Origin of the sequence: Citrobacter sp. Cpo071 (assembly GCF_030332765.1) — a bacterium.
GTDB classification, from domain to species: domain Bacteria; phylum Pseudomonadota; class Gammaproteobacteria; order Enterobacterales; family Enterobacteriaceae; genus Citrobacter; species Citrobacter portucalensis.
In genome coordinates, this window is the sequence record NZ_JAOWHE010000087.1 from 216,489 (window position 1) to 274,026 (window position 57,538).

Consider the following 57,538-nt stretch of genomic DNA (forward strand, 5'->3'; position numbering starts at 1 on the left):
CTGATGCGCCTGCAACGTCTGGAATAGTAAGCGGCTATCGTCAATCAGCGGATCAAACTCAGCGCCAGCGATAAAACACGGTGGCACGTCACGCGTCAGATCGTTATTAAACAGGCAATAATACGGTGACTCGCGATCGTCAGCGCTACGCAGGTACGCGTTTTCGTACATCTGCAAGTCCTCGCGGGTTAACCCATCCCACGCTCCGCCCATCAGCCGTCGACTCAGTGAATCCTGCAGGCCGTAAAGTCCATACCACAACAGCACCCCAGCCACCTTGCCGCAGACAATGCGTTTATCCCGCAGCCACAGCGCACTGGCAAGCGCCAGCATGGCTCCGGCGGAATCGCCCGCAAAACCGATATGATTCACATTAAGAGAATAGTCGCCAGCGTGCTGATGAAAATACTGGCAGACGGCGGCAATCTCTTCGATGGCTTGCGGGAAACGGGCTTCTGGCGCAAGCGAATAATCGATACCAATTACCGTGCACTGCGTATAGCGCGCCAGCAAGCGCATAATACGGTCGTGGGTATCCAGATTACCGAGAATAAAACCGCCGCCGTGCAGATAATACAACGTTGCCAGACTATGGGGCTGCGGTGAGTAAATACGTGTGGCCACGGGGCCGCATGCGGTAGAAATAACGCATTCGCGGGTATTCATCTCTGGGGCATCGGCATTCCACAACTGCCGTTCATGAATGTAGTGTTGGCGCTGGGCCACGAAGTCATCTGCAGCGGGCCACGGCGGCAGATCGTCGCGATGAAAATTCACCACGCTTTTCATTTCATCCGAAATTCTGTCGAGTACGGGGATCTTGTTTTCCGGCTTCATAAAACGCTCCTTGTGAAGGTGAGTTATTGTAGAAATTAATCCCGTATAAACTGCGATCTCACCGTCTGATATTGAAACTTAGCGCCGCATCGCATGCGTGGCAGGGAATGTGCTACCATGCATCGCTCAGTTAACCACCCGTAAAATCGACCATGAAATTTCCCGGTAAACGCAAATCCAAACACTATTTTCCCGTCAGCGCGCGCGATCCGTTGCTGCAACAAATTCAGCCAGAAAATGAAACCAGCGCAGCCTGGGTGGTAGGTATCGACCAGACGCTGGTGGATATTGAAGCCAAAGTGGATGATGACTTTGTAAAACGTTATGGATTAAGCGCCGGGCATTCTCTGGTGATTGCCGATGATGTCGCAGAAGCGCTCTACCAGGAACTGGTGCGTGAAAATTTGATCACCCATCAGTTCGCGGGCGGTACTATCGGTAACACGATGCACAACTACTCTGTGCTGGCGGATGACCGCTCGGTGCTGCTGGGCGTGATGTGCAGCAATATCGAGATTGGCAGCTATGCTTACCGCTATTTATGCAATACCTCCAGCCGTACCGACCTGAATTACCTGCAAGGCGTTAACGGACCGATTGGCCGCTGCTTTACGCTGATTGGCGAGTCAGGTGAGCGTACCTTCGCAATCAGCCCTGGGCATATGAATAAGCTACGAGCGGATAGCATCCCTGAATCGGTGATTGCCGGAGCGTCCGCGCTGGTGCTGACGTCCTATCTGGTGCGCTGCGAACCGGGTGAGCCGATGCCGGAAGCAACCATGAAGGCGATTGAATACGCCAAAAAGCACAATGTGCCGGTGGTTCTGACCCTGGGCACCAAATTCGTCATTGCCGATAACCCGCAGTGGTGGCAGGCATTCCTGAAAGAGCATGTCTCTATTCTGGCGATGAATGAAGAAGAGGCTGAAGCGCTGACCGGCGAGAACGACCCGCTGCTGGCGTCTGATAAGGCGCTGGATTGGGTGGATCTGGTGCTGTGCACGGCGGGTCCGGCGGGTCTGTATATGGCAGGCTTTACGGAAGAAGAAGTGAAACGTAAAACCCAGCATCCTCTGCTCCCTGGTGCTATTGCCGAATTTAACCAGTACGAATTCAGCCGCGCCATGCGCCATAAAGACTGTACCAATCCGCTGCGCGTGTATTCGCACATCGCACCGTATATGGGCGGACCTGAAAAGATAATGAACACCAACGGCGCAGGTGACGGCGCGCTGGCGGCATTGCTGCATGATATTACCGCCAACAGCTATCACCGCAGCAACGTGCCTAACTCCAGCAAGCACAAGTTCACCTGGCTGACCTATTCGTCGTTAGCCCAGGTGTGTAAGTATGCTAATCGCGTGAGTTATCAGGTACTGAACCAGCATTCACCGCGCCTGACGCGCGGTTTGCCGGAACGTGAAGACAGTCTCGAAGAGTCGTACTGGGACCGTTAAATCTTGCATAGGCCGGATAAGCGATAACGCTATCCGGCACGGACATTAACTGGCCGTAGCAACTTCACCTGCAGGCGGCGTTTCAATCAGCTCCAGCATGGTGCGGGCGATTTCACGCTCACCCATGACGACCTGGTTGGCGCCGCGTTCGGTAATATATTCCACCTCATCGTCATAATGCGCGCGGGCGATAATCTCAATCGACGGGCATTTCTCACGTGCAGAAGCGACAATTTCACCCGCTTCATAACCATTGGGAATGGTCAGCAGCAGCCAGCGCGCGCAATCCAGATGCGCCAGATTCATAATCTCTTCGTTGGCGGCATTTCCCAGTACCGCGCGGATCCCACGCTCGCGCAGTTCATCCACCCGGGTACGTGAGGTTTCGATCACCACCAGCGGGATCCCCGCAGCCATCAATTTCTCACCCAGCAGGCTGCCGACGCGACCAAAGCCAACCAGCAAGGCATGATTGCAGATATCCACCGGAATTTGCTTCTCTTCTTCGATAGCCTCTTCCAGTGTCTGCTCCTCCAGCGTTTCTGTTTTGGCGAGGTATTTTTCTAACACCGCAAACAGCACCGGGTTGAGCATGATGGACAGGATTGCCCCCGCCAGCACCAGATTCTGTCCGGCCTGTGGCAGCAGGTTCAACGCCATTCCCAGACCCGCCAGGATAAAGGCAAATTCACCAATCTGCGCGAGGCTGGTGGCAATGGTGAGCGCCGTGCGTTGGGAGTGACCAAACAGGCGCACCAGGAAATAGGCGGCAAGGGATTTACCAAAGATGATAATCGCCAGCGTGCCCAGTACCGCCAACGGCTGCTGGATCAGAACTAACGGATCGAACAGCATCCCGACGGAAACGAAGAACAGCACGGCGAACGCATCGCGCAGCGGCAGAGTATCATGCGCCGCACGGTGGCTTAGTTCAGATTCATTCAGCACCATACCGGCGAAGAACGCGCCCAGCGCAAAGGAGACATCGAACAGCTCTACTGCGCCAAAGGCGATACCTAAGGCGAGGGCGAGGACTGAGAGGGTAAACAGTTCGCGTGAACCGGTTGCGGCGCTGCGGGCCATAATCCACGGTACCAGACGACGACCCACCAGCATCATAATCGCGATAAACGCCACCACCTTGCCGATGGTAATGCCCATATCGACGGCCAGCGAGGCGAAACCGACGTCTTCTTTTTCCAGCATCCCGGCGACGGCTGGCAGGAGAACCAGCGTCAGCACCATCATCAGATCTTCGACAATCAGCCAGCCAATGGCAATTTGCCCGCGCTGGCTGTCAATGAGCTGTCGTTCTTCAAGTGCACGCAATAGCACCACGGTACTGGCGGTTGAAAGACACAGACCAAACACGATCCCCACCATCAGCGACCAGCCTAATACGGCTGAAAGCGCCATACCCAGCAGCGTTGCCACTGCTATCTGGGCAATCGCGCCGGGAATGGCGATAGACTTTACCGCCATCAAATCCTTCAACGAAAAGTGCAGCCCCACGCCGAACATCAGCAGAATAACGCCAAGCTCGGCCAGCTCAGGCGCGAGCTTAGTATCAGCAACAAAACCAGGTGTAAATGGACCGGCCAGAACGCCCGCTAACAGATATCCCACCAGAGGAGAAATACGCAGTTTATTGGCAATCATGCCTAATATAAAAGCGAGCACAAGGCCGCCGACAATGGTGGTGATAAGCGGGGTGGCGTGATGCATTCCGTCTCCTTTGGTTGCTGTGATGATCCTGAAAACCCAAACTACGAGTAATAGTTTATGACAATTTTAATGTTTATGTTTATGAATAATTATTGAATTTTGAAGAAAACGGGATTTTAAGCGTAAAAAAGCACGGATCGGAAAAGTACGGTGATATGTGAGAGGTAAAGGCTGATGGCTACTGCAAGTAATGACGGCCAAAATTTACTTTTGGCCGTCAGAAAATCAGGCTTTGTGTCGGTTATCAGGTAAGAATATGGTCAGTATCCCCAGAAGTGGCAGGAAAGCACATATTTTGTAGACCAAATCGATGCTGGTATGGTCGGCTATCAGCCCTAGCACCGCGGCTCCCAGGCCGCCCATACCGAAGGCAAAACCGAAAAATAGCCCAGAAACCATGCCGATACGCCCAGGAAGCAGCTCCTGCGCGTACACCAAAATAGCAGAAAACGCCGATGCGAGGATAAAACCAATGATCACGGTTAAAATCCCGGTCCATTCCAGCGTTGCGTAGGGTAAAACGAGGGTAAATGGCGCAACGCCGAGGATAGACCCCCAAATAACATATTTTCTGCCAATTTTATCGCCTAATGGTCCGCCAATCACCGTCCCGGCCGCGACGGCAAACAGGAAGGCAAACAGGTGAAACTGGGCGTTTTGTACCGATAATCCGAATTTTTGCATCAGATAAAATGTGTAATAGCTGCTGATGCTCGCCATATAGAAGTATTTGGAGAAAATCAGCACCAGCAGGATGCTTACCGCCAGCACCACTTTATTGCGCGGTAACGGATTTACGATGGCAACTTTCGGTTTTCCTTTACTCATCCGATGCTGCGCGGCATACCAACGGCTGATTTGTGCCAGGACGACAATCGCTAATAACGCAGCCAGAACAAACCAGGCCACATTACCCTTACCATATGGCGCGATGATGACAGCTGCCAGCAAGGGGCCCAGAGAGCTGCCGAAGTTGCCGCCAACCTGGAAAATTGACTGCGCCAGGCCGTGACGACCGCCGGAGGCCATGCGCGCCACGCGGGACGATTCCGGATGAAATACCGAAGAGCCGGTGCCAACCAGCGCCGCGGCGAGCAGCACCATATGGAAACTACCGGCCATGGCCAGCAAAACAAGCCCACTCAGCGTGAAGCACATCCCAATGGGCAGCGACCACGGCATCGGGTATTTGTCCGTCCAGTAACCCACCACCGGTTGCAGCAGCGAGGAAGCAAGCTGGAAGGTTAGGGTGATCATCCCGATCTGCATGAACGTTAGCGAGAACTCTGACTGCAATAGCGGATAAATCGCCAGGATCAGCGACTGAATCATATCGTTTAGCAGATGGGAGAGGCTGATCGCTCCTAAAATGCCAAATGAGGTGCGTGCTTTAGCAACCGACGCTGATGCGCCAGCCACAGGCTGGGTTGGTTCACTTATTGCCATAGAAAGTCACTTCTGTTTGGGTTGCGATTATGAGGGTAATCTATTTTGTTATTATTACCTGACTAACATACCTGCGGAAGGTGTTTGAAGGAAGTCTCATTTCTGAAAACATTTTCGACTATTATTTCATATCATTGTAATTTCAGTCGTTGATTTTGGCTCAGGGAGAGAAATATGAAGTTTTTAAAACGGGGCGTGGCGCTGGCGTTATTAGCCGCATTTACGCTGGCAGGTCAGCCAGCGCAAGCGTACGAAAAAGATAAAACCTACAAAATTACCATTCTGCATACCAACGATCATCACGGTCACTTCTGGCGCAGCGAATACGGAGAATACGGACTGGCGGCGCAAAAAACGCTGGTGGACAGTATTCGTAAAGAGGTGGCAGAGGAAGGGGGAAGCGTACTGCTGCTTTCCGGTGGCGACATTAATACCGGCGTACCGGAGTCCGATCTGCAGGATGCGGAACCTGATTTTCGTGGGATGAACCTGATTGGCTATGACGCAATGGCGGTCGGAAACCACGAGTTTGATAATCCCATGACCGTACTGCGCCAGCAGGAAAAATGGTCCAAATTCCCGTTTCTCTCGGCCAATATCTATCAGAAAAGCACTGGCGAGCGTTTGTTTAAGCCGTGGGCCATCTTTAAGCGCCAGGATTTAAAAATTGCCGTACTCGGTTTAACCACCGACGATACGGCAAAAATAGGCAACCCCGAGTTCTTTACCGATATTGAGTTCCGTAAACCTGCTGATGAAGCCAAACTGGTTATCCAGGAACTGAATATGGGTGAAAAGCCAGACATCATTATCGCGACCACCCATATGGGACATTATGACAACGGCAACCACGGTTCGAACGCCCCTGGCGATGTCGAAATGGCGCGTAGCCTGCCGGCGGGATCGCTGGCGATGATTGTCGGTGGTCACTCGCAGGATCCGGTGTGTATGGCTTCAGAGAACAAGAAGCAGGTTGATTACGTACCGGGTACGCCGTGTGCGCCAGACAAGCAAAATGGGATCTGGATTGTGCAGGCGCACGAGTGGGGGAAATATGTGGGCCGGGCGGACTTTGAGTTCCGTAACGGCGAAATGAAAATGGTCAACTACCAGCTCATTCCCGTCAACCTGAAGAAAAAAGTGACCTGGGACAACGGTAAAAGTGAGCGCGTACTCTATACCCCGGAAATAGCTGAAAATCAGCAAATGCTTTCGCTGCTGACGCCGTTCCAGAATAAAGGTAAAGCGCAGCTCGACGTGAAAATTGGTAGCGTCAATGCGCGCCTCGAAGGCGACCGAAGCAAAGTCCGTTTTGTGCAGACCAACATGGGACATTTGCTGCTGGCTGCGCAAATGGCGCGAACCAGCGCTGATTTTGGCGTGATGAGCGGCGGTGGCATCCGTGATTCCATCGAAGGCGGTGATATCACCTATAAGAGCGTACTGAAAGTACAGCCGTTCGGAAACATCGTGGTGTATGCCGACATGAGCGGGAAAGAGGTGATTGACTATCTGACCGCCGTGGCGCAAATGAAGCCGGACTCCGGGGCCTATCCGCAGTTTGCCAACGTCAGCTTTGTGGCGAAAGACGGCAAGCTTAACGATTTGAAAATCAAAGGCGAACCCGTTGACCCAGCCAAAAACTATCGTATGGCAACGCTAAGCTTCAATGCAACCGGCGGCGATGGCTATCCGCGAATTGATAACAAACCAGGCTATGTGAATACCGGGTTTATTGATGCGGAAGTGCTGAAAGAGTTCGTGCAGAAGAACTCACCGCTGGATGCCAGTGTGTATGAGCCGAGGGATGAAGTTACCTGGCAGTAACAGGGCGGAGTGCCGGATGGCGGTGCGGGCACCTTATCCGGCCTACAGGTCAGTGCGATTTGTAGGCCTTAAAGCTGCGCGCCATCAGGCAATCATTCTATAACCGCTTAATCACGGCGTGCGATGTCGGCGAATTTCGCATCCAGAATTTTCGCCAGGTCGCCCGCTGCCAGTTCGATATCCAGCCCGCGTTTGCCGCCGGAAACATAAATGGTGTCAAACGTCTGGGCAGGGGCATCAATGAGCGTTGGCAATCTCTTTTTCTGTCCTAATGGGCTGATCCCCCCCACCAGATAACCGGTGGTTCGTTGCGCAACCATTGGATCGGCCATATCGACCTTTTTAGCCCCCAGAGCCTTAGCGACCTTTTTGAGATCCAGTTGACCGGCTACAGGCGTGACCGCAACTGCCAGATGCTTCATATCGCCATTCACGGCAACCAGCAGCGTTTTGTATACCTGGTCCGCATTCAGACCTAACTTGCGTACCACTTCATCACCAAAGTTCGTCTCGGACGGATCGTGATCGTAGGTGTGGATCTGGAAAGAAATTTTGTTTTTTTCGAGTAATTTAACGGCGGGTGTCATAGCAATTTTCCTGGACCAGACAAAATACGACTCAAGCATACGCCTGATGTCTGTCTAAAAAATAGTACCATCTTGCGCAATAGTATTGGCAGGATGATGACTTTGAGCGACAATCGAACTACACCGATGCTTTAAGCATTGGGATCATAATAATGATGAAATTCCTCTTTGACGGGCCAATAGAAATATTGGCCATTTTTTTTACCGTAACATCTCCGGCAAATTTCCCTCTCCGTACAGATGCAACGCGCCAACGGCCACGACGTAATGACCAGCAGGCATCGCCCTGAGCCGATCGCGCCAGGCTGTGTTGCGTTGATGCATCAATACGTCATACAACGACTGGCTAAAGGTATTGGGAAGCGTCAGTTCGCTATTGCGTGGCGGTGTTTTAAGCCACCAGCCCATCATTTGTTGCAACAATCTGGCATTGGTATGCCAGTGCGTCAGAGTATCGTCCAACAGAGCCAGTCCGTTATCAGGCAACTGACATAACAGCTCTATTTGACTGGATGCGCCTTCCAACTCGATAACGGGTTTATGCGCTTGTTTTGCCGCTTTCAGCAATTGGTAATCAATCCCGTATTCTGCCCGTAGACCCAACTGCTGTGCCTGTGTCGCCTGTAATACCATGGCGATTTGCCACAACGGCTGAGTAGATAACAGCGATGGGGAAATACCCAGTTCGTTGGTGACTTTACGCAGGTTTTCTAACTGCTCCGGGCTGATACGTTCTTCGAGTGCGGCAAATGTAGGAAGGTTAGCAAACGGCGCGTCGTCACCGGAAACATCCGCTTCGACAATCAGCGCGTCGGCATGGTTGAGTTTTTTGAGTAATTTGGCAGGCAGAGGTGCCATATCGCGACTGCCCATGTGAATACTGCCAATCAGATGAAAATGGCGGTTGCCGGGCAATGAAATGTCGATGGCAGGCCAGGTATAGTGGTTGCCGCGTAGCGCGGTGAAAAATGTTTTTACCCGGTATAACAGATCCATACGACCTCCCTAAGTAGACTTTCATGCTAGCGCGTGGTCCAGGAAGGCGCAATGCGAGAATCGCCGGATGGCGACGCGAAATCGTCTTATCCAGCCTACAATGTTACCTGCACTTTGTAGGCCGGATAAGCGTGAGCGCCATGCGGTAGAGGGTTACTCTTTCGGTTTGAAGCGCAGCAGTCGGTTAGCGTTGCTCACCACAGTAATGGAGGAGAGCGCCATCGCCGCCCCGGCAACGACTGGATTCAGCAGTGTTCCGGTGAACGGCCACAGGATCCCCGCGGCAACGGGAATACCGATGCTGTTATAAATAAACGCGCCGACCAGGTTCTGCTTCATATTACGCAACGTTGCCCGGGAGATAGACAGTGCATCCGCAACGCCCATCAGGCTATGGCGCATCAGCGTAATCGCGGCGGTTTCAATCGCCACATCGCTGCCGCCACCCATGGCAATTCCTACATCGGCCTGAGCCAGCGCAGGTGCATCGTTGATACCGTCACCCACCATGGCAACCTGACGCCCCTGGCTTTGCAGACGTTTAATCGCCTCGGCTTTACCGTCCGGCAGAACACCGGCAATCACCTCATCAATACCGGCTTCTTTGGCAATAGCGTTAGCCGTGGTCGGGTTGTCACCGGTAAGCATCACCAGACGATACCCGTTGCGGTGCAGGCGCTGAAGTGCTGCCACGCTGTCGCTACGCAGCGGATCACGCACCGCTAACAGAGCAGCCGCTTTACCATCAATCGCCAACAGGACCGGGGTTGAACCCTGGGATGCCTGAGCGGTGATTTCAGCTTCCATTTCAGTGGTATCTACCTGTTGCTCATTGAGCAGCGCCTGGTTGCCCAGCAGCAGCGTATGACCTTCCGTTTCACCGCTTACGCCTAAACCGCGCAGCGTACGGAAACCATTGACCTGTGGCAGCGTAACATCACCGGCTTTGTCCAGAATCGCCCTGGCCAGCGGGTGACTGGAACCCTGTTCAAGGGCCGCAGCCAGACGAATTGCCAGTGCTTCATCGGTGTTGCCAAACGTTTTGATGGCGACAACCTGCGGTTTACCTTCAGTCAATGTCCCGGTTTTATCAAATACGACGGTATCAAGCGTACTGGCGCGCTGCAGCGCATCGGCATCACGAACCAGAACCCCAAACTCAGCAGCACGACCCACACCGGAAATAATCGACATTGGTGTAGCCAGGCCCAGCGCACAAGGGCAGGCAATAATCAGTACGGTAGTGGCAATCACCAGCGTATAAACAATTTGTGGTGCCGGCCCGAAGAAATACCAGATTGCCGCACTCACCAGCGCAATGACGACGACGACCGGAACGAACACTGAGGAGATACGGTCGGCTAGTTTACCAATCTCCGGTTTACTGCTTTGCGCCTGGCGCACCATACGAATAATGCGTGACAGCGTGGTGTGGCTGCCAACGGCACTGGCGCGGAACAGCACGCTGCCATCCTGTACGACAGTACCGGCGTGGACGCTATCGCCTTCGCCTTTTTGTTGCGGAATAGGCTCTCCGGTCAGCATGGCTTCATCCAGCCAGGCCTCACCCTGAGTGATTTCGCCATCTACCGGAACGCGGTCACCGGTGGTCAGGCGCAGCAACATTCCCGCCTGAACGTCTGCCAGCGGCACGTTCTTTTCGCCTTCGTCGGTAACAACACGCGCGGTCGGCGGTGTCAGATCGAGTAATTTTTCCAGTGCTTTGGACGAACGCTGGCGAGCCCGCGCTTCCAGCATGTGCCCGAGGTTAATCAGACCGATAATCATCGCACTGGCTTCATAATAGAGGTGTCGCGCTTCCATCGGGAACCATTGCGGCCAGAGGTTGACGCTCATGGAATAAAGCCATGCCACCCCCGTACCCAGCGCCACCAGCGTATCCATAGTCGCGGTGCCGTTCATCAGGCTTTTCCACGCATTGCGGTAAAAGTGACCGCCCGCGAAAACCATCACGGCAAGCGTTGCCAGACCAATCGTCAGCCACAGGCTGCGGTTGTCGGCAGTGACCATCATGTTTTCGCCAATCATTCCCCATACCATGACAGGGATACCCAGCAGCAGCGCGACGGCCGCCTGCCAGCGAAAACGTTTCATGGTTGCTACGGCGGTTTCTTGCTGACGCTCGCGGCGCTTAACATCATCTTCAATGGCTTCTGCACCGTAGCCCGCTTTTTCCACCGCTTTCACTAACTGGTCGGCGGACGCACTGCCCATTACCAGCGCAGTACGTTCCGCCAGGTTTACCCGTGCCTGCGTGACACCCGGTACGCTTTGCAGAGCATCTTGTACGCGGATAACACAGCTGGCGCAGCTCATGCCGTTTAACAGCAACTGTTGGCTGTCATCATCAGCCGTAGCTGCCGGAAGCTCGGAAGGGACCGCTGCCAGTGCTTCCGACGGGATTGATGACTCCGTCAGCGGTTTAGCCTTTGGGTGGCTTAACTCCGCGCCGTAACCGGCTTGTTTGATGGTTTCAATCAGCGCTTCAGCACTGGCGCTCCCGGTGATGTGCGCTTCAGTCACAGTGACATCCGCTTGCTCAACGTCCGGGCGTTGCTCCAGACTTTCTTTAACGCGTTTTACGCAGTGACCACAGGACAAGCCGTCCAGGGTTAGATCGATTGTTTGAGACATAACCAACTCCTTTATTGCAGGATTAACTGACTGTGATAAAGGTTAAACCTTCCATCTAGGGGAAGGTCAAGGGAGTTTTTAGAAAAGGTGCAAAAAGGGCGTAAAGGAAGAAAAACGGGAACGTCAGGTCAGCACGTTCCCGGTCTGTTATTGATTGAGAACGATAAGCGGCGTTCGATGCTGCGGTTCATTCATCACCGTGAGATCAGCGCCGTACAGTGCATTTAGTGACGATTGCTGCAGAACATCCTGCGGACGACCGTTATCAACTATCCTGCCGCGTTCCATCAATACAACGCGGTCAGCATAGCGCGCCGCAAGGTTGAGATCGTGCAGGACGCAGCAGACGCTGAACTGTCGTTCACCTACCAGACGACGCAGCAGACGAAAAAGATGCTGTTGGTGGTGAATATCCAGGGCGGAGGTGGGTTCATCGAGAAACAACCATTTTGGCCTGGGTTCGGGCTCCCAAAGTTGAACCAACAGACGCGCCAGCTGTACCCGCTGTTGTTCTCCTCCCGACAGGTGCCGGTAATCGCGCGCGGCCAGCGCCTGGCAGTCACACAACGTCATGATGTGCTCCGTTTCATCGCCCGTGTTGCGCGTACGATACGGATGCCTGCCCATGCGGATGACCTCCTGCACGCTAAACGGGAAGGCCATATGACTGTTCTGGCGCATCACAGCACGGGTTTTTGCCAGCTCGGTGATTGACCACTCGTTCAGCGGCTTGCCAAACAAGCTGCAACGTCCGCTATGGGGCTGCAGATAGCCCGTAAGCTGGCGAAGCAGCGTCGATTTTCCGGCCCCATTCGGGCCAAGAATCGCGATGATTTCTCCATCAGGTAGCGTCAGGGAAACGTCATCGGTCAGTCGTCTGCCCTGAATGTGGTAGACCAGATTTTCAGCGACGATCATGACATCCTCCGGCTACGCAGTATTAACCACAGGAAATACGGTCCACCGATCAGGCTGGTTAACAGACCAACGGGCATTTCGGCAGGCTGAACAAGTGTGCGGGCCAGCGTGTCGGCAATCAGAAGTAAACAGGCACCGGCCAACGTAGAGCAAGGAATCAACCAGCGATGATCGGCGCCGGTAGTCATTCTGATCAGATGCGGGATCACCAGGCCAATAAAGCCAATCACGCCGCTGACGGAAACGGCAGCGCCAACCAGGAGCGAGCTGAGCAACAGTAACTGCTGGCGCTTACGTTTGACGTTTACGCCGAGGTAATGCGCCTCTTCATCACCCAACTGCAGCAAATTAAGCGTTCCCGCCATACAGACGGTGACTGCAATGGCTGGAAGAACAAACGTGCTGGCAACCAGCAGCGTTGACCACTGGGCCTGGCCGAGATTCCCCATCATCCACAGCGTAAGTTGACGTAGCTGCTGTTCGTCGCCCACATAGCTCAGCACACCAATAGCCGAACCGCACAGAGCATTGATAGCGATACCTGCTAACAGTAGTTGCATCATTCCGCCGTGGTTATGACGCTGACTTATCAGGAAAATAATCGTGCAGACCACCATGCTGCCCGCGACGGCAAAAATCATCTGCTCATACAACACCAGCACTACGGGGAATGAAAATGGGATAACTATCGCGATGCCGACCATCAGCGCGGAGCCGCTGCTGACGCCAAGCAGGCCGGGATCGGCCATTGGATTGCGAAAAAGTCCCTGCATAATGACCCCTGCCGTAGCCAGCGCAGCACCGACCAAAACGGCCAGCAGTACGCGGGGCAGGCGGATGTTCAACCAGATATCTCGGTATTCGTCGTTGAACAGGGCGCTGAAGCTAATGTTCAACGCCCCCTGGCTGGCACCGAACAGCATCAGAGCGACCAGCAAGAGAGAAAGGCCCGTCAGAATGCTGACGGAAGAAAGCGAGTCCTTAAGCACGCAACGCTCCATAACGTCTTTGCGGCGCGAAGTTTCCGCGCCGCGAGGGGTTTACGCGGGTTTCAGTCCCGGCTCAACTAAACTGTAAATCTGGTTATTGAGTGTCGGCGCCGTGGCCAGTTCGTGAATGTGCCTGGCAACATCCGCGCGCATCACAAAGCCATGACACTCCTCGGCCTGTATGCGTTGCGCCAGACCTGTGGCTTCACCATTCAGCAAACCGCCGGGGCGGAGAATGGCGTAGTCCAGTAGACTGGTTTGTAGCCAGCTTTCAGCCAACGATTTTTCCCGTACGGCCTGGCCAAATGCGGCCCTGGCGCGTGGGGACAAAAAGGGCCAACTGTCGCCACAGCCCAGAGAGGTAACCAGAATCATGCGTTTGATCTCAGCTTTTTCTGCTTCATCAATGACGGTTCTGTGCGCCAGATAATCCTGGGCACCGCCCATGGAGGAGATCACCGTGGCATGCTGACCCGCTGCACGACAGGCGCAGGCGGTGACCTGGCTGTCGCAGGCGTCGCCAATAAAGACCTGCACACCTTTTTCCTGCAGCCCGGCAGCAACCTGGGGATTGCGAACGACAGCAATCAACGGACGATGCTCCGCCAGTGCGAGCTCCAGCGTTTTCGCGCCGACGCCGCTTCCACCTGCACCAAAAATAAGCCATGGAGCCATCAGGCATGTTCCTTTAAAGATGAAGACAACGTGTGAAAGGCGCTGACCTGTTCGGCCAGCAGCTGTCGATGCTCATCGCGACCGAGGAAAATTTTGAACATAGCGCTACCCGCCTGGTTGAAGAAGAGAATGGACGCAGTGTCCATTCCCATAAATTTGCGTTCAATCAGGGCAATATGCGTGCAGTTTTCTGCCTTGATATGACCGGTCATGCCTTTTTTGCCGCGCAGGTTGAAGTAACCGTGGCGGTGGAATCCGGAAGGTAATTCACCGGTGAATTCCAGAATGACATCAGCAGTATGGACCAGGGTGGTGACTTTGCCCCATTCGCAGACGGTTTCCCAGACGGTATCAAATTGACTGCCGGAAACCAGCGTTGGGGAAGGGAGGTTTTTCACTACCTCCAGCAATGTAGTGTTGTACTGGGCTGCGATAGCTTCCAGCGTACCGTCCGGCTCAGTTTTCAAAAAATCCTGTAAAGAGACATGGCTCATTATTCACTCCTTTTATGGTTGCTCTACCGCAATGCGCGGCGCGTTAAGTTCCTGAATCAGTTCATCAAGAGACTGCAAAATATTGCTCGCCCAAAAACGCCCTTCATTGGTCAGGCGTACACAGGTGCTGGCATCTCGCGTCAGTCCTGCGTGATGCCATTGGGTCAGTAGCGGGGCCAGTTTTTGTGCATGAGGCGTCAGCTCATCCAGCGGAATGCGGGCCGTCTCAATACCGGCCTGGAGAGTGTGTCGCCACTGGAAACCACGCTCGGCGGTGCGCATCATCATCATTAGCGGTTTTTTTCCGGCGGCGATAGATTCATGCCATGTATTCAGGTTGCGCTCGACCATCCAGGAATAGCCATTGACTGACCCTCCTGCGCCAGAGCCGAATGCCAGACAGTCTGCACCCTGTTTAATCAGCAGGTTGTACAGATTGCGTTCCCGTGTGGTACGCGCCCAGTGGCTGTTGCTGATGCAGCGCCAGCCCGCGCTGTCCATGAAATCGCAGCCCTGAAGATAGAGATCGCGGCGTTCGGCGGGAGAGGGAACGGTTGTGCGCCCGGTTTCAACCGCTTTGCCAAGCGGTGTATTAGGGATCAGATTCAGCGCATAAAGATCTACGCCGTCGAGGCCGATGTCGCGGGCAATCGCCAGATCCTCGCCCCACAGTTTTGCGTCTTGTCCTGGCAGACCAAACAGCAGATCGCACACCACGGCGGCACGATCTCGTTTTACCAGTCCCTGCATAAAGGCCGTCGCGGTCGGGCCGTCCGAAGTACGCGCCATTTTCTTGCGGATTCGGCTGTTAAAAGACTGAATACCGATTGAAAATCTATTGGCGCCAGCGTCAAGGCAGGCATCAATTCGCGCATCGTCAAAATTGAGCACCCGTCCCTCAATGGTGATTTCGCAGTCCGGCGCCAACGGTAGCTTGTCACGCAGCGCGGTAATGATTCTGGCCAGGTCCGGTGCAGACAGCGCAGAAGGCGTACCGCCGCCAAAATAGACGGCGTGAATGGGGGCCGACTGATGTAATGCGCTATCAGCTTCCATCTCTATTTCGCGCAACAGCGCGTTGGTGTAGAGGGCGCAGTTGTCTTCTTCAAATCGGTTTTGATAAAAACCGCAGAAAGTACAATGTGTTGCACAAAAAGGAATATGCAAGTACACCAGCCGTTTACGCGGTGGGGTTGGCTGGTTGATGACCTCCTGCCAGGTCTGTGACAATAGCTCTTTGGCAACCGGGATCGCCCCACGCCAGGGCATCGTGGCGCGGCGATCCTTAAATGGCTGACTTCCCTCGAGCGCAAAATGCGCGGTGAGATCCAGCGAATGTTCAGTTTTCATTCTTCTTAATAAATCCAGTTAGTGAGGCCAGAATTGCTGGTGCAGGGCTTCAACCGCATCGGCGACGCGTGGTCCCATTCCCAGAATCAGCGCCTGGTCTACCGCCACAATGCGCTGGTTTTTCCAGGCCGCAGTGTGGGTAATACCGGCAATCGCGCTCAGGCGAGCCAGACCGCCATCGACCATTTGCGACGTCACCACGATCACCTCCGGGTTGGCGGCGATCAGTGACTCCGCGCTGTAGCTTTTATACTGCGCATGGGTGGCGACATTTTGTGCGCCTGCGAGGGTCATAATGGCATCGGCAACGCTGCCTTTTCCGGCGATCTGAGGTGCGCTGCCGCCAGCAGAGAGAATGAACATGGCTTTGACCGGCGCGTTTTTCGCCGCCACGCTGTGCTTAATACGCTCCAGACGTTGCTGCAGGCGATTGACTAGCGCCTCACCTTGGTCAGGAATGTGCAGTGTTGTAGCCAGTTCTCGAATGTTGGCGTACATCTGTTCGACGGTGGCCGGTACGCGCGGCAACGTCACGACGTTAACCTTTTGCGCCCGCAACTGATCCAACACGATTTGGGGACCTGCATCCTGCCAGGTGATAAAGCTGTCCGGATGGAGCGACAAAATGCCCTCGCTGCTTAACTGCTTCCAGTAGCCGATATGCGGGAGTGCGGCAGTTTCGGGCGGATACGAGGTGGTTTCATCAACGCCAACCACCCGGTTGCCGACGCCCATGGCGTATACCAGTTCACTAAGCGAGCCGCCCGCCACCACCAGGCGGTCGGCGGACTGGGCACTGAAAACGCAGGCGAGGCTCAGTAAGCCAATCATGAGTTTTTTCATCGTCAGAAATTCCACGCAAAGCCAACGGCGGCATTGAAACCAGCATCTGGAATAGATTCATGTGCGGTTCTGTAACGCTTATCGGTCAGGTTGTTGAGCGCGAGGTTGACCTGATACTGGTCCTGCGGACCGAACTCGGTGTTGAATGCGAGGTTAAGTGTGGCCCAGCCTGGGTAGTTGATTTCCGTGGTGCCGGTATTATCTTTAGCGCTGGACGCCGCGCGGATAAAGGCATCGGACGTCACGTTAGCGACATTCATCAACCAGGTATGTTTCAGGCCGACACGCCCGGTCAGCGTGGGTTCGCCGGTATCCCTGGTTTTTAGGGTATTGCCTTCGTACTGACGGCGAATGAGATTACCGCTCAGGTAAGGTGAAACCGCCCAGCCGTTGTATTCTGCGGTGAGTTCCATGCCCCAGGTTTTGGCCCGATCGATGTTTTCGTAGTAGTAATAGCCGCCCCGTGAAGAGGTGGTATTACCGCTGCAAACGGGTTGGCCTGAACAGGCCAGGCTGGCGATATAGTCTTTGGCTTCGGAGTAATAAATGGCGCCGTCAATCAGCCACATATTCCCTTTATACCGTGCGCCCAGCTCATAGTTATTCGAGTGTTCCGCCTTCAGGTTTGGGTTGCCGTAGGTCACGCTTCCGCCTGCGGACGTCTGCATAAACAGCTGAGTCAGCGTGGGGAAAACATAGCCCTGGGCATATGCTGCCCGGAGTTCAAGATCTTTAAAACCGGAATAGCGTAGGCTGGTTGAGGTCACCAGTTCATCATCGTGTACTGAATTTCCCCCGGTGGAATGCCAGGTGCTGCCGCTGCTTTGCAGGGTTTGAGTATCGTTGCGATTGAGCTTCGAAGACAGCCAGTACTGGCGTGCGCCTACGGTCCAGGTCCAGTCATCGGCAAAGCGCCAGTCGTTTTGCGCGAACAATGAGGTGTTGCTTTGCTCCGCTTCGTTGTATGACAGGGTGCGGGTTTGCGTATCGAAGAAGCCGGTAGCTGCGGTCTGGCGCGTACTGCCGTCCGTGTCCTGTTTGATTTTGTCATGCTGATATTGAGTGCCAATCACCAGCTCGTTGTTCGCGGGAAGGGAGAAATTGCCCTGCAGCGTTACCCCCTGGGTATACTGTTTGTCGTTGGTATTGGTTTGATTGTTTATCGTCAGCGCTTTAATCGCCGGGCTGGGGATTACCTGAGTCGTTTTGACCCGGTTTTCAAATTTGCGCTCTATTGTCTGGGTGTATGCGTCAACATGGATTTTCTTCAGGTAATCCCCGCCAGCCGCGTAGTCGTAGAAAAGACCGATTTTCTCGCGTTCCAGCTTAGGTATTTTGACGCTAAAGTCGTCGAACTGGCCCTCTGGATCGTCAAACCAGGTTTGAGTAGACAGTTTGTAACGATCGAGGGAGAGTCCGATTTTATGGCGATCGAAATTGTAGCCAAGCCACACGCCCTGGCCGTTATTACGGAAATTGGTGTCGGGCAATCTCCCGTCAGGCGTATCGCGGTCCCCCTGGTCGGAATAGCTGCCATTGATGCGGTAGTCAAAGTTTCCGATGCTGCCCCAGGCTGCTGCTGATTCTTCCCATCCTGCCGTTGCGGAGTTATAAACGGCCTTAACGCTGCCGCCGAGAGGCTTATCGCCGCCTTTTTTCGTAATAAAGTTTACGACACCGCCAATCGCCTGCGAACCGTAAAGGACAGAGTAGGGGCCTTTTACTACTTCAATCCGTTCCAGCGCGGATTCGTCAATCAGCAAACCGGCCCCGTAGTTTTGCCCGGCGCGCTGGTAGCTGACAACTTGGCCGTCGATCAAAATCAGCACCCGCGAAGAGGCTTCGCCACGGATACGAATTTGTTTCCGGCCAGCGAGGGCGTTATCGGTGACTTCGACGCCGGGAATATCTTGTAAATCATCAGCAATAGAAACGCTGGTGGAGTTTTGCAGCGTCTGGCGATCGATAACCTGAATAGTTGCCGGGCTATCCCAGAGACTACTTTCAGAGCGGTTAGCCGTGACGATCACCGTATCATCGTCGGGCGTTGAAGCGTGTGTTGTAGAGGTAGCTGCAGAAGCAGCGCCGGACATGCATAATGTCAGGGCTGAAAGAATAAATGGCCTTTGGTTAATCCGTGGCAACATAAGAGAACCTTTATTAAATGTAAATGATCATCATTATCATTCGCATTTGTATATAAAAATGTTTCCCTTTGTTCAATATGAAAGATGCATAACCAATATATCTTTTGATTTGAGTCAATTTTGTACGGTCAATAAATACTGAAATGTGATCTGTATCGGGTATAACAATGTGAATAGAAAGGATTTATTCATCTCTTTGTTGGCTTATAATGTGCAGATTTCTCGGGTAAATGATTACGGCAATCTGGGCTATAATGTGGCTCAGCACCAACAAGCACCGCGGGGGAAATGTGAATATTAGCGATGTTGCGAAAAAAACCGGTTTAACCAGCAAAGCCATTCGCTTTTATGAAGAGAAAGGACTGGTGACGCCGCCGCTGCGTAGTGACAATGGCTATCGCACTTACAACCAACAGCATCTGAATGAACTGACGTTGCTGCGTCAGGCGCGGCAGGTTGGATTTAATCTGGAAGAGTGCGGCGAGCTGGTAAACCTGTTTAACGATCCGGCGCGTCACAGCGCGGATGTGAAAAAGCGCACCCTGGAAAAGGTGGCGGATATTGAGCGGCATATCAGTGAGCTGCAGGCCATGCGCTTGCATTTACTGGCGCTGGCGGACAGTTGCCCGGGTGATGACAGCGCTGAATGTCCGATTATGGATAATCTCTCCGGCTGCTGCCATCACAAAGCGAAGGCTTAACGGCGAGAAGGATTAAGCATAAACACCACCGTACCGCGGTACCACGGAGATTTCTCAAGCTGCGCTTCAGCCAGTGGATCTCGGCTACCGTTTTGCACCAGTCCCAGCTTAAATGGAATGCGCAGGCGGCTCAGCGCGGGTAGATACGCCTGATAATTCGTCACCGTGCGACGCCCCTGATAGCTTTGCACCACCAGTTCATCGACCGCCAACGCGTTCAGCGTAGCGACGTCGCCCGTTTTTGCCCAATCCAGTAGTCCGGTTACGCCTAGCGCAAACTCGGCCGGGAGCTGTTGGCGCAGTTGCTGCAGAAAGCGGGCGTAGTCGGTCAGTTGATGGGTCGCAGCGTCAAAATCAACCTGCAGGCCGACGACGTGATTCCCGGCGATCTGCCAGCGCTGCATCAACCGTATGATACGCGCCGGGATCTCTTCCGGTACGTCGAGGGTTGTAAAGCGTACAGTCAGCCAGATTGAGGGAAAAGACAGACGACTGACCGGCAGTCCGAGGCGCTGGAACACCACGTTACCGGAACGAACCAGTACCTCGCCCTGGTGCAGATAAACCGTTTGTGCATCTTTCAGCTCGTCACTGGCCTTCACCCCAGACCACAGCCAGAAGGCTGAATGTTCACGGGCGGCGACGATATCCGCCGCCTGTGCCTGGCCGAGAAGCAGTGCGGTTACCAGTAATATTTGAGTTTTTGCGCCCACGGGCTTCCCGGATACTGCGTTTTCAGTTGGGTGAACCAGCCCTTACGCTGCAATTTGTCCACGTCTTCTCCGCCACATTCGTTAGCGCCTGATGGCGCATAGCACATGATGGCGCGATACAGCGCGAAGCTCTTATCTTCGACTTCCGCGGTGGGTGAGGTGATTACCTGCTGGTAGTAGCTCTGTCTGTCGAACTGGCCGAACGGTTTCTTGCGCGAGATAGCTGATTCAAGCACGTCGTTGCCAGCGCTGTTTTTCCACAGATCAACATGTGTTTGCGTGGTGCGGAAGAATTCGCCAAGGCAGTTCAGCGCGTGAGCATCATCCGCTTTTTTGCTCAATACCGTTACCGTTTCATTGAGGCTGCGGCACGTATAACCCGCCTGCGCCGTGTCGCCATTACAGTCGAATATGCTCAGGTTAACGTCATCAAACGCTTCGCCAATGACCGGTGATGTAATCGCGCTGGCCAGTTTTCTGTCAGTAAGCCAGTCGCCAAAACGATTCTCTGTAAGATCCCGCACCAGCAGCGTATGCAGCGCAATGGTACGCTCTTCGTTATTCGGGCCATTAACGGCCTGCTGGCGCAGCAGTTCTGGCGTGGCCTGCGTTTTCAGCACCTGCGAACGAAAGCGCAGGTTGGTCACCGCGCTATTCGGTGCGAAAACCGCTGCCACGTCGCCGCTATACACCAGCGTGGCGGCAAGCTTAGCCTGTACATATTGCTGCTGTTCGTTATCCAGGCTGAGTTTTAACAACTGCTGCCAGAAATTGCGCGCCTCGGCCCATTTCTTTTGGCCCATCAACGCTTCGCCGTACAGCACCTGTTCGCTGAAGGCGAGGGTATCGTGAGCGGCAAGTTTCTGCGCTGGCGTAACTGCCTGAATAATTGCCGCGTAGTTGCCCGTTGCCAGCCACAGATTCAGTTGCAGATCGCGCCATAGCGGCAGTTTTTGGCTTTGTTCAAACACCGGTTTGCTGGCGTCGAGCTGTGCCTGCGTCAGCGTCGGTTTGTTATTGTTATCCAGGCGCAGCGCGCGTAGTAGCTCGATATAGCTGACTCGCGGCGCGTCGGGGAAGGCCTCAACGACGGACTGGTCGTAGAACGCCATGCCATAGACATTATCGTATTCGATGACATTTTCGCGCAGTTGCTGTGCGTCAGCCGACTGCTTCAGCGTCTGTTCATACAACCCGGCCAGCTGCGGCCATGACTGTAAATACCAGTTGATGCGACGCAACATGCCTCGTGAAGAGTCAGCGTAGAGTCCTTGGGGAAAACGCTGCAGATAGGCCTGCGCCAACTCTTGAGCCTGAGTGGCATCCTCGCGGTTAATTTTCGCAATATCAAAATCGCCGTACTCGCCCACACTGTTCTGACTGCTCTTGTTCAACGCCGTGCGCATCAGCATGTATTGCGCGGTCTCTGCTAACCACGGACGGTCGCTTGTAGCAAGTTGAGTGAAATCCCGTTTGGCACTGGCATAATCACCGGCATAGAAACTGGCGGCTGCTGCCAGATAGCTTTTATAGGGCAGAGCTTGAGAATCTGCCGGGAAGGTGGCAAGAGAAGACTCAATTTGCTCGCGGGTTGCCCCAGAAAGCAGTCCCATACGCGCCTGGGCTAAGGCCTGACGCTGTTCCGCTGTTAATGTGGAATCGGCCAACAGCGCGGCAAAAAAGGCGCTAACGCTCCCGGCGTTATTCGAAACATGACGGTTCTCTAGCTCAGCGTCATTGATGTTTATTTCGTCGGCGCTAATGTTCAGCTCGGCCATCTGTCGGGAGAGAGGACTGTCCGCGGCGGATGCCTGAGCTGCCGCTGTTTGCGGGGCAGTCTCATCCCATTGCGGGTGATAGGCAAAATAGAAATCACGGGAGCGGGTGATATCTGCGGGCATCGACTGTACGGGCAGAACAAATGATTTTTCCTGGCTCAGCAGCCGCAGCAGGTTGTCGCGGCTGTCGTTTTCAGGGTTAAAGGTCGGCGTTCCCTTCAGCAGGCAGCTGTCGTCGCTCCATTTGCAGTCTTCCATATCGAACGAAGCGAATGCCTGCGGGGCGGCGGTCAGCAATGTGCAAAGGGCAAAGGCAAGGGGTGTCTTCCTGACCATAGTCTTATTTCCTGTCTTTTTAGTGTGATACCGCTTTTATAATCAGGGTGATTCCCTCAACGGCAATGACTTCAACCTGCGTTCCGGCGCTCAAATCGTCACGGGCGCTAACGGGCCAGGAACTGTCGCCGACGCGCATATGTCCGCGACCATTGACCAGGTTAGTTTCCAGAGTAAATCGACGGCCAACTAACTGTTGTCCACGTTGGTTAAGATGGCTGTCGGCTGGCTGCTGCTCCTGAACGCGCCTTGCCAGCCACTTCCACCACAGCCAGGCCGCCAGCAGGGTGAGGGCGGCGAACATCGCCCCCTGCCACGCCCAGTCTAGCGGAACGAGCCAGACGACCAGACCGGTAATCACCGCTGCCACGCCGCTCCACAGCAGATAACCGTTGCCGCCCAGCATCTCGGCGGCCAGTAACAGACCACCGAGGCTGAGCCAGAAAATATGCGGGTGCACCAGAATCATCGCTATCATGATTTTTTCCGCTCGCTGGCGCTGTCCTTAACCAGTTCGGCGATCCCGGCAATGGAGCCCATCAGGCTGCTGGCATCCAGCGGCATCATCACCACTTTGCTGTTATTCGACGAGCCGATATGCTGCAGCGCTTCGGTGTATTTCTGTGCCACGAAGTAGTTCACGGCCTGAATATCCCCGGCGGCAATGGCCTCAGAAACCATCTGTGTTGCGCGGGCTTCTGCTTCTGCGGAACGTTCACGCGCTTCAGCCTGTAAAAATGCGGACTGACGTTCACCTTCCGCGATGAGGATTTTCGACTGCTTCTCACCTTCGGCCTTGACGATTTCCGCCTGGCGGATCCCTTCGGCTTCCAGAATGTAGGCGCGCTTGGTACGTTCGGCTTTCATCTGCGCGTTCATGGCGTCAATCAGTTCCGCCGGTGGACGCACGTCACGAATCTCAATACGGGTGATTTTGATGCCCCAGGGATTGGTGGCCTCATCAACAATATGCAGCAGGCGCGTGTTGATGTTGTCACGCTGGGAGAGCATTTCATCGAGCTCCATCGAGCCGAGAACAGTACGAATGTTGGTCATGGTCAGGTTGATGATCGCCAGTTCCAGGTTGCTGACTTCATACGCGGCTTTCGGCGCGTCGATCACCTGAATAAAGCACACAGCATCAATCGAGACGTTGGCGTTATCTTTGGAGATGACTTCCTGAGAGGGGATATCAAGCACCTGTTCCATCATATTGATCTTACGACCAATGCGGTCCATGAACGGTACAACAAGGCTTAAACCCGGTTGCAGGGTTTTGGTGTAACGGCCAAAACGCTCTACCGTCCACTGATATCCCTGCGGGACGATTTTGACGCCTGCGCCGACGATCACCAGCGCGACAAAAATAAGAATAGGAATAAAAATGAGCATTGATGAAACCTCCTGTTGTGCTGTCCTTTACTGCCTCATTAGTCAAATTATACCCGATTTATCAAGGTGGGCTCCCCTATAATAAATTACAGGGATAGACTATCTGCACGAAAGATGTAAAAAGGGATTGGTAATGGAAGAAAGCAGCATTCTGCTTCAGTTAAAAAATGTCGCATGGCAGGCAGGGGCGACACAGGTTCTTAATAACATCTGTTTTGATCTCCGCGCCGGAGAATTTAAGCTGATTACCGGCCAGTCCGGCTGCGGTAAAAGTACGTTACTCAAGATAGTCGCGTCGTTAATTAGCCCGAGTTCTGGTGAAATCCTTTTTGAGGGTAAGGAGATATCAACGCTTAAGCCTGAAGCTTATCGCCAGCAGGTCTCTTATTGCGCGCAAACGCCCGCTTTGTTTGGTGACACCGTTTACGACAATCTCATTTTCCCCTGGCAAATTCGCGACAAACGTCCGGATCCGGATGTGTTTCTGGCCGATCTGGCCCGCTTTGAGTTACCCGAGACGATCCTCAAAAAAAATATCAATGAGCTATCCGGCGGCGAAAAGCAGCGCGTCTCGTTAATTCGTAATTTGCAGTTTCTGCCGAAAATTCTGCTGCTTGATGAAATCACCAGCGCGCTGGATGAAGCCAACAAGCGTAACGTGAACGAATTAATTCACCACTATGTTCGCGACAAGAATATTGCCGTGCTGTGGGTGACGCACGATAAAGATGAAATTGATCATGCGGATAACGTCATAACCCTTCAACCGCACGCCGGTGAAATGCAGGAAGTAAGTAATGAACGAGCATAATATTACCAATGAATCCCTGGCGTTAGCGATGATGCTGGTGGTGGTCGCGATACTGATCAGCAACAAAGAAAAGCTGGCGCTGGAAAAAGATATTCTCTGGAGCGTTTGCCGGGCAGTGGTTCAGCTTATTATCGTGGGCTACGTGCTGAAATATATTTTCGGCGTCAACCATAGCATTCTGACCTTATTGATGGTGCTGTTTATCTGCTTTAACGCGGCCTATAACGCGCAAAAACGCAGTAAATATATTGATAAAGCTTTTCTCTCGTCGTTTATTGCTATTACGGTGGGAGCGGGGCTAACGCTTTCGGTGCTGGTTCTTTCAGGCTCTATCGAGTTCACGCCGATGCAGGTCATCCCGATCTCCGGCATGATTGCAGGCAATGCGATGGTGGCGGTGGGGCTGTGTTACAACAATTTGGGGCAGCGGTTTAACAGCGAGCAGCAGCAAATTCAGGAAAAACTCAGCCTCGGCGCAACGCCGAAGGTGGCTTCTGCACCGCTTATTCGCGACAGCATTCGCGCCTCGCTGATCCCGACGATTGATTCAGCGAAGACCGTAGGACTGGTGAGTTTACCGGGAATGATGTCAGGACTGATCTTTGCAGGTATTGACCCGGTAAAAGCAATTAAGTATCAGATTATGGTGACGTTTATGCTGCTTTCGACCGCCAGCCTGTCGACCATTATCGCCTGCTACTTAACCTATCGAAAATTCTATAACTCACGTCACCAATTAGTGGTAACGCCATTAAAGAAACCGTGATGTGATGCCGTATGGCGGCTACCGCCATATCCGGCCGACGGGAATGAGGTGTTGGTTGTGTTTGTAAGCCCGATAAGCGTAGCGCCATCGGGCATGATGAACCAATTAGTACAACAGCGCGTACAGCTGGCGGCGATACTTCGAGGCCAGCGCATCACCGGTACCCAGTGCGGCAAGGATCTCCTGGAAAGTCTTACGTGCCTGACCATCGGCAGCCGTAAGATCTTTCTTCAGGTGGCTGAACAGTAATTCCAGCGATTCCTCGTTACGTCCGACCTGGTGCAATTGAATAGCCAACTGCGTTGCCAGCGCCGCATCCTGTGGATTGCTGGCGACCTGCTGCTGCAACTGTTGGATTTCCGGTGTATCAGCGGCCTGCTTCAGTAATTCGATCTGTGCGATAAGCCCTTGATAGCGGGTGTCCTGATCCTGCAACGGAATGGTTTTCAGCACCGCTTCGGCTTCGTCAGAACGGTTCAGGGCGATTTGCGTTTCCGCCAGCAGCAGACCGATTTCGCTGCTCTGGTTGGAGATCTGCCAGGCTTCTTTCAGCAGCGGCAGCGCATCCGCGTGATTACCGGCTTCGATGAATTCGATAGCCTGGCGTGCTTTCAGCTCTTCTTCGCTCGGCAGCACTTTCTCCAGCAGCGCGCGAATAACCTCTTCCGGTTGCGGGCCCTGGAATCCATCTACCGGCTGGCCGTTCTGGAACAGATAAACCGTAGGGATCGCGCGCAGACCAAACTGGGAGGCGATCATCTGCTCGGCGTCGCAGTCCAGCTTAGCGAGAATAAACTGACCGTTATACTGGGCGGCAAGGTTCTCCAGTACCGGCGTTAATTGCAGACAATGCTGGCTGCGCTCAGACCAAAAATAGAACAGGACCGGCGTGGTCATCGACTGTTCGAGGGTCTGCTGTAGGTTCGATTCGTTAATGTTAACAATATTCTGTGTGGACATGGAGTTACTCTCTTTTGTCGATTTCTTGTTACATGGGGGCTGACGCGCGAGCTTCAACTCAACCCTGTAAAATTTTGTCCATTATGCGGCCTGGCAACAGGCGTTTAAGCAGCATCACTGCCCAGGTCACCAGCGTAACCGGATAACGTAGCTTTGGTTTATCGCTCTCAAACGCATGACGCACTTTGGCGACAACCGCTTCTGGTCCCAGCGTAAAACGCGCGGCAATGCCGGGATTTTCAACGGGAGCATCGCTCTGGGTCTGGTTGACGTTTTCGGTAAAGCGGGTACGGATGGGGCCAGGTTCAATCAGGCTGATCTTAATCCCGCTGTGGCGCAGTTCCATACGCAGTGCGTCGGACCAGGCTTCCAGTGCATATTTGCTGGCGGCATAGGCGCCGCGTCCCGGCGTTGAGATCAATCCCATTACCGAGGAGGTCATCACGATGCGCCCTTCGCCGTGGGGTAACATGGCAGGTAACAGGCGCATGGTAAGCTGATGTGCGCCAAAGAAGTTGGCGGAAAACTGCTGTTCCATCTGTTCGCGGCTGATGGTGGACAGGGGACCATAGACACCGTATCCGGCGTTGTTAAAGATCCCATATAAACGATTATCGGTCAGGGCGATCACTTCATCGGCGGCACGATCCACGCTTTCGGGTGAATCCAGATCCAGCAACACGCCAGTGAATCCCATGCTGTTCATACGCGCGACATCGTCAGGTTTGCGACAGCCTGCCAGAATTTGAAAACCCTGGCGCTTTAGCTCAAGCGCACTTTCCAGGCCGATTCCGCTGGAACATCCTGTTATTAAGACCGATTTTTGCATAACTTTACCTGTCAGGATCTCCGTTGAATTACGAGTCGTGATTTACTAGAGGTGTGAGATGTTGCGCCATCCAGTCGGCGATAAACGGCTGGGCGTCACGGTTAGGATGAATACCATCATCCTGCATCCACTGGGGTTTCAGATAAACCTCTTCCATAAAAAAGGGCAGCAGAGGGATATCAAACTCTTTGGCGAGCTTTGGATAAATCGCGCTAAAGGTTTCATTATAACGGCGACCGTAGTTTGCCGGCAGACGAATTTGCATTAATAGCGGTTCGGCATTTGCCGCTTTCACGTCCTGCAAAATCGTGCGCAGGGTTTGTTCGGTTTGCGCAGGCGCAAAGCCGCGCAGGCCATCGTTGCCGCCAAGTTCGACCAGCACCCAGCGCGGCTGGTGCTGCTTGAGTAATGCAGGCAGACGGGCCAGACCTTGCTGCGAGGTGTCGCCGCTAATGCTGGCATTCACCACCGGCGTTTTGGTTTGCCATTTATCATTAAGTAGCGCAGGCCACGCGGAGCTGGCGGACATTCGGTATCCGGCGCTCAGGCTGTCACCCAGAATTAATAACGTGTCCGCTGCGGCGGCGCGGAAAGTTAACAGGACCAGGAACAGGAAAGGCCAATGCCAGCGGAAAACATTGTTGAAGTTCATCATCTTAAGAAATCCGTCGGTCAGGGTGATCATGAGCTATCCATCCTTACCGGAGTTGAACTGGTTGTCAAACGCGCCGAGACCATTGCGTTGATTGGCGAGTCGGGATCGGGGAAATCCACGCTGCTGGCGATTCTCGCCGGGCTTGACGATGGCACCAGCGGTGAAGTCAGCCTGGTGGGGCAGGCGCTGCACACCATGGACGAAGAAGCCCGAGCGCAGCTGCGGGCGCGGCACGTGGGTTTTGTCTTCCAGTCATTCATGTTAATTCCGACCCTCAACGCGCTGGAAAACGTCGAACTGCCCGCGCTGTTGCGCGGCGAAAATAGCGGAAAAAGTCGTGACGGGGCAAAAACGCTGTTGGAACAACTGGGACTGGGAAAACGTCTTGATCATCTTCCGGCCCAGCTTTCCGGCGGGGAGCAGCAGCGCGTGGCGCTGGCGCGAGCGTTTAACGGTCGCCCTGACGTGCTGTTTGCCGATGAACCAACGGGCAACCTCGATCGCCAGACCGGAGACAAAATAGCCGACCTGTTGTTTTCTCTGAACCGGGAACACGGCACCACCCTGATTCTGGTGACGCATGACCCGCAGTTGGCGGCGCGTTGCGACAGGCGCTTACGTCTGGTGAATGGACAGTTGCAGGAGGAGGCATGATTGCACGCTGGTTCTGGCGCGAATGGCGCTCGCCTTCACTACTGATTGTCTGGCTGGCGCTGAGCCTGGCGGTAGCCTGTGTGCTGGCGCTGGGCAATATCAGCGATCGTATGGAAAAAGGGCTGAGCCAGCAAAGCCGTGAGTTTATGGCGGGCGATCGGTCGCTACAAAGTTCGCGTACCGTGCCGAAAGCGTGGATTGACGAGGCGCGACAGCGTGGCCTGAAGGTGGGCGAACAGCTCACCTTTGCCACCATGACTTTTGCCCGGGATACGCCGCAGCTGGCGAACGTCAAAGCGGTAGATGATGTGTATCCGATGTACGGCACACTGCAAACCAACCCGCCGGGACTGAAACCGCAGCCGGGCTCGGTTCTGCTGGCCCCACGTCTGATGGCGCTACTCAACTTAAAAGTCGGTGATTCCATCGACGTTGGCGATGCCACGCTGCGTATTGCCGGGGAGGTGGTGCAGGAGCCGGATTCTGGTTTTAATCCGTTCCAGATAGCACCGCGTCTGATGATGAACATGGCGGATGTCGAAAAAACAGCGGCGGTACAGCCGGGAAGCCGCGTGACCTGGCGCTATAAATTTGGCGGGACGCCATCGCAACTGGAAGCCTATGAAAAGTGGCTGCTGCCACAGTTAAAGCCTGAACAGCGCTGGTATGGGCTGGAGCAGGATGAAGGGGCGCTGGGGAAATCACTTGAGCGTTCGCAACAGTTCTTGCTGCTGTCGGCGCTGTTAACGCTGTTGCTGGCGGTCGCCGCGGTTGCCGTGGCGATGAGCCATTATTGCCGCAGCCGTTACGATCTGGTGGCTATTCTGAAAACCCTCGGCGCGGGCAGAGCGCAACTGCGCAGGCTGATTGTTGGTCAATGGCTGATGGTGCTGGCGCTGTCTGGCGTGACCGGCGGGCTGTTCGGGCTGTTATTCGAGCGCGTGCTGGTGCTGCTGCTCAAGCCGGTTCTGCCTGGAGAACTACCGCCTGCCAGCCCCTGGCCGTGGTTATGGGCACTAGGCACCATGACGGTGATTTCGCTATTGGTGGGGTTACGCCCTTACCGCCTGCTGCTGGCGACGCAGCCGCTGCGGGTGCTGCGCCGTGACGTGGTGGCAAACGTCTGGCCCCTGAAGTTTTATTTGCCGGTGGTCGTGATAGTCGTGATTGCACTGCTTGCTGGACTGATGGGCGGAAGTCCACTGCTGTGGGCGGTACTGGCTGGTGCGGTGGTACTGGCGCTGTTGTGCGGGGTGCTCGGCTGGATGCTGCTCAACGTGCTGCGTGGTCTGACGCTCTCCTCACTGCCGTTGCGTTTGGCGGTCAGTCGACTGTTACGCCAGCCGTGGTCAACGCTCAGCCAGCTATCGGCATTTTCGCTTTCCTTTATGCTGCTGGCGCTGCTGCTGGTACTGCGCGGCGATCTGCTCGACCGCTGGCAGCAGCAAATGCCACCGGAAAGCCCGAACTATTTCCTGATCAACATTGCCACCGAGCAGGTGGTTCCGCTGAAGGCTTTCTTGTCTGAGCATCAGGTGATCCCGGAATCGTTCTATCCGATTGTTCGGGCGCGTCTGACGGCGATCAATGAGAAGCCGACCGAAGGCAATCAGGATGAGGCGCTGAACCGCGAGCTTAACCTGACCTGGCAGGATACCCGACCGGATCATAACCCGATAACTGCCGGAAGCTGGCCGCCAAAAGCGGGCGAAGTGTCGATGGAAGAGGGGTTAGCGAAACGGCTGAACGTCAAACTCGGCGATCGAGTGACTTTTATGGGCGATACCCAGGATTTCAGCGCCGCGGTCAGCAGCCTGCGTAAAGTGGACTGGGAAAGCCTGCGGCCTAACTTCTTCTTTATTTTCCCTGCCGGGGCGCTGGACGATCAGCCCCAGAGCTGGTTAACCAGCTTTCGCTGGGAGAACGGCAACGGCATGTTGACGCAGCTTAACCGCGAATTCCCGACCATCAGCCTGCTGGATATTGGCGCCATTCTCAAACAGGTGGGCCAGGTGCTGGAGCAGGTAAGTAGAGCGTTGGAGGTGATGGTGGTACTTGTCACCGCCTGTGGCATGCTACTGCTATTGGCGCAGGTCCAGGTGGGGATGCGCCAACGTCATCAGGAGTTGGTGGTCTGGCGCACGCTGGGAGCAGGTAAGAAGCTGCTGCGTACCACGCTGTGGTGCGAGTTCGCCATGCTCGGGATGGTTGCCGGACTGGTGGCGGCCATCGGTGCGGAAACAGCGTTGGCGGTACTGCAAACCAAAGTGTTTGATTTCCCGTGGGAGCCAGACTGGCGACTGTGGGTAGTATTACCATTTAGTGGAGCATTGCTGCTCTCTTTATGCGGCGGATGGCTCGGTTCACGTCTGCTAAAAGGTAAAGCGCTGTTCCGTCAGTTCAGTAGTTAATTCATATTCGTGATGATTACGCACCGGTTTTAAAATCGGTGCGTCTTTTTTTCTATGTAGCACAAATTGATAACTCCTTGATATTTAACAGCACAGAACAATAAAAACCCAACAACACGAGAGTATTAATAAACGTTAATATTTGTGTGCTGAATAATTGGCAGGCTATCTATCAAGGTATAAATAATGACTATAAAAAAAACAGCGCTGGCGGTATCGATCGGCGCAGCAGTGGCATTAACGACTTTCGCTTCACAGGCGGAAATCACGGTCCTGAAACAAGATCCGCAGGCGGGCAACCCGCTGAGCCGTCTTAACTTCACCGTCGGCGGAAGTATTCGTCCGCAGTTCCAGAATATGGCCGGTGACGATGGTAAGAATGGCTACAAACGTAATGGCTTCGATGGCGGTACACGTTTCCGCTTCGCCGCTGACTACTATCTGTTTGATGATATCAGTTGGGTGAGCTACTACGAGCTGGGCGTTAACTTCCCGGCGATGTTCAACTGGGATAACCACTACGCTGACGGTGCCAACGATACCACGCGTCGTATGCTGTACACCGGTCTGAAGAGTGCAACCTGGGGTACGCTGACCTTCGGTCAACAAAACAGCATTTACTATGATGTAGTCGGTGCGAAAACGGATATCTGGGACTACGACATGATCGGTCAGGCGCCAGGTAACGGTATCAATGGCGACTATGATGGTTCCTATCGTACGCGCAAATCTCTGAAGTATAAGAATACCGTTGGTGATGTGGATCTCTACGCCTCTTATCTGTTCAGTGATGATTACAATCCGAACAACGGTCTGCGCTACAAGCGTAAAGGCGGCGGCTCACTGGGTGTGGATTATCACATTACCGATGACCTGACCTGGGGTACGGCGTGGAACTACACTCGCGCGGAAATGCGTGGCAACACCAGCAAAACCTACGATCAAAACATCGTCGGTACCGCGCTGAGCTGGAAACCGGACAACTGGACCTTCTCGATGGGCGGCGGTTGGTATCAAAACTTCATGACCACCAAAAAAGTCTCTGTTAACGACTACTTTGCCGGTGACGCCTGGGGTCTGGAATACTTCGCCGGTTACACCTTCCCGGTGGGTCAATATGCGCTGAAATCCGTTCAGCCGTACTTTATGGGCGACCGTATTGAGTACGTGAATGGCCGTAACTATCTGCGTACCGACAACGGCGTGGGGATCAGCTTCCAGCTGGATTACGGTTTCCGTGTTGACTACGAACACGTCTTTACCTCCAGCACCGACAATCTGGGTGACATGAACCTGGTTCGTCTGCGTTACGACTTCTAATCGAACGCCTGCCGCCCGATACGCTTGCGCTTATCGGGCCTAAGAAAGCTGTTGTAGGCCGGATAAGGCACTTGTGCCGACATCCGGCTTTTTCATACCTTCTTTCATTTAAAAACATACTCTGCAACATCATGAAATAATTTCAAGGACAGCAGGTTGTGATCTGTGTCATGTTAACAATCAGCCTGTTAACGGGCCAACAAGAACAACGCCGCAAGAACGGCGTGAGACATGACACCACAACGTTAAAATGGAGAGAATATGGGATTGCGTCAGAGTTTACGCGTCGCGACCGGGGCGCTGTTACTGGCCTGTGGATTACAGTTTGCTCATGCGAACAGTGACCCGCACACAATCGTGTTTGGCGTCGCGCCTGGGCCATACGGTGATATGGTGAAACAGGCCATTGCCCCCACGCTGAAAGAGAAAGGCTATAAGGTAGTGGTGCGCGAATTCAGCGATTACGTGCAGCCAAACATGGCGCTCTCCAACGGTAGCATTGATGCTAACCTGTTCCAGCATTCGCTCTATTTTGACAAATTCACCGCCGATAAAGGCCTGAAGCTGAGCAAGCTGATTGTGGTCCCGACGGCCGGGATGGGGTTTTACTCACATAAAATCAAAAGCCTGGATGAGTTGAAAAAAGGGGATGTGATCACGCTTTCCAACGATCCCACCAACCTGGCTCGCGGTCTGCGTTTCCTGCAGTCTATTGGCCTTATCACCATCAAAGACAATATTGATCCAACTAAAGCCTCCGAGCGCGATATCGCCAGCAATCCCAAAGGGCTGGTGTTTAAACCGCTGGAAGCGGCACAGCTGCCGCGTACGCTGGACGGTGTGACCGGTGCGCTGGTCAACGGTAACTTTGCCGTGGCGGCAAAAATGGATCTCGCCAGCGCCATCAAGCAGGAACACCTGGACGAAAATCTGAAAAATATCATCGCGGTACGCAGTGAAGATGCGGATAAACCGTTCGCAAAAGATATTGTTGAGGCGGTGAAATCTCCGGCGTATCGCGCGGTGATCGACGATCCGCAAAATATCTACAGCGCCTTCCAGAAACCGGAATGGATGTCGGCAGCCCAATAATCGCTGCGCACAAGGGTTAACAGGGGCAGCGACGACTGCCCTTTTCGCATTTCTGAGGTGGCTATGATTGAGATTGAGAAAGTTTGCGTGGATTTTAGCGCAGGCCGTGGACCATCAACCCGGGCGGTTGATGACGTTAGCTTGCGCATTGGCGCAGGTGAGATATTTGGCATTGTCGGGACCAGCGGCGCGGGGAAAAGTACGCTGCTGCGCACCCTGAACGCCTTAACGCGTCCGAGCCAGGGAAGCGTGAAGGTGAACGGCGTAGAAATTTCCGCGCTGGAAGGGGGGCATCTACGTAAAGCCCGTCAGCGTATCGGTATGATTTTTCAACATTTTAACCTGATGCATACCCGTACCGTGGCGCAAAACGTCGCCTTTAGTCTGAAGGCTGCCGGATGGGAGCGCAGTAAAATTGGTCCGCGCGTGAGCGAAATCCTGGCGCTGGTGGGGTTGTCAGACAAGGCGAACCGCTTTCCGGTTCAGCTCAGCGGTGGGCAAAAGCAGCGTGTGGGTATTGCCCGCGCGATTGCCAATCATCCGGATGTGTTGCTGTGTGATGAACCTACTTCCGCCTTAGATCTCGAAACCTCAGCCACGATTCTGGCATTGCTTAAGCAGATCAACCAACAGTTGGGGATCACGATCGTGCTGATCACTCACGAGATGAACGTGATCAAATCGATTTGCGATCGCGTGGCGGTGATGTCCGGTGGCAAGGTGGTGGAGTCTGGTGAGGTGTTTGACGTTTTTGCTCACCCGCAGCACGCGTTCACGCAGCAGCTGGTGTCGCATACCCTCAATTTGACGCTGCCCGAGCGTCTGCGCCAGCATCTGCCTGGTCAGTTGCTAAAAATTCTGTTCATCGGCGATTCGGCGGAACAGCCGGTGTTGTCAGAAGTCGCGGTTAAATTTGGCGTGGCGGTGAATATTCTGCACGGCAAAATTGAATATATTGGCGAACGTGCGCTGGGGATTCTGGTCGTGCAGCTGACCGCGCCGCATAACCCTTCAGCGGTGGAAGTCGCCGTGGAACATATTCGTCAACGTACTGCACAGGTGGAGGTGATTCGTGGATGATTTATTGCCTGATTTAACGCTGGCGTTTAATGAAACCTTCCAGATGCTGAGCATCTCTACGGTGCTGGCAATTATTGGTGGTCTGCCGCTCGGTTTTCTGATTTTCGTCACCGACCGGCATTTATTCTGGCAAAACCGTTTTGTGTATCTGCTCAGCTCCGTGCTGGTGAATATCATTCGTTCGGTACCGTTTGTGATCCTGCTGGTTCTGCTGCTGCCGCTAACCCAGTTTTTGCTCGGGAATACCATTGGCCCGATTGCGGCGTCGGTCCCGCTCTCGGTGGCGGCAATCGCTTTCTATGCCCGTCTGGTTGATAGCGCGTTACGTGAAGTCGATAAAGGCATTATTGAAGCGGCGGAAGCGTTTGGTGCCAGCCCGATGCGCATCATCTGCACCGTTCTGTTACCTGAAGCGAGCGCGGGTCTGCTGCGTGGGTTGACGATAACGCTGGTGAGTCTGATCGGTTACTCCGCGATGGCCGGGATCGTTGGCGGCGGTGGAGTCGGCGACCTGGCGATTCGCTTTGGTTATTACCGCTACGAAACCCAGGTCATGATCGTCACTGTGGTGGCGCTGATTATTTTGGTGCAGGTCGTTCAGGTGCTGGGTGACTGGCTGGCAAAACGCGCAGATAAGCGCGACAGACACTGATCACTGTGCGTTAAGCCAGTCGGCAACGTCCTGCCATGTGCCGCGAAAAACGATTTTCGCGGCTTTCTTTTCCAGCTGATAACGATACATCGGATCGTAATACTCGTTGAGCAACGGTACCAGCCAGCCCATATGGGCGTCGGTGCTGCCCGTTGCCTGCTGTTCGTGCAGAGCCTCGTCGAGCAGGGTGGTCAGCTCGGCAAAACGTTGTAAACCCAGGCGACGGCGTATAGCAAACAGGCCGTGGTGCAGATACTCGCTGTACTCCTGCCAGCCCTGGCTCTCGCCATAAGCGTGGGTAAAATCGTGGTGCATCTTCACGAAATACTCTTCGCGTAGTCGCTCCAGACGACGCTCAAAAGGATCGTCCACCACTGCAATTGATGCCTGGGTCATGCGCTCGCGCAGGCATTCGGGCAGATGATTAGCCCCGATCATGCGGCCTTCATCTTCCAGTACCCACAGACGTAAATCCTGACGGCTATCGGTTTTAAGCATTTCAACCGCCAGCAGGTTTTCAAAACTCGCCTGACTCAATTGAGGTTCAACGGTGCGCCCAAACGAGGAGCCGCGATGGTGCGCCAGACCTTCGAGATCCACACCGTTTGGCTGCTGTTGCACCAGCTGCGTTTTACCGTTCCCGGTACAGCCGCCAATTAAGACGATCGGCTTTTGCACTAATTCTTCAGTCAGCTGTATCACTGCCTGGCGCAGGGCTTTGTAACCGCCTTTAATCAGCGGATAGTCAATACCGGACTCATGCAGCCACTGCTGCACAATATGCGAACGCTGACCGCCGCGCGCGCAGCATAAATAGCCTGCAGGATTTTGACGGCAGGCGTCCTGCCAGGCCCGCATTCTCTGTTGGCGGGTCTCACCCGAGACCAGTTGATGGCCGAGCGCGAGGGCGGCTTCGGGTCCCTGACGTTTATAACAGGTCCCAACGGCGGCACGTTCGTCATCGTTCATTAAGGGAAGGTTGATTGCGCCCGGCATTGCGCCCTGCTGAAATTCCACGGGGGCGCGTACATCGATTAAAGGCGTACCGGCAAGCAAAATTGCGCGGTAGTCCGTTCCATCGTTCATGTTTGATCCTGAAAATACAAAACAGCAATGGAGGGGATTTTACGCGCCAGAGGAGGGGCCGGGGAAGGATAAAATCAACTCCCCGGCATTATTGGCTTATTTCAGCTTTGACTGCGCCCAGATAATACCGCTGGCATATTCCGGCGGCAGCAGGGGGATAAGCGCTTCCAGCGTCGCGCTAAGGCGCGCGGTATCGCTGTCGCTCAGGTTCAGGTGACCCACCTTACGCCCTTCACGCACCTCTTTGTCATACCAGTGCAGATGCACCAGCGGCAGCTTCAGCCAGTCGTAGTTCAGGTCGCTACCAATCAGGTTTACCATCACCGAAGGGTGGTTCACCACCGGCGTCGGTAATGGCAGGTTGGTAATGGCACGTAGATGCAACTCAAACTGGCTGATGCTGGCGCCGTTTTGCGTCCAGTGGCCACTGTTGTGCACGCGCGGAGCCAGTTCGTTAATCAGCAGACCTTCCGGGGTGATGAAACACTCCATCGCCATCACGCCGACATAGCCCAGCTCCTGCATGATGGCAGAGAGCATTGCTTCAGCCTGTTCCTGCTGTCTGGCGTTAGCCTGCGGGAATACCACGCTGGTGCGCAGAATACCGTCCTGATGGAGGTTATGGGTCAGCGGATAGAAAACGGTGCTGCCGTCGTGCGCACGAGCGCCAACCAGGGAGACCTCACCGGAGAAGTTGATTCCCCGCTCGACGATGCACTCGCCGTAGCAGTCGTCCGGCAGTTGCTCAGTTTCATTTGCGCGCAAGCGCCACTGTCCACGTCCATCGTAGCCGCCGACGCGACGTTTCACGATCGCCAGCTCGCCAAGTTTGTCGAATACCGCAGACCATTCGCTTTTATCTGCCAGCAGCTGCCACGGCGCGGTCGCCAGACCGAGCTTGTCAAAAAGCTGCTTTTGCGTCAGACGGTCGGCAATAATCGGGAAGACGTCGCGGTTAACAAACGCCGGGTGGCGTGCCAGTTCGCGGGTGAGTGCCGTTTCCGGCCAGCGCTCAATCTCAGCGGTGATCACGCTTTGCTGAAAAGGGACCGCAGCCGGTTCAGCGTCCAGCCCGACGGGCCAGACCGCTATGCCCAGTGGCTCACCGGCCTGGCGCAGCATGCGCCCTAGCTGTCCGTTGCCAAGTACGCAGACCTGCTTCATGCGACACCTCGCGGGTCCGGGTTCTCCAGCACCTCATCGGTTTGCGCTTTGCGCCAGTCGTTCAGACGCTGGTGTAATGCTTTGTCGTGTGTTGCCAGAATTTGTGCTGCCAGCAGGGCCGCATTTGCCGCGCCCGCTTTGCCGATAGCCAGCGTGCCGACCGGAATACCGCGCGGCATTTGAACGATAGAGTAGAGGCTATCTACGCCACTCAGCGCTGCGCTTTGCACCGGGACGCCTAAAACAGGCACCAGCGTTTTCGCCGCAATCATGCCAGGCAAATGCGCTGCGCCACCGGCCCCGGCAATAATCACCTGATAACCGTTCTCCTCAGCGCTTTCGGCGAAGCTAAACAGTTTGTCTGGGGTGCGGTGGGCGGAGACGACTTCAACATGATGCGGAACGTCCAGGATTTCGAAGATTTCGGCGGCGAACTGCATGGTAGCCCAGTCGCTTTTGGACCCCATCACGATGGCGACACGCGCCGGATTATTGCGGGAAGACATGCGTCTGAAAACTCCTGTGGTGCACTACACTCGACTTTTGAGGCCACAGAGAATAGCATAATTCACCGCCAAGGAAAACGATTGCGCGCTTTGCACTTCACTCTTCAAGTAGCCTCTTTGTTGGCTGCATCTGCTCACCCCAGTCACTTACTTTTGTAAGCTCCAGGGGACTCACAGATTTGCCGCCTCGATGCAACTCGAATAGTTTTGTGTAAAGAGGAACTGGGTATCTGCAGAATTAAAACGGAAAGGCGATCAGTTCAACGTCGTCAGGGGTGACTTTGATCATCGAACCTTCGGTGTGCCATGCGCCTAATACCACGCGGAAAGCGGGTTGCTCATTGGCCGTAAGTTTGTGGACGGCAGGGCGGTGGGTATGGCCGTGAATTAACCACTGAACCTGATGTTTTTCCATCTCGCTAATCACGGCCTGCTGATTCACATCCATGATTTCCAGCGATTTGGTGTTGTTGGCTGCTTTGCTGTTGGCACGCATTTTCGCAGCGATTCGCTGGCGAACGAACAGCGGCAGAGCGAGGAACAGCTTCTGTAACCAGGGTTGATGCACTTTGGCGCGAAATGCCTGATAGCCTGCGTCGTCGGTGCATAAGGTGTCGCCATGCATGATCAGCACCTTGCGGCCATACAGGTCGAGCTCTTTTTCTTCGGGAAGCAAGGTCATGCCGCTCGCACGGGCAAAACGTTTACCGAGCAGAAAATCACGGTTGCCGTGAATAAAAAAGCAGGGAACGCCGGAATCAGTCAGTGATTTTATCGCCGCGGCCATTTCACGATGCAGCGGATTAGGATCGTCGTCACCAATCCAGGCTTCAAACAGGTCGCCAAGAATGTATAGCGCATCGGCCTTTCGCGCATCACCGGCTAAAAAACGCAGAAAACCGGCGGTGATCGCCGGTTCTTCTGTGCAGAGGTGAAGATCTGCAATAAACAGTGTCGCCACGATTACTCGCTGACGGTCACGTTTTCGATGATAACGTCTTCTTTTGGCACATCCTGATGCATACCGCTGCGACCAGTGGAAACGCCTTTGATTTTATCAACCACGTCCATACCTTCAACAACTTCAGCGAACACGCAGTAACCCCAACCCTGCATGCTTTCGCCGGAGAAGTTCAGGAAGTCGTTGTCTGCAACGTTGATGAAGAACTGTGCGGTTGCGGAGTGCGGAGCCTGAGTACGCGCCATCGCCAGCGTACCACGGGTGTTTTTCAGACCGTTGTTCGCTTCGTTTTTGATCGCTTCTTTCGTGGCTTTTTGCTTCATGCCTGGCTCGAAACCGCCGCCCTGGATCATGAAACCGTTAATAACACGGTGGAAAATGGTGTTGTTGTAAAAACCTTCGCGGCAGTAGTCCAGGAAGTTTTTAACTGTTTCAGGCGCTTTATCATCAAACGTTTTGATTACGATATCGCCGTGATTAGTGTGGAAAGTAACCATTTTTGCATCCTGTTCCGATAGATTGGTGCTTCGACCCCGTCAAGGGTCAGAGTTAGGGGTGTGTTATAGCATAACCGCAAGCTGCGATCACCTCGCAAAGTGTGCTGCTTCCGGTCTAAATTATGGGTATTATACAGACTTTACTATCCACACACGTCTACACGGAATCTTCGATGTTAAAAATCTTTAATACACTGACGCGCCAAAAAGAGGAATTCAAACCTATTCATGCCGGGGAAGTCGGCATGTACGTGTGTGGTATTACCGTTTACGATCTCTGTCATATTGGCCACGGACGTACCTTCGTTTCTTTCGACGTCGTTGCGCGTTATCTGCGCTTCCTCGGCTATAAGCTGAAGTATGTGCGCAACATTACCGATATCGATGACAAAATCATCAAGCGCGCGAATGAAAACGGCGAAAGCTTTGTGGCGTTGGTCGACAGAATGATCGCGGAAATGCACAGTGATTTCGATGCGCTGAATATTCTGCGCCCGGATCTGGAGCCGCGTGCTACGCACCATATCGCTGAAATTATCGAAATCACTGAACAGCTGATTGCCAAAGGTCACGCTTACGTTGCTGATAACGGCGACGTGATGTTCGACGTGCCGACTGACCCGAACTACGGCCAGCTGTCGCGCCAGGATCTGGATCAGCTGCAGGCAGGCGCACGCGTTGACGTGGTTGATGTGAAACGCAACCCGATGGACTTCGTGCTGTGGAAAATGTCCAAAGAGGGCGAACCGAGCTGGCCGTCTCCATGGGGCGCAGGTCGTCCGGGCTGGCATATCGAGTGTTCGGCGATGAACTGCAAACAACTGGGCAACCATTTCGATATTCACGGCGGCGGTTCGGACCTGATGTTCCCGCACCATGAAAACGAAATCGCGCAGTCCACCTGTGCGCACGATGGCGAATACGTGAACTACTGGATGCACTCCGGGATGGTGATGGTTGACCGCGAGAAAATGTCCAAATCGCTGGGCAACTTCTTTACCGTTCGCGACGTGCTGAAATACTACGACGCCGAAACCATTCGCTACTTCCTGATGTCGGGTCATTACCGTAGCCAGTTGAACTACAGCGAAGAGAACCTGAAACAGGCGCGTTCTGCGCTGGAACGTCTGTACACCGCGCTGCGTGGTACCGACAAATCCGTTACCCCTGCGGGTGGCGAGGACTTTGAAGCGCGTTTCATTGAAGCGATGGACGATGACTTCAACACCCCGGAAGCTTATTCCGTATTGTTTGATATGGCACGTGAGGTAAACCGTCTGAAGGGTGAAGATATGGCGGCGGCTAACGGCATGGCTGCGCATCTGCGTAAGCTTTCCAGCGTACTGGGCCTGCTGGAACAGGATCCAGAAGCGTTCCTGCAAAGCGGTGCGCAGGCGGATGACGGTGAAGTTGCTGAAATTGAAGCGTTAATCCAACAGCGTCTGGATGCCCGTAAGGCGAAAGACTGGGCGGCAGCTGACGCCGCGCGTGACCGTCTCAACGAGATGGGCATCGTGCTGGAAGACGGTCCGCAGGGTACCACCTGGCGTCGTAAGTAACTCTGTAATGCCCGGTGGCGCTTACGCTTACCGGGCCGTGTAGGCCGGATAAGACGCATCGCGTCGCATCCGGCAGATTAATGTTTCCGATACCACCACAGCACACCCATCATTACGATTCCCGGCAGCCATACCCACATCAACTCCGACATGATCACCTGGTGCCCGTACGGCGTGGCGTAGCGTGATAACGCAAACGGGGCGACTTTAATCACCTGCCATGGCGCGAAGAAGCGCTCATCCGACCACGGCCACAGCCAGCCGACGCCTTTACCGCCGGTGGTGACAGAATCCAGCAGACTGTGCGACAGCAGTGAAACCGTCAGGAATAGCCAGCAGCGAATCAATCCCGCCTTAAACCATCGTCGGCCAATCAAGACGCAGAGCAGCGGTACCACGAAGGCGAACAGCAGTGAGTGGGTAAATCCCCGGTGGCCAAACACATTGCCGTAGGCGACGCCGAACTTAAATGACAACACGTCGGCATCTGGCAGCATGGCCAGAACGACGCCAGCAAACAGTAATCTTGGGGGGATGACTTTAAGTCCGAGACCTAAGCCTAAACAGAGCGGAACGGCCGCGTGGGTAACGATAGTGGGCATGATGATCGCTTCGTGTTGAAAAACAACATGCTATCAGTTCACTGTGAAGCGGGGATGAAGTCATTATCTGAAAACGAGAGGGGAAAGTGGCCGGATACGGTGTTAACCTCATCCGGCACTTAGGGTCACGCCACGACGTTAATGCTGTGGCCTTCAAAGCTGACGGTCTGTCCGGCAACGATTTTGCAGCGTTTACGCGTTTCAACAACGCCATCGACCTTCACTAACCCTTCGCCAATAGCAATTTTTGCCTGGGCGCCGCTTTCGCTCCAGCCTTCCAGCTTCAGCAAATCGCAGAGTTCAACGTGTGGGTGTTTACCCAGTGAAAATGTGGCCATCTTAAACGTCCTTTACATCATGATATTCAACACACGCCTGCAGCGTGTTTTCGATAAGTGTGGCGACCGTCATTGGGCCTACGCCGCCGGGGACCGGCGTGATATATGACGCTCGTGCGGCCGCATCGTCAAAGACCACATCGCCAACAACCTTACCATTCTCCAGACGGTTGATGCCGACATCAATCACAATCGCACCTTCTTTGATCCACTCACCAGGAATAAAGCCCGGTTTACCGACGGCAACAATCAGCAGGTCAGCATTTTCTACGTGGCGGCGCAGATCTTTAGTGAATCGGTGGGTGACGGTGGTGGTGCAGCCAGCCAGCAGTAGCTCCATACTCATTGGGCGACCGACAATATTCGAGGCACCGATGACCACGGCATTCAGACCGTAGGTATCGATGTTGTAACGCTCAAGCAGGGTAACGATACCGCGCGGAGTACATGGGCGCAGACGCGGTGCGCGCTGGCACAGGCGACCGACGTTATACGGGTGGAAACCGTCAACGTCTTTATCTGGCGCAATACGTTCCAGCACTTTCACGTTGTCGATACCCGCCGGCAAAGGCAGTTGTACCAGGATACCGTCGATGGTGGTATCTGCATTGAGCGTATCGATCAGCTCAAGAAGCTCCGCCTCGCTGGTGGTTTCAGGCAGGTCATAGGAGCGGGAGACAAACCCCACTTCGTCACAGGCTTTGCGTTTACTCGCAACATAAATCTGCGAAGCCGGGTTGCTACCTACCAGCACAACAGCCAGGCCTGGGGCGCGTAATCCAGCCGCTAAACGCGCCTGAACTTTTTGAGCAACCTCAGAGCGCACCTGCTGCGCAATCGTTTTACCGTCAATAATCTTTGCTGCCATCAGAGAGAGAATTCCGTCTGTTACGTTAAACCGAAGGGGATGTCACTATTTTGTCAGAAGCGGGGCGTGCTGTCAGTTTTCGTTTGCGTTTTTACGTGCGATAACGGGTGTCATGGTCAGAGAATGGGAGCAGCACAGAGGCTGAAGTCTCCCAAGTAATTAATGAGCATGCGAATTAAAATTAACGTGAATGAAACAATTCATCACCCTGGTGTTTTCAGGGGTAATGCGCCATAAACCAGTCTGTTACGTACCTTTATGGAAGCATTTAAGTAATATTCACCCAGATTTTTCTTAGGTCCCAATAAGAATTGGCCAGGGTCAATAAAAGGATTTGCAGGTATTTTTCATTAATTGAAATGTTTAATTTAACCCTGTGACGAATAGTCATATTCGCGAAGATTAATTAGTGAATCAAATACTCAGGAGAGTTGGGGTAAAAGGTTAGCTAATTCTCTTGCGATATATATCTTTACAGGATGCAGAGATAATTAGCCTGACATTTAATGTCGATAATGATTCAAACGGATCCCGCAGGACGCCGGAGCCGGATGTGTGTAATTCAAGGGAAATCCATGAAACGTAAATTAATGACCTCTTCTGTTATTGCCAGCCTGATGTTAGTTGCAGGTGCAGCGGTTGCAGCCGATCCGGTAAGCGTTAGCGGCGGTACTGTGCATTTTGAAGGTGAACTGGTCAATGCAGCCTGTGCAGTCAGTACTCAGTCATCCGATCAGGTTGTCACCTTAGGCCAGTATCGTACCGCCAGTTTTACCGCAGTTGGCGATACAACGGCGCAAATTCCGTTCTCAATCGTGCTGAACGACTGTGACCCGAAAGTTGCCGCAACCGCAGCCGTGGCTTTCTCTGGTCAATCCGATATTACCAACAACAACCTGCTGGCTGTCACTTCTGCAGATAACGGTACCACTGCCAGCGGTGTCGGGATTGAGATCCTGGACAATACGTCCACCGCGCTGAAGCCGGATGGAGCTACCTTCTCTACCGCTCAGGCGCTGGTAGAAGGGACCAACACCCTGCGTTTCTCTGCGCGTTACAAAGCCACAGCCACCAGCGCTACGCCGGGTCAGGCAAATGCCGACGCGACGTTCATCATGAAGTACGAATAAGCCGTTCTGATTTGCGCAAGGATGACGTTCGCCTCACTGGATGAGGCAATTTCCGGGGATGATGAAGGATGCGGCAGATGATAGGGAAAGGCGTGGCGCTGGCGGGAATGCTGTGCGTACTGCCTGTGTTTGCACATACGGTAATACTGGAAAGTGGCCGCCTTCACTTACGGGGGCAGCTCGTCAATGGTGCCTGTACGGTCGCTACCGACAGCCAAAATTTGCGGGTGCAAATGGGGCAGTATCGCACCAATGCTTTCTCCGGGACGGGAAGCTTTGCCTCTACCAGCGTGCCGTTTTCACTGCGCTTAACGTCATGCAGCTCCGATGTTTACGACCACGTTGGGATTGCGTTTGCAGGTGTGACACCAGCAGAAGATCCGCAGGTTTTTCTTGCTAGTGGTGATGCGTCTGCGGCTTCGGGGATCGGTCTGGCGTTATTTGATGAGCGCCAACGGCAAATTATTCCGAATGCGCTGCCGCTTCATTATGCACCGATTATAACGCAAGAGATGACGTTTCATTTCACTGCTCGTTATCGGGCTGTCTCGGAAAATATAACGCCGGGAACGCTTCGTTCAGACGTGTGGTTTACGTTGGTTTATCCCTGATTAATTTCCCAACGATAATCACACCAAAGGTATTTGTAGCTATGTTTAATTATCTAAAATCAGGTTTTATCCTTTTACTGGCCTTATTTTCTGCTGCCAGTGTTCAGGCTGCCGGCGGTATTGCATTAGGCGCTACCCGCGTTATTTATCCAGCTGATGCCAAACAAACGTCCCTGTCTATTAGCAATAGTGATACCAAAGAACGATACCTGGTCAATTCATGGATCGAGAATAGCTCAGGCGTTAAAGAAAAATCGTTTGTGGTTACGCCTCCGCTGTTCGTCAGCGAACCCAAAAGCGAAAACACGCTGCGTATCATCTATGCAGGTGTTCCGCTGCCCAAAGACCGTGAATCGCTGTTCTGGATGAATGTGAAAGCCATTCCGTCAGTCAATAAAAACAGCCTTGAGGGTAAAAACGTTCTGCAACTGGCGATTCTGTCCCGCATCAAGCTTTTTGTCCGTCCGAATAATCTGCCGCAAATTCCGGAAGATGCGCCCGGGATGCTGAAATTTTCCCGTACCGGCAACCACCTGAAAATCAATAATCCGTCAGCGTATTACGTCACCCTGGTCAATCTCAACGTGGGGAAAACGAAGGTTGATAACGTGATGGTCGCGCCGAAAAGTGATGCGCAGGTCCTGCTACCAACGGGCGTTCAGGGCAACGTCACGTTCCAGACGGTCAATGATTATGGCGCCGTGACTCCGGCCCAAACGGTTAGCGTGCGTTGAGATAACGATGAATAAGACAACGTATTTTCCTGGCCTGTTACCGGGGGTTACGCCACCGCTGGCGGGGGTGGCGTTGTCCACGCTGGCGGCGCTCTTTCCCTCTTTAAGCCATGGGGAAAGCTATTTTAATCCGGCCTTTTTATCTGCGGATACGGCGACCGTGGCGGATTTATCACGTTTTGAAAAAGGCAATCATCAGCCTGAAGGTGTTTATCGTGTGGATATCTGGCGCAACGATGAGTTTGTTGCTACTCAGGATATTCGTTTTACGAGCAGTGAGGGAAAAGCCGGGGAGAAGTCTGGTGGGTTGATGCCGTGTTTTGGACTCGACTGGGTGAAGCGCCTTGGCGTCAATATCACCGCATTTCCGGCACTCAGTAAGGATCCGAACGATACCTGCATCAATCTACCTGAGGCGATTCCAGGCAGTGAGATTGCATTTGATTTTTCTACCCTGCGCTTAAACGTCAGCCTGCCGCAGGCGTCAATGTTAAACAGCGCGCGTGGCTATATTCCGCCGGAGGAGTGGGATGAAGGGATCCCGGCTGCGCTGGTCAACTACAGCTTTACCGGCAGCCGCGGCAGTGACACTGACAGCTATTTCTTAAGTATGCTCAGTGGCCTGAACTATGGCCCCTGGCGCTTGAGAAATAACGGCGCATGGAGCTATTCCAAAGGTGACGGATACCACTCACAAAGCTGGAAAAATATCGGTACATGGCTTCAGCGCGCGATTATCCCGCTGAAGGGTGAACTGGTGATGGGCGACAGCAACACCGGCAACGACGTTTTTGACAGCGTCGGGTTTCGCGGGGCGCGGCTCTATTCCTCAGACAGTATGTATCCCGACAGCTTACAAGGCTACGCGCCTACCGTTCGCGGTATTGCGCGTACCGCAGCGAAACTGACCATTCGTCAGAATGGCTATGTGATTTATCAAAGCTATGTTTCACCCGGCGCTTTTTCGATAACCGATCTCAACCCGACGTCATCCAGCGGTGACCTTGAGGTGACGGTGGACGAAAAGGACGGCAGCCAGCAGCGCTATACGGTGCCGTACTCCACGGTTCCCTTGTTACAACGAGAAGGGCGTTTCAAATACGACGTGGTTGCCGGGGATTTTCGCAGCGGCAATAGCCAGCAATCTTCACCGTTCTTTTTCCAGGGAACATTAATTGCCGGGTTACCAGAAGGCTACACCGCTTATGGCGGTACGCAGCTGGCCTCACGTTACACCGCGGTAGTTTTAGGCACTGGCCGAAACCTGGGGGACTGGGGGGCGGTTTCTGTGGATTTAACCCATGCGCGCAGTCAACTGGCAGATGACAGTACGCATCAGGGGCAGTCTTTGCGTTTTCTGTATGCGAAATCGCTGAACAACTTTGGTACAAACTTCCAGCTGTTGGGATATCGCTACTCAACGCGCGGCTTCTATACCCTTGATGACGTCGCGTATCGCAGCATGGAAGGGTATGAGTATGAATACGACAGCGAAGGCAATCGCCACGACGTGCCCGATGTGAAGAGTTACCACAACCTGAGTTACAGCAAAAAGGGCCGCTTCCAGATTAACATTTCGCAGAACCTGGGAGACTACGGCTCGCTGTATGTTTCGGGGAGTCAGCAAACGTACTGGAATACCTCAGACACCAATACCTGGTATCAGGTGGGCTATGCCAGCGGCTGGCAGGGAATTAGCTATTCACTCTCCTGGTCGTGGAATGAATCGGTAGGCATCTCCGACACCGACCGTATTCTGGCATTCAATATGTCAGTGCCGTTCAGCCTGCTAAGCGGACGGCGCTACTCGCGTGATAACGCGCTCGATCGCACCTACGCCACTTTTAATGCCAACCGCAACAGCAACGGACAAAACAGCTGGCAGAGCGGGATCGGCGGTACGTTACTGGATGGACGCAACCTGAGCTATAGCGTGAATCAGGGGCACAGCAGCACCAACGGTTACAGCGGAAACGCCAGCGCCAACTGGCAGGCGGCTTATGGCACGCTGGGCGTGGGATACAACTACGATCGCGATCAGCATGACTATAACTGGCAGCTCTCCGGCGGCGTGGTGGGGCATGCGGACGGTATTACGCTCAGTCAGCCGCTGGGGGACACCAATGTGCTGGTTAAAGCACCTGGCGCGCAGGGTGTGCGGATAGAAAACCAGACCGGCGTGCAAACCGACTGGCGCGGATACGCGGTGATGCCGTATGCCACCGTTTATCGCTATAACCGCGTCGCGTTAGATACCAATTCAATGAACAACAATACCGATGTGGAAAATAACGTTAGCAGCGTCGTGCCAACGCAAGGAGCATTGGTGCGAGCCGCGTTTGATACACGTATCGGTGTGCGGGCGCTGATAACCGCGAAATATGCAGGTAAACCTGTGCCATTTGGATCCGTTGTGCGTGAAAACACCAGCGGCGTGACCAGTATGGTGGGCGAAGACGGGCAAATCTACCTGAGCGGCTTGCCGCTAAAAGGTGAATTGCTGATCCAATGGGGGGAAAGCGCTAACGCTCGCTGCGTGGCGCACTATGCCTTGCCTGAGGAGAGTTTGAAACAGGCGGTGACGCTCACGAACGTGACGTGCGAATCTCCAACGGCACGACAGGAATAATACGATGAAACGACAAACAGGTTTGTTACTGGGAAGCGCTTTACTGCTGATGGCTCATTCGTCCTGGGCGACGGTCTGCCAAAACTCGAATGGCACACCAACGGATGTTTTTTACGATCTGTCGAACGTCTTTAACAGCAGCAATAATCAGCCGGGGCAGGTGGTGACGTTGCCGGAAAAATCAGGCTGGATTGGCGTTAATGCCACCTGTCCTGCCGGGACGCATGTGGATTACACGTATCGAAGCTATGTCACTGAACTTCCGGTTCAAAGTACCGAGGGTGGTTTTCAGTATCTGAAGCTCAATGACTACCTGCTGGGGGCCATGAGCATCACCGACAGCTATGCCGGGTTGTTTTATCCTCCGCGAAATTATATCCGTATGGGCGTTGACTCGAACGTTTCGAAGCAGAAGCCTTTTGGCGTACAGGATTCAAACCTGGTGTTTAAACTCAAAGTGATCCGCTCGTTTATTAACATGGTGCCGATCCCGCGCCAGACCATGTTCAGAGTCTATGTCACGACCAGTACCGGAGATGCGCTAAGCACGCCGGTTTATACCATCAGCTACAGCGGTAAGGTGGAGGTTCCACAAAACTGTGAGGTGAACGCAGGGCAGATTGTCGAGTTTGATTTTGGCGATATTGGCGCATCGTTGTTCAGCAAGGCGGGGGCAGGAAACCGTCCCGAAGGCATTAATCCGCAGACCAAAACGGTGGCGATAAAATGCACCAACGTCGCCGCACAGGCCTACTTAACCATGCGGGTAGAGGCCGAGAAAGCCTCCGGGCAAATGATGGTATCGGACAATCCTGACTTAGGGTTCATTGTCGCCGACAAAACCGGTAGACCGCTGACGCCCAATAATCTGTCCAGCACGATCCCATTTCAACTGGATGATAACGCCGCGGCAAACGTGAGTATTCGGACATGGCCGGTCAGCGTGACGGGGAATAAACCTACTGAAGGGCCTTTTACTGCCCGTGGCTATCTGCGAGTAGATTATGACTAACAAGCAAACGCCAACTTCATGGGCGCTTCTGGTGATGCTGCCCATACTGACATTCAGCTCGTTGTGCCATGCGGCCTCATCGCTGGGCGAAATCAATATTGAACTGCGCGGAAACGTGGTGGACTTTACCTGCGCGGTGATTGCCAGCGACAGCAATAAGTCGGTTGAATTGGGCACCTGGCCAACAAAGCAGTTACAGACCAGCGGGGATACTACCCAACCAGTCGCGTTTACGCTGAAGCTGGAAGGCTGCCCGCCGGGATCCGCGTCAATAACGTTTTCTGGTACTCCGGCCCCCGGTACGACGTTGCTGGCGCTTGATGACGCGGTGATGGCGCAAAAGGTGGCGATCGAACTGCATGACAGCGACCGTACGCGATTACCGCTCGAGCAGGCCAGCCAAACCGTAGGGATTGATGAGAACGGCAATGCCACGCTGACCTTTTTCGCCAACTATATCGCGTTAGCAGACGGGGTTCAGCCTGGCCTCGCCAGGGCCGATGCCACATTTATGATTAACTATAACTAATCAATGCGCGGATAAAACGCTCCCGAACGAAGTCTCGCCGGGAGTGCTATTACATTAATTCATGCATTTTTGCGTAATCGATCAGCTCAACGATAGTATGTAAGCCGAGTTTGGCGTAGATGTTAGCTTTGTGAGCACTAATCGTTTTATTGCTGAGTAACAGCTGCTCAGCAATTTCCTTATTAGAAAGGCCATTTGCCAGATAACGCAAAACCGTAACTTCGCGATTAGAGAGCGGCATGTCATTCAATACACCTTTTTTCATATTTATATTGTTAATGAAGTTAAGGGTGTCTGAAGGGAAAAAAGAATATCCCGATAAAATCATTTTTACCGCATTGTAGATATCATTCAAATCCTTTCGTTTACTGACAAAACCATTTGCACCGGCCCGGATAGCACGCCCGGCATAAAAAGACTCCGATTTGGAGGAGAGAAACAGCACCCGAGTATTCTCCTGCAGAGACTTTATTCTCTTGAGTAATGTAAATCCATCTGAACCAGGTAGTTCAATATCCAGAATGACAAGATCGACAGGGTAAGTGCGCAGGTGCTCTATTGCCGTACGGCTGTCATCGGTCTTCAACACAACCTGGATATTACTGTTTTTTTCAAGTAGTACTTCTATCGACATTCTGACAATAGGGTGTTCGTCCATAATGATAACGGATGCTGGTTTCATTGTTGTATGCCTCAAACTGTATGCGTATCTTGATAATTTTATAAAACATCAGGCGTTATAATATTGTCAAATAGCCAAGGGTTGTTCTGAGGGAGAGTCGAATAAATATTATTTCATCCTTGTTTATTCGGTTGCTCTTCTACAGAACAATGAATTTGTGGAAAATCCATTTCACACTGGGAAAACTAACAATTAATCAGAAAACTATGGGGATTATACCTGCTCTGTTCTTTCGGAAAAGGCTTACAACATTCAGGTTGTTAATGTCAGTTAGGATGTTCTAAAAGATCCAGATGTGTTAATGACTATTGGCATTATTTTACTGCTGTTTGAATTATGGCAGACTGAAAAAAATTTTTAAATGGTAAAAACAATACAATAAACTAATTGTTTAGGATTTGTTAAGGTGGGAATGACGCTATTTGTGCTGATATGCACAGAATCAGTATGGTTTACTGGGGTGGTGGAAGTTAGCATAATACCAGGAATAGTTGTAAATATTAAATAGTTGTGAAATTTAGATCTTTTATCTCATATAAAAATAAGTAATTTCCTAAAAAATCTTATGGCACATAGGGTTAGGGTGTTAAATTAAATGAGCAGAGGTAACGCTGAGGCGATGTATCAGGTGCAAAAAACGCTGCCGGTTTGCTAAGCTCAGACGCGCAATCAGCTGGTTCAGGCGATAGATGATACGGTGGTAGGGGCGAGCTTGTAACAAAGCAATCTCTTTTAAGGAGTTACCTTGTAAGAGTAATTCCACCATCTCCCAATCGAGCTGGTTTATGTGCCTGGAGTGAATATAGTTAAGGACTGGCGACAATAAAGCGCGGCGCATCTCCGGGAGGCGCAGGCTACGTGACAAGATATAAAATGGACCGGACAGAGAAATAAAAGGGATTAGGTCTTCATCGTGGCGGGAAAGTAATATGAAGATTTGGATGTTATTCCGCGGTTTAATTAGCTGGCGCAGATACTCCAGAACATCAAAATAAGAGATTGTTAAACCTTCCATATCAACCACTAACTGACTAATTACCGACTCTCGCAGGCTGATTTTGGCCGATTCAATGGTCTGGAAGATCGCGGTACGTGCTCCTGAAAATAAATGTCGACCCAGCGCATAGGCCAGATAGTAATCTGTCGTAATAATCGCCTGAGATATAGTGTCACTCGGTAATGTGTATTCGAGTTTTTGCGTCAGATACTCAAGTTGGTCAAATACCTGTGATGTGTAGTGAGGATATTGCCAGGTACAGTTAGTGTTTCGTATACGGCGATGTCGATCCCGGCGTTTTGCGCTGTGCATCCTTTTCCATTCCATTTCTGTTGCGGCAGGTCTGGATAAATTGCTGGCTATAAACATCCCTGACCCAAATTTTCTCCAGCGTAAAGGCGAGTTTCCTTGTGCTGTTGGGTTTCAATGCTTCAGCAATCATCAGACTGGCAATTGCGTATCCCATCAGAATAATCTGCCGGAAGTTTTCTGATGTCTTACTCAATGCCCAAAAAGTCGTTTTATCCAGTTCAACCTCTCTATGGGATTAGATAAAATATTACCGGGTGTGTCTTTCTGTTACCCTGGAAATAGTAAGCCAGGATTATTCTGGCAGCATGGAGATAGGTACAGTAGGTGTCGATACTTAATTGGTGATGAGATTTTTCTCAATAAAAAATCAGGCAGAGAGATGCCACCTAATTTTGTAGAAAGTTCAGATGCGCCCGGATGTATCTTAAGAATTGCTGATCGTTTTTCACATGCAGCTTTTTCATAATGCTGCGACGGGTGGCTTTGGCCTGAATTTCGCTTACCGAGAGCAAGTGGGCCGTTTCGGCTAAGGTATAGCCGCTGGCGAGAAACATTAAGAACTGACGTTCTTCGATAGAAAAGTTACGAGTGGTGCAGTAATGGCAGATAGTTGCGGGCACGTTGTTGCGCAGCGCACGTTTTTGCAGGATGAGGACTAATTTTTTAGTCATTTCCTCAACGTCATCTTCCCGATAGATCAGTGGCAACATGTACAGGCAGGGCCGGAACATCAGCTTATCTTTATCGTTTCTGTTGCAGATGACAACCCGGTGTTGGCGGCGGGTATGGACCGGAATCTGATAGCAATCGGCGCTGAGCCAATCTTCATCCAGGGAAATAAACGCGATGTCAGCGCGATCGATATCCTCGACAGGCAAAAAGCAAATCTCCTGATGCCACTGATTTGCCAAATGGGAGATGATAATTTTTAGTCCATGTTCGAAGTGACTGTTTTCTTCCTTGATGGCGATACTTAACATTAAAGAGTTCCTGAACCGCTGGAGGGGTAAGGGAATGTTAAGCAAAATCATAAATATTCTAAATACATGTATCCCTAAATCTGGCGTTTCGTGGGCTGAGTTGTTACCAGGCGATTTCCTGGATACCTTTGAACAAGCAGAAAAAATCAACATTCGTTCACTTCGCCAGCAACTGAAACAAAAGGCATTGACTCAGCAGGCGCTGACCGTATAATTCACGCGTTTCATCTGCATGAAGTAATCACTTCGCAATGCGCCCTTAGCTCAGTTGGATAGAGCAACGGCCTTCTAAGCCGTAGGTCGTAGGTTCGAATCCTACAGGGCGTACCATTCAAAGTCAGTCTCTATGCTCAGCTTCAACGTACCGTTACGCGCGGGACGGTTTTTCTTTTTCCAGCCAACGTTCTACCTCATAAAGACTTTGTTGGATCTCCTCTCTGAGTGAAAAATCACCCAACGGCTGCTGTTCAAGTGCTGCACACATCGTGCTGGCTGAGCGCATTCCCATGCTGGCGCAGCTGCTTTTTAGCTGATGCGTCAGACGTTTTATCCGCTCGTCGTCATGTGCTGCGCGGGCAGCGTCAATCTCATCTAATACAGGAAGAGTGTGTTGCTTAAAGAGCGCTAACCATTCGCGCACCTTTTGCCATCCCATAACCTGGATATCTCCAGACAACTGATGAAAATCTAACCGTTTGTTGTCATTTTCTGATGCAAGCGGGAGAGTCGCACTACCGTGCAGATAATGCGTAATAAGTCGACTGAGTTCATCCCGGGGGACTGGTTTTTGAATAATGCCGAGGAACAGGGTGCTGGTTCTTTGGCTTAGCGTTTCGTCGATGACGTGCGCGCTAAAGCCGATCAGGTTAAGTGCCGGATAGTCGTGGGCTAACTGCTGTGCCAGCGTGATCCCGTCGATATCAGGAAGATCGAAATCAACCAGAGCAGCATTGTAGTGTGTATCTTCCTGCAATATTTTTAGCGCCTCAGCGGCACTGCTGGCAGCAGTAACCTGTGCGCCATTGAGGATGAGCATTTCAGTACTGATACGTTGTGTAAGAGGATTATCCTCGATAAGCAATAAGCGTAAGCCCTGTAACGATATGGAGCGTTGTGCGGGTTTCATGATGGGCATCGTGGTTGCCCGCAATGGCAGACGCAGCTGGAAACAACTCCCGACGCCGGGTGTGCTGGTGACGCTCAGCTCTCCCTGCATTGCCTGGGCAAGACTGGCGCTGATGGTTAGTCCGAGTCCGGTTCCACCTCGTTTACTGCTTACCTGAACAAACGGCTGAAAAATATCGTGCTGGAGGGCAGGGTCAATTCCACATCCTGTATCTTCAACCTCGATGTACCAGTTTTTGCCCTCACATCGGCTACGCAGGATGATGTGTCCCCGATCGGTAAAGCGTAGTGCGTTGTTTAATAAATTAGTAATGATTTGCCGGATGCGGCGCGGATCGCCACGCAGGGAAACGGGAACGTCATTGGCAAAATCCGCAACCAGCACGACCGGGCGACCAGCAACGCGGCTGTTCATGAGTTGAAGCGTACTTTCCAGCAAGGGGTTGGGTTCAAAAGGCTCATCGCCTATCGCCACATTTTTTCCACCGGCTTCGATGGCGGAATAGTCCAGGATATCGTTGAGGATGGTCAGCAAAGACTCGCCCGAATCGGTGATTGCGCGTAGATTTTCCCGATGCTGTGCCAGGGAGGGATTGTCTGAGAGCAATTGCGCTGTGCCGAGGATACCATACAGCGGGGTGCGTATTTCATGGCTCATGGCGGCAAGAAACGCCGATTTTGCCTGGTTAGCTTTTTCAGCTTCTGCACGGGCCTGTCGGTGTTCAGATACCATAGAACGCAGCTCGGCGGTGCGAGCTTTAACCTGTGCAGCCAGATGTTCGCGATGGCTATTGAGGGCGTGAACACTGCCGCGAAAGGCATCCATCAACCGCCCGATGGTATCCAGTTCACGAACGCCTGCGGTTTCCGGGAATGGGGAGTCAATATCCCCCTCAAGCAGACGCAGTAACGCCTGGGTTTGCTGTGCCAGTGGTCGAGTGACTGAGCGATAAACCACACGCCAAAGTATAAGAATCAGCAAACATAATGACACGCCACCTAACAGCAGCAGCAAGTGTTGCCCGCGCTGGCTGGCCTGTTTGAGATGTGCCAGTCCGCTTTGATTACGCTGGCCGATGATTTCCACCAACTGGCTGACTTCGCTACTGAAACGGGTAAATTGCTCGATATTATTCTGCGATAAGATCTGCAATTGGGTCGTGATGTCATTATCCTGGCGATACAGGGACAGCAGCTCAACATAACGGCTAATCGTATTGACGGTGTTGGCCACCTGAGTGCGCACCACGGGATCTTCAATACGTATTTGTCGGCGCTGAAGTACTCTGACGGCGGCATTCAACTGGTTTTCCAGCGCAGCCAGGTTATTCTGCGCCTGGTTATTCCCCAGATTCATCACCATTTGCTGCACGCGTAGCGCACTCAGGCGCAGTTCATTCATCTGGTTATAATATTCCAGATCGATATCGATGAGCCTGTCCAGCGCGTGTTCAGCGGCCTGCCCCTGATGGCTCTCAATCAAATCGTAAATGCTGGCCTGTGTCGCACCCGCCGACGTGGCGGCATTACTGGCCTGACCGCGTGCCATTTCGGCAACGTCAGCGGTGGCCTCAATAATTTGCTGGCTGAGTTGTTGCTGTTGAGCGCGTAATTTCAGGCGTTCGCCAACCATCTCCCCCTGATGGCTTAACGACCGGGCGATTTCTTTCTCCTGCTGTTCAATGGCAGAAGTATCAAAGCCCTGCTCACGAAGGGTTTTGAGTAATGTGGTTATTTTCAGACTCTGGGCGGTTAACATTCTCCCCTGAGCCAGCCAAATATTTTCATTGTCTGCGGTGGTCAGATTTTGTGCGGAAAACAGTTCCCAGGCGCTGGCTTCGCTGAGCTGGCGTGCCATATCCATGGTTGGAATTAGCGCCTGGGTATTGGCCTGCTCAACCTGGCTGACAAAACGCAAGTTATACCAGCCTGTCAGCGTACTGATGAGAGTCAGTGCCGCCATCAGCGCAAAGCCTATCCACAGTCGTTTGGTCAGAGATAAATTCACTGTCTGGTCGCCACAGATTAAAAAGGTTGAGTCCAAAAGAGGAAAGCAACTAGGATAAAGCCTTATCAATGTTGAGGCTATCATGCGCGTATTGGTTTTCCTGTTAATCACGCTTTTTCCCGGTTTGAGTCATGCGGCTGGGGCCGCATTGCTGCGCTGGCAGGATACGCAGCAGGCAGTTCCGGAACTGCAATCGGACGTTACTGCAAACAAAGTCTGGAAACTGTGCGCGCTGTATCCCAGCCTGAAAGACTCCTATTGGCTTTCCGTGAATTACGGCATGCTTGAGGCGGCGAGAAAATACGGAGTAAGTCTGAAGGTGTTAGAGGCGGGAGGGTATCGTCAGTTCTCCACGCAAAAAACACAAATCGCCCAGTGCCAGCAATGGGGAGCAGATGCCATATTGCTGGGTAGCAGCACGACGACTTTCCCGGATCTTTCCGCGCAGGTAGGCGCGTTGCCGGTCATTGAGGTAGTGAATGCGATAGACGATCCGACGGTGAAAGCACGGGTCGGTGTTCCGTGGTTCCAGATGGGGTATCAGCCGGGCCGCTATCTGGTCAAGTGGAGCGGCGGCAAACCGTTAAAGGTTCTGCTATTGCCAGGACCTGATGATGCCGGAGGCAGCCGCGAAATGGTGGCAGGATTCCGTCAGGCGATTGCCGGTAGTCAGGTGAACATCGTGGATGTGGCGTTGGGGGATAATGATATTGAAGTTCAGCGCAACCTGTTGCAGGAGATGCTTGAGCGTCACCCGGATGTCGATGTGGTTGCCGGTACGGCAATTGCTGCGGAAGCGGCGATGGGAGAGAAGCGGAATCCGGGGACGCCGCTAACCGTGGTCTCTTTTTACCTGTCGCATCAGGTGTATCGCGGACTTAAACGCGAAAGAATCATTATGGCTGCCAGCGATCAGATGGTCTGGCAAGGTGAACTGGCGATTCAACAGGCGATCAGGGTGCTACAAGGGCAACCGGTACCGGAAAATATCAGTCCGCCGATCCTGGTGCTCACCCCGAAAAATGCCGACAGCCAGCATGTTCAACGCTCGCTGTCTCCTGGCGGGTTCCGTCCGGTTTATCTGTATCAGTACACGTCGGCCGCTAAAAAATAACCTTCGCCGTGCTGTGTCACCAGTAAATCAGCTCGTAGCTTGTGGCGCAAACGGCGGATCAGTACATCTACGGTGCGTAAGTCTGGATTGTCTACCCGTCGTGCCGAAAGCATACGCAGTAAACGTTCGCGGCTGAGAATTTCCCCCGGATTGGTGACAAAGGCGACCAGCATTTCATACTCGGCGCGGGTGAGTTTGATCGTCTCATCGCCCAGCTCCAGGGTATGCCGGGAGACATTCAGGCAGTATCCGGCAAACTGATAGCAGTTATCTTTGGTCTCCGGCTGTGCCTGGCGGGCAAGATCGATACGCCAGAGCAAATTTTTAACCCGAACCACCAGTTCACGTAGCTCCAGCGGCTTGGTGACATAATCATCAGCGCCCATTTCCAGGCCAACGATCCGGTCAATTTGATCGCTACGACCTGTCACCAGAATGATCCCCACCGTTGAGCGTTCGCGCAGGGCGCGGGTCAGCATTAAGCCATTTTCGTCCGGGAGGTTGATATCCAACAGAATGAGATCGACAGGATGTTGTGACATGATTTCACGCAGACCAGCTCCGCTGGCGGTGACAGAGACATGATAACCTTCCTGTTCAAAATATGCCTGTAACCTCGCCTGGGTAACGGGTTCATCTTCAACAATGACAATGTGATGCGGCATCCTGATGGTGTTCTCTTTCTGTTCATATCTGTTCACATTGTGCCGTAAGCCATTCATCCTGACCAGTGTTGCTGTTCACATTTGAGAAATAAGATCCTCTGTAACTAAACCATAAGATTACAGGGGCTATTATGCGGAAACTATGGAGGGCGCTGCTCAGACCGAGCGCACGTTGGTCAGTGTTGGCGCTGGTCGTTATCGGGATTGTGGTCGGTATTGCGCTGATCGTCTTGCCGCACGTTGGTATTAAATTAACCAGTTCTACCGAGTTTTGCGTGAGCTGCCACAGTATGCAGCCGGTTTACGAAGAATATAAACAGTCTGCGCATTTTC

At 53.1% G+C, this 57,538-nt stretch carries 54 protein-coding genes and 1 tRNA gene (2 of these 55 only partly in view); 22 read left to right on the top strand and 33 right to left on the bottom strand.

The annotated features are described in order from the left end of the window. Positions 1–837, bottom strand: partial view of an acetyl esterase gene (gene aes / locus OGY09_RS23930; protein WP_003831053.1) — the 5' portion only. Its footprint begins 123 nt before the window's first position; only the first 837 of its 960 coding nucleotides appear in the window; its start codon is at positions 835–837; the stop codon falls past the left edge of the window. Positions 838–989: 152 nt separating this feature from the next. Here aes and gsk point away from each other — a divergent pair, with 152 nt between their 5' ends. After that, a complete protein-coding gene (gene gsk / locus OGY09_RS23935; RefSeq protein ID WP_003021781.1) occupies positions 990–2,294 on the top strand; it encodes an inosine/guanosine kinase in 1,305 nt (434 codons plus the stop codon). Between the two features lie 45 nt (positions 2,295–2,339). On the opposite strand, the gene ybaL is transcribed toward gsk, so the two are convergent. After that, entirely contained in the window at positions 2,340–4,019 is a 1,680-nt protein-coding gene (gene ybaL / locus OGY09_RS23940) for a YbaL family putative K(+) efflux transporter (protein WP_003021783.1), read from the bottom strand. A 225-nt stretch (positions 4,020–4,244) separates the two neighbouring features. Then, positions 4,245–5,465 carry a fosmidomycin MFS transporter gene (gene fsr, locus OGY09_RS23945; RefSeq protein ID WP_003021788.1) on the bottom strand — a complete coding sequence of 407 codons (1,221 nt, stop codon included), beginning with the start codon at positions 5,463–5,465 and terminating at the stop codon, positions 4,245–4,247. Positions 5,466–5,639: 174 nt separating this feature from the next. Here fsr and ushA point away from each other — a divergent pair, with 174 nt between their 5' ends. Further along, a complete protein-coding gene (gene ushA / locus OGY09_RS23950; RefSeq protein ID WP_032942555.1) occupies positions 5,640–7,292 on the top strand; it encodes a bifunctional UDP-sugar hydrolase/5'-nucleotidase UshA in 1,653 nt (550 codons plus the stop codon). A gap of 107 nt (positions 7,293–7,399) precedes the next feature. On the opposite strand, the gene ybaK is transcribed toward ushA, so the two are convergent. The 10 genes from ybaK to OGY09_RS24000 all read right to left on the bottom strand — a co-directional run bounded on the left by ybaK (position 7,400) and on the right by OGY09_RS24000 (position 18,946). Continuing rightward, positions 7,400–7,879 (bottom strand): Cys-tRNA(Pro)/Cys-tRNA(Cys) deacylase YbaK, encoded by a 480-nt coding sequence (ybaK, locus tag OGY09_RS23955; protein WP_003831056.1) that lies wholly within the window; start codon positions 7,877–7,879, stop codon positions 7,400–7,402. Between the two features lie 201 nt (positions 7,880–8,080). After that, a complete protein-coding gene (locus OGY09_RS23960; RefSeq protein WP_003831057.1) occupies positions 8,081–8,875 on the bottom strand; it encodes a TraB/GumN family protein in 795 nt (264 codons plus the stop codon). A 153-nt stretch (positions 8,876–9,028) separates the two neighbouring features. Further along, a complete protein-coding gene (copA, locus tag OGY09_RS23965) occupies positions 9,029–11,530 on the bottom strand; it encodes a copper-exporting P-type ATPase CopA (RefSeq protein ID WP_032942557.1) in 2,502 nt (833 codons plus the stop codon). 147 nt (positions 11,531–11,677) lie between these two features. Continuing rightward, the gene (locus OGY09_RS23970) at positions 11,678–12,448 is read right to left on the bottom strand and encodes a heme ABC transporter ATP-binding protein (RefSeq protein ID WP_032942558.1); all 771 of its coding nucleotides are present in this window, start codon (positions 12,446–12,448) and stop codon (positions 11,678–11,680) included. Beyond that, the gene (locus tag OGY09_RS23975) at positions 12,445–13,437 is read right to left on the bottom strand and encodes a FecCD family ABC transporter permease (RefSeq protein ID WP_032942559.1); all 993 of its coding nucleotides are present in this window, start codon (positions 13,435–13,437) and stop codon (positions 12,445–12,447) included. The genes OGY09_RS23970 and OGY09_RS23975 overlap by 4 nt, the downstream gene beginning before the upstream one ends. Before the next feature lie 51 nt (positions 13,438–13,488). Then, positions 13,489–14,112: an anaerobilin reductase gene (chuY, locus tag OGY09_RS23980; RefSeq protein WP_032942560.1), complete on the bottom strand. Its 624-nt coding sequence runs from the start codon at positions 14,110–14,112 to the stop codon at positions 13,489–13,491. Beyond that, a complete protein-coding gene (hutX, locus tag OGY09_RS23985; RefSeq protein WP_032942563.1) occupies positions 14,112–14,606 on the bottom strand; it encodes a heme utilization cystosolic carrier protein HutX in 495 nt (164 codons plus the stop codon). The genes chuY and hutX overlap by 1 nt, the downstream gene beginning before the upstream one ends. A 12-nt stretch (positions 14,607–14,618) precedes the next feature. Continuing rightward, positions 14,619–15,956 carry a heme anaerobic degradation radical SAM methyltransferase ChuW/HutW gene (gene hutW / locus OGY09_RS23990; RefSeq protein ID WP_032942565.1) on the bottom strand — a complete coding sequence of 446 codons (1,338 nt, stop codon included), beginning with the start codon at positions 15,954–15,956 and terminating at the stop codon, positions 14,619–14,621. A gap of 18 nt (positions 15,957–15,974) precedes the next feature. After that, on the bottom strand, positions 15,975–16,799 hold the full coding sequence (locus OGY09_RS23995) for a heme/hemin ABC transporter substrate-binding protein (protein WP_032942568.1): 825 nt from the start codon (positions 16,797–16,799) through the stop codon (positions 15,975–15,977). 2 nt (positions 16,800–16,801) lie between these two features. Next, complete coding sequence (locus tag OGY09_RS24000; protein WP_032942569.1) at positions 16,802–18,946, bottom strand: TonB-dependent receptor plug domain-containing protein; 2,145 nt, start codon at positions 18,944–18,946, stop codon at positions 16,802–16,804. Between the two features lie 290 nt (positions 18,947–19,236). Between OGY09_RS24000 and cueR the strand changes: the two genes are divergently transcribed. Further along, on the top strand, positions 19,237–19,647 hold the full coding sequence (gene cueR / locus OGY09_RS24005) for a Cu(I)-responsive transcriptional regulator (RefSeq protein WP_008783984.1): 411 nt from the start codon (positions 19,237–19,239) through the stop codon (positions 19,645–19,647). Here the strand turns inward: cueR and OGY09_RS24010 are convergent. Genes OGY09_RS24010 through OGY09_RS24025 form a run of 4 tightly spaced genes read right to left on the bottom strand, consistent with a single transcriptional unit; the run spans position 19,644 to position 23,866 of the window. Then, entirely contained in the window at positions 19,644–20,360 is a 717-nt protein-coding gene (locus OGY09_RS24010) for a DUF3142 domain-containing protein (RefSeq protein WP_032942570.1), read from the bottom strand. The genes cueR and OGY09_RS24010 overlap by 4 nt on opposite strands. Then, positions 20,330–22,474, bottom strand: coding sequence for a PA5441 family protein (locus OGY09_RS24015; protein WP_032942571.1), 2,145 nt, complete (start codon positions 22,472–22,474; stop codon positions 20,330–20,332). The genes OGY09_RS24010 and OGY09_RS24015 overlap by 31 nt, the downstream gene beginning before the upstream one ends. Positions 22,475–22,493: 19 nt before the next feature. Further along, positions 22,494–22,952, bottom strand: a complete 459-nt coding sequence (locus OGY09_RS24020) for an NfeD family protein (protein ID WP_032942572.1) — start codon at positions 22,950–22,952, stop codon at positions 22,494–22,496. Beyond that, a complete protein-coding gene (locus tag OGY09_RS24025; RefSeq protein ID WP_003831073.1) occupies positions 22,949–23,866 on the bottom strand; it encodes an SPFH domain-containing protein in 918 nt (305 codons plus the stop codon). The genes OGY09_RS24020 and OGY09_RS24025 overlap by 4 nt, the downstream gene beginning before the upstream one ends. A 133-nt stretch (positions 23,867–23,999) precedes the next feature. Between OGY09_RS24025 and fetA the strand changes: the two genes are divergently transcribed. After that, on the top strand, positions 24,000–24,677 hold the full coding sequence (fetA, locus tag OGY09_RS24030; RefSeq protein WP_032942573.1) for an iron efflux ABC transporter ATP-binding subunit FetA: 678 nt from the start codon (positions 24,000–24,002) through the stop codon (positions 24,675–24,677). Further along, entirely contained in the window at positions 24,664–25,443 is a 780-nt protein-coding gene (gene fetB, locus OGY09_RS24035) for an iron efflux ABC transporter permease subunit FetB (protein ID WP_008783989.1), read from the top strand. Before fetA ends, fetB begins: the two co-directional genes overlap by 14 nt. A gap of 105 nt (positions 25,444–25,548) precedes the next feature. On the opposite strand, the gene OGY09_RS24040 is transcribed toward fetB, so the two are convergent. From OGY09_RS24040 to tesA, 3 genes are read right to left on the bottom strand one after another with little or no spacing between them, the layout of a single operon-like run. Next, the gene (locus OGY09_RS24040) at positions 25,549–26,403 is read right to left on the bottom strand and encodes a co-chaperone YbbN (protein ID WP_032942575.1); all 855 of its coding nucleotides are present in this window, start codon (positions 26,401–26,403) and stop codon (positions 25,549–25,551) included. 58 nt (positions 26,404–26,461) lie between these two features. After that, entirely contained in the window at positions 26,462–27,232 is a 771-nt protein-coding gene (locus OGY09_RS24045; protein ID WP_032942576.1) for an SDR family oxidoreductase, read from the bottom strand. 28 nt (positions 27,233–27,260) lie between these two features. Further along, complete coding sequence (gene tesA / locus OGY09_RS24050; protein WP_032942577.1) at positions 27,261–27,884, bottom strand: multifunctional acyl-CoA thioesterase I/protease I/lysophospholipase L1; 624 nt, start codon at positions 27,882–27,884, stop codon at positions 27,261–27,263. Here tesA and ybbA point away from each other — a divergent pair. The 6 genes from ybbA to OGY09_RS24080 all read left to right on the top strand — a co-directional run bounded on the left by ybbA (position 27,855) and on the right by OGY09_RS24080 (position 35,096). Continuing rightward, positions 27,855–28,541, top strand: coding sequence for a putative ABC transporter ATP-binding protein YbbA (ybbA, locus tag OGY09_RS24055; protein WP_008783992.1), 687 nt, complete (start codon positions 27,855–27,857; stop codon positions 28,539–28,541). The genes tesA and ybbA overlap by 30 nt on opposite strands. Beyond that, positions 28,538–30,952, top strand: a complete 2,415-nt coding sequence (ybbP, locus tag OGY09_RS24060; protein ID WP_032942579.1) for a putative ABC transporter permease subunit YbbP — start codon at positions 28,538–28,540, stop codon at positions 30,950–30,952. Before ybbA ends, ybbP begins: the two co-directional genes overlap by 4 nt. A gap of 186 nt (positions 30,953–31,138) precedes the next feature. After that, on the top strand, positions 31,139–32,272 hold the full coding sequence (locus tag OGY09_RS24065) for a porin (RefSeq protein ID WP_008783995.1): 1,134 nt from the start codon (positions 31,139–31,141) through the stop codon (positions 32,270–32,272). A gap of 261 nt (positions 32,273–32,533) precedes the next feature. After that, positions 32,534–33,364, top strand: a complete 831-nt coding sequence (locus OGY09_RS24070) for a MetQ/NlpA family ABC transporter substrate-binding protein (RefSeq protein WP_032942580.1) — start codon at positions 32,534–32,536, stop codon at positions 33,362–33,364. Positions 33,365–33,427: 63 nt separating this feature from the next. After that, positions 33,428–34,444: a virulence-associated ABC transporter ATP-binding protein SfbB gene (gene sfbB, locus OGY09_RS24075; RefSeq protein ID WP_032942581.1), complete on the top strand. Its 1,017-nt coding sequence runs from the start codon at positions 33,428–33,430 to the stop codon at positions 34,442–34,444. Then, complete coding sequence (locus tag OGY09_RS24080; RefSeq protein ID WP_003831085.1) at positions 34,437–35,096, top strand: methionine ABC transporter permease; 660 nt, start codon at positions 34,437–34,439, stop codon at positions 35,094–35,096. Before sfbB ends, OGY09_RS24080 begins: the two co-directional genes overlap by 8 nt. Here OGY09_RS24080 and mnmH read toward each other — a convergent pair whose 3' ends face one another. The 5 genes from mnmH to ppiB all read right to left on the bottom strand — a co-directional run bounded on the left by mnmH (position 35,097) and on the right by ppiB (position 39,310). Then, the gene (gene mnmH, locus OGY09_RS24085; RefSeq protein WP_032942582.1) at positions 35,097–36,182 is read right to left on the bottom strand and encodes a tRNA 2-selenouridine(34) synthase MnmH; all 1,086 of its coding nucleotides are present in this window, start codon (positions 36,180–36,182) and stop codon (positions 35,097–35,099) included. Between the two features lie 96 nt (positions 36,183–36,278). Continuing rightward, positions 36,279–37,346, bottom strand: a complete 1,068-nt coding sequence (gene purK, locus OGY09_RS24090) for a 5-(carboxyamino)imidazole ribonucleotide synthase (RefSeq protein ID WP_008783999.1) — start codon at positions 37,344–37,346, stop codon at positions 36,279–36,281. After that, positions 37,343–37,852, bottom strand: a complete 510-nt coding sequence (purE, locus tag OGY09_RS24095; RefSeq protein WP_003831107.1) for a 5-(carboxyamino)imidazole ribonucleotide mutase — start codon at positions 37,850–37,852, stop codon at positions 37,343–37,345. The genes purK and purE overlap by 4 nt, the downstream gene beginning before the upstream one ends. Positions 37,853–38,090: 238 nt before the next feature. After that, the gene (lpxH, locus tag OGY09_RS24100; protein ID WP_032942583.1) at positions 38,091–38,813 is read right to left on the bottom strand and encodes a UDP-2,3-diacylglucosamine diphosphatase; all 723 of its coding nucleotides are present in this window, start codon (positions 38,811–38,813) and stop codon (positions 38,091–38,093) included. Positions 38,814–38,815: 2 nt separating this feature from the next. After that, complete coding sequence (gene ppiB / locus OGY09_RS24105) at positions 38,816–39,310, bottom strand: peptidylprolyl isomerase B (protein ID WP_003021875.1); 495 nt, start codon at positions 39,308–39,310, stop codon at positions 38,816–38,818. 173 nt (positions 39,311–39,483) lie between these two features. Between ppiB and cysS the strand changes: the two genes are divergently transcribed. Continuing rightward, on the top strand, positions 39,484–40,869 hold the full coding sequence (gene cysS, locus OGY09_RS24110) for a cysteine--tRNA ligase (RefSeq protein ID WP_032942584.1): 1,386 nt from the start codon (positions 39,484–39,486) through the stop codon (positions 40,867–40,869). A 77-nt stretch (positions 40,870–40,946) separates the two neighbouring features. Here the strand turns inward: cysS and OGY09_RS24115 are convergent, their stop codons facing one another. The 3 genes from OGY09_RS24115 to folD form a co-directional block, all read right to left on the bottom strand. Next, a complete protein-coding gene (locus OGY09_RS24115) occupies positions 40,947–41,471 on the bottom strand; it encodes a metal-dependent hydrolase (RefSeq protein ID WP_003831110.1) in 525 nt (174 codons plus the stop codon). A gap of 125 nt (positions 41,472–41,596) precedes the next feature. Beyond that, the gene (ybcJ, locus tag OGY09_RS24120; RefSeq protein WP_003831111.1) at positions 41,597–41,809 is read right to left on the bottom strand and encodes a ribosome-associated protein YbcJ; all 213 of its coding nucleotides are present in this window, start codon (positions 41,807–41,809) and stop codon (positions 41,597–41,599) included. 1 nt (position 41,810) lies between these two features. Next, a complete protein-coding gene (folD, locus tag OGY09_RS24125) occupies positions 41,811–42,677 on the bottom strand; it encodes a bifunctional methylenetetrahydrofolate dehydrogenase/methenyltetrahydrofolate cyclohydrolase FolD (RefSeq protein ID WP_003831112.1) in 867 nt (288 codons plus the stop codon). A gap of 575 nt (positions 42,678–43,252) precedes the next feature. On the opposite strand from folD, the gene fimA reads away from it, so the two are divergent. The 6 genes from fimA to sfmF all read left to right on the top strand — a co-directional run bounded on the left by fimA (position 43,253) and on the right by sfmF (position 49,322). Then, on the top strand, positions 43,253–43,807 hold the full coding sequence (fimA, locus tag OGY09_RS24130) for a type 1 fimbrial major subunit FimA (RefSeq protein WP_032934356.1): 555 nt from the start codon (positions 43,253–43,255) through the stop codon (positions 43,805–43,807). Positions 43,808–43,884: 77 nt separating this feature from the next. Then, positions 43,885–44,418: a type 1 fimbrial protein subunit FimI gene (gene fimI, locus OGY09_RS24135; RefSeq protein ID WP_032942585.1), complete on the top strand. Its 534-nt coding sequence runs from the start codon at positions 43,885–43,887 to the stop codon at positions 44,416–44,418. A gap of 41 nt (positions 44,419–44,459) precedes the next feature. Next, the gene (gene fimC, locus OGY09_RS24140) at positions 44,460–45,152 is read left to right on the top strand and encodes a type 1 fimbria chaperone FimC (protein WP_032942586.1); all 693 of its coding nucleotides are present in this window, start codon (positions 44,460–44,462) and stop codon (positions 45,150–45,152) included. A gap of 7 nt (positions 45,153–45,159) precedes the next feature. Then, positions 45,160–47,781: a fimbrial biogenesis usher protein gene (locus tag OGY09_RS24145; protein ID WP_032942587.1), complete on the top strand. Its 2,622-nt coding sequence runs from the start codon at positions 45,160–45,162 to the stop codon at positions 47,779–47,781. Positions 47,782–47,785: 4 nt separating this feature from the next. Beyond that, positions 47,786–48,793 (top strand): type 1 fimbria D-mannose specific adhesin FimH, encoded by a 1,008-nt coding sequence (fimH, locus tag OGY09_RS24150; RefSeq protein ID WP_032942588.1) that lies wholly within the window; start codon positions 47,786–47,788, stop codon positions 48,791–48,793. Positions 48,794–48,827: 34 nt separating this feature from the next. Further along, positions 48,828–49,322, top strand: coding sequence for a fimbria assembly protein (gene sfmF, locus OGY09_RS24155; protein WP_187392937.1), 495 nt, complete (start codon positions 48,828–48,830; stop codon positions 49,320–49,322). Between the two features lie 49 nt (positions 49,323–49,371). On the opposite strand, the gene fimZ is transcribed toward sfmF, so the two are convergent. From fimZ to fimW, 3 genes are all read right to left on the bottom strand, one after another. Further along, complete coding sequence (fimZ, locus tag OGY09_RS24160; protein ID WP_003831119.1) at positions 49,372–50,004, bottom strand: fimbria biosynthesis transcriptional regulator FimZ; 633 nt, start codon at positions 50,002–50,004, stop codon at positions 49,372–49,374. Between the two features lie 586 nt (positions 50,005–50,590). After that, a complete protein-coding gene (gene fimY, locus OGY09_RS24165) occupies positions 50,591–51,313 on the bottom strand; it encodes a fimbria biosynthesis regulator FimY (protein ID WP_275399115.1) in 723 nt (240 codons plus the stop codon). Positions 51,314–51,699: 386 nt separating this feature from the next. Further along, on the bottom strand, positions 51,700–52,293 hold the full coding sequence (gene fimW / locus OGY09_RS24170; protein WP_008784010.1) for a fimbria biosynthesis transcriptional regulator FimW: 594 nt from the start codon (positions 52,291–52,293) through the stop codon (positions 51,700–51,702). Positions 52,294–52,327: 34 nt separating this feature from the next. Here fimW and OGY09_RS24175 point away from each other — a divergent pair, with 34 nt between their 5' ends. Beyond that, a complete protein-coding gene (locus OGY09_RS24175) occupies positions 52,328–52,507 on the top strand; it encodes a hypothetical protein (protein ID WP_032942590.1) in 180 nt (59 codons plus the stop codon). 39 nt (positions 52,508–52,546) lie between these two features. Then, positions 52,547–52,623: transfer RNA gene (locus OGY09_RS24180), tRNA-Arg, on the top strand. Positions 52,624–52,660: 37 nt separating this feature from the next. Here the strand turns inward: OGY09_RS24180 and torS are convergent. After that, complete coding sequence (gene torS / locus OGY09_RS24185) at positions 52,661–55,426, bottom strand: TMAO reductase system sensor histidine kinase/response regulator TorS (protein WP_071992534.1); 2,766 nt, start codon at positions 55,424–55,426, stop codon at positions 52,661–52,663. 82 nt (positions 55,427–55,508) lie between these two features. On the opposite strand from torS, the gene torT reads away from it, so the two are divergent. Beyond that, positions 55,509–56,540: a TMAO reductase system periplasmic protein TorT gene (gene torT, locus OGY09_RS24190; RefSeq protein WP_032942593.1), complete on the top strand. Its 1,032-nt coding sequence runs from the start codon at positions 55,509–55,511 to the stop codon at positions 56,538–56,540. Here the strand turns inward: torT and torR are convergent. Further along, positions 56,513–57,205, bottom strand: a complete 693-nt coding sequence (gene torR / locus OGY09_RS24195) for a two-component system response regulator TorR (RefSeq protein WP_020996565.1) — start codon at positions 57,203–57,205, stop codon at positions 56,513–56,515. The genes torT and torR overlap by 28 nt on opposite strands. 131 nt (positions 57,206–57,336) lie before the next feature. Here torR and torC point away from each other — a divergent pair, with 131 nt between their 5' ends. After that, on the top strand, positions 57,337–57,538 hold the 5' end (the start) of the coding sequence (gene torC / locus OGY09_RS24200; RefSeq protein WP_003831126.1) for a pentaheme c-type cytochrome TorC. The gene runs 977 nt beyond the window's last position; only the first 202 of its 1,179 coding nucleotides appear in the window; the start codon lies at positions 57,337–57,339; the stop codon falls past the right edge of the window.

What these genes read in the sequence shown, in the direction of transcription:
- OGY09_RS24015 (WP_032942571.1), bottom strand. Translation starts at nt 22,474, where the DNA reads ATGGTCAGGAAGACACCCCTTGCCTTTGCCCTTTGCACATTGCTGACC.
- ybbA (WP_008783992.1), top strand. Translation starts at nt 27,855, where the DNA reads ATGCCAGCGGAAAACATTGTTGAAGTTCATCATCTTAAGAAATCCGTC.
- OGY09_RS23995 (WP_032942568.1), bottom strand. Translation starts at nt 16,799, where the DNA reads ATGAAAAAACTCATGATTGGCTTACTGAGCCTCGCCTGCGTTTTCAGT.
- fimH (WP_032942588.1), top strand. Translation starts at nt 47,786, where the DNA reads ATGAAACGACAAACAGGTTTGTTACTGGGAAGCGCTTTACTGCTGATG.
- OGY09_RS24065 (WP_008783995.1), top strand. Translation starts at nt 31,139, where the DNA reads ATGACTATAAAAAAAACAGCGCTGGCGGTATCGATCGGCGCAGCAGTG.
- sfbB (WP_032942581.1), top strand. Translation starts at nt 33,428, where the DNA reads ATGATTGAGATTGAGAAAGTTTGCGTGGATTTTAGCGCAGGCCGTGGA.
- ybaL (WP_003021783.1), bottom strand. Translation starts at nt 4,019, where the DNA reads ATGCATCACGCCACCCCGCTTATCACCACCATTGTCGGCGGCCTTGTG.
- purE (WP_003831107.1), bottom strand. Translation starts at nt 37,852, where the DNA reads ATGTCTTCCCGCAATAATCCGGCGCGTGTCGCCATCGTGATGGGGTCC.
- tesA (WP_032942577.1), bottom strand. Translation starts at nt 27,884, where the DNA reads ATGAACTTCAACAATGTTTTCCGCTGGCATTGGCCTTTCCTGTTCCTG.
- hutX (WP_032942563.1), bottom strand. Translation starts at nt 14,606, where the DNA reads ATGAGCCATGTCTCTTTACAGGATTTTTTGAAAACTGAGCCGGACGGT.
- OGY09_RS24175 (WP_032942590.1), top strand. Translation starts at nt 52,328, where the DNA reads ATGTTAAGCAAAATCATAAATATTCTAAATACATGTATCCCTAAATCT.
- fimI (WP_032942585.1), top strand. Translation starts at nt 43,885, where the DNA reads ATGATAGGGAAAGGCGTGGCGCTGGCGGGAATGCTGTGCGTACTGCCT.
- OGY09_RS24070 (WP_032942580.1), top strand. Translation starts at nt 32,534, where the DNA reads ATGGGATTGCGTCAGAGTTTACGCGTCGCGACCGGGGCGCTGTTACTG.
- OGY09_RS24020 (WP_032942572.1), bottom strand. Translation starts at nt 22,952, where the DNA reads ATGATAGCGATGATTCTGGTGCACCCGCATATTTTCTGGCTCAGCCTC.
- ybcJ (WP_003831111.1), bottom strand. Translation starts at nt 41,809, where the DNA reads ATGGCCACATTTTCACTGGGTAAACACCCACACGTTGAACTCTGCGAT.
- torT (WP_032942593.1), top strand. Translation starts at nt 55,509, where the DNA reads ATGCGCGTATTGGTTTTCCTGTTAATCACGCTTTTTCCCGGTTTGAGT.
- purK (WP_008783999.1), bottom strand. Translation starts at nt 37,346, where the DNA reads ATGAAGCAGGTCTGCGTACTTGGCAACGGACAGCTAGGGCGCATGCTG.
- OGY09_RS24025 (WP_003831073.1), bottom strand. Translation starts at nt 23,866, where the DNA reads ATGCTCATTTTTATTCCTATTCTTATTTTTGTCGCGCTGGTGATCGTC.
- fsr (WP_003021788.1), bottom strand. Translation starts at nt 5,465, where the DNA reads ATGGCAATAAGTGAACCAACCCAGCCTGTGGCTGGCGCATCAGCGTCG.
- OGY09_RS23960 (WP_003831057.1), bottom strand. Translation starts at nt 8,875, where the DNA reads ATGGATCTGTTATACCGGGTAAAAACATTTTTCACCGCGCTACGCGGC.
- hutW (WP_032942565.1), bottom strand. Translation starts at nt 15,956, where the DNA reads ATGAAAACTGAACATTCGCTGGATCTCACCGCGCATTTTGCGCTCGAG.
- mnmH (WP_032942582.1), bottom strand. Translation starts at nt 36,182, where the DNA reads ATGAACGATGGAACGGACTACCGCGCAATTTTGCTTGCCGGTACGCCT.
- fimY (WP_275399115.1), bottom strand. Translation starts at nt 51,313, where the DNA reads ATGCACAGCGCAAAACGCCGGGATCGACATCGCCGTATACGAAACACT.
- fimW (WP_008784010.1), bottom strand. Translation starts at nt 52,293, where the DNA reads ATGTTAAGTATCGCCATCAAGGAAGAAAACAGTCACTTCGAACATGGA.
- fimC (WP_032942586.1), top strand. Translation starts at nt 44,460, where the DNA reads ATGTTTAATTATCTAAAATCAGGTTTTATCCTTTTACTGGCCTTATTT.
- fimA (WP_032934356.1), top strand. Translation starts at nt 43,253, where the DNA reads ATGAAACGTAAATTAATGACCTCTTCTGTTATTGCCAGCCTGATGTTA.
- fimZ (WP_003831119.1), bottom strand. Translation starts at nt 50,004, where the DNA reads ATGAAACCAGCATCCGTTATCATTATGGACGAACACCCTATTGTCAGA.
- OGY09_RS23970 (WP_032942558.1), bottom strand. Translation starts at nt 12,448, where the DNA reads ATGATCGTCGCTGAAAATCTGGTCTACCACATTCAGGGCAGACGACTG.
- OGY09_RS24040 (WP_032942575.1), bottom strand. Translation starts at nt 26,403, where the DNA reads ATGTCCACACAGAATATTGTTAACATTAACGAATCGAACCTACAGCAG.
- fetA (WP_032942573.1), top strand. Translation starts at nt 24,000, where the DNA reads ATGGAAGAAAGCAGCATTCTGCTTCAGTTAAAAAATGTCGCATGGCAG.
- OGY09_RS24000 (WP_032942569.1), bottom strand. Translation starts at nt 18,946, where the DNA reads ATGTTGCCACGGATTAACCAAAGGCCATTTATTCTTTCAGCCCTGACA.
- gsk (WP_003021781.1), top strand. Translation starts at nt 990, where the DNA reads ATGAAATTTCCCGGTAAACGCAAATCCAAACACTATTTTCCCGTCAGC.
- chuY (WP_032942560.1), bottom strand. Translation starts at nt 14,112, where the DNA reads ATGGCTCCATGGCTTATTTTTGGTGCAGGTGGAAGCGGCGTCGGCGCG.
- copA (WP_032942557.1), bottom strand. Translation starts at nt 11,530, where the DNA reads ATGTCTCAAACAATCGATCTAACCCTGGACGGCTTGTCCTGTGGTCAC.
- ybbP (WP_032942579.1), top strand. Translation starts at nt 28,538, where the DNA reads ATGATTGCACGCTGGTTCTGGCGCGAATGGCGCTCGCCTTCACTACTG.
- folD (WP_003831112.1), bottom strand. Translation starts at nt 42,677, where the DNA reads ATGGCAGCAAAGATTATTGACGGTAAAACGATTGCGCAGCAGGTGCGC.
- cysS (WP_032942584.1), top strand. Translation starts at nt 39,484, where the DNA reads ATGTTAAAAATCTTTAATACACTGACGCGCCAAAAAGAGGAATTCAAA.
- ppiB (WP_003021875.1), bottom strand. Translation starts at nt 39,310, where the DNA reads ATGGTTACTTTCCACACTAATCACGGCGATATCGTAATCAAAACGTTT.
- ybaK (WP_003831056.1), bottom strand. Translation starts at nt 7,879, where the DNA reads ATGACACCCGCCGTTAAATTACTCGAAAAAAACAAAATTTCTTTCCAG.
- sfmF (WP_187392937.1), top strand. Translation starts at nt 48,828, where the DNA reads ATGCTGCCCATACTGACATTCAGCTCGTTGTGCCATGCGGCCTCATCG.
- OGY09_RS24145 (WP_032942587.1), top strand. Translation starts at nt 45,160, where the DNA reads ATGAATAAGACAACGTATTTTCCTGGCCTGTTACCGGGGGTTACGCCA.
- OGY09_RS24045 (WP_032942576.1), bottom strand. Translation starts at nt 27,232, where the DNA reads ATGCAAAAATCGGTCTTAATAACAGGATGTTCCAGCGGAATCGGCCTG.
- OGY09_RS24115 (WP_003831110.1), bottom strand. Translation starts at nt 41,471, where the DNA reads ATGCCCACTATCGTTACCCACGCGGCCGTTCCGCTCTGTTTAGGCTTA.
- ushA (WP_032942555.1), top strand. Translation starts at nt 5,640, where the DNA reads ATGAAGTTTTTAAAACGGGGCGTGGCGCTGGCGTTATTAGCCGCATTT.
- torR (WP_020996565.1), bottom strand. Translation starts at nt 57,205, where the DNA reads ATGCCGCATCACATTGTCATTGTTGAAGATGAACCCGTTACCCAGGCG.
- fetB (WP_008783989.1), top strand. Translation starts at nt 24,664, where the DNA reads ATGAACGAGCATAATATTACCAATGAATCCCTGGCGTTAGCGATGATG.